The sequence below is a fragment of the Amycolatopsis orientalis genome (assembly GCF_000943515.2).
GTDB lineage: Bacteria > Actinomycetota > Actinomycetes > Mycobacteriales > Pseudonocardiaceae > Amycolatopsis > Amycolatopsis orientalis.
The window spans coordinates 7,981,212-8,037,614 of the sequence record NZ_CP016174.1 but is presented as its reverse complement, the minus strand read 5'-3'; the positions used below and the strand labels follow the sequence as shown (position 1 = coordinate 8,037,614).

Annotated in this window: 55 protein-coding genes (2 of these 55 running past the window's edge); 31 read left to right on the top strand and 24 right to left on the bottom strand. The window is 68.6% G+C overall.

Features of this window, described 5'->3' with window-relative positions:
- On the bottom strand, positions 1–453 hold the beginning of the coding sequence (locus SD37_RS34785) for a hypothetical protein (protein WP_236725191.1). 501 nt of this gene lie to the left of the window's left edge; only the first 453 of its 954 coding nucleotides appear in the window; its start codon is at positions 451–453; the stop codon falls past the left edge of the window.
- Between the two features lie 184 nt (positions 454–637).
- On the opposite strand from SD37_RS34785, the gene SD37_RS34780 reads away from it, so the two are divergent.
- Genes SD37_RS34780 through SD37_RS34760 form a run of 5 tightly spaced genes read left to right on the top strand, consistent with a single transcriptional unit; the run spans position 638 to position 5,210 of the window.
- Entirely contained in the window at positions 638–1,831 is a 1,194-nt protein-coding gene (locus tag SD37_RS34780; RefSeq protein WP_201788860.1) for a lipid-transfer protein, read from the top strand.
- 17 nt (positions 1,832–1,848) lie between these two features.
- On the top strand, positions 1,849–2,280 hold the full coding sequence (locus SD37_RS34775) for a type II toxin-antitoxin system Rv0910 family toxin (protein WP_044856331.1): 432 nt from the start codon (positions 1,849–1,851) through the stop codon (positions 2,278–2,280).
- Complete coding sequence (locus SD37_RS34770; protein ID WP_044856330.1) at positions 2,277–3,122, top strand: MaoC/PaaZ C-terminal domain-containing protein; 846 nt, start codon at positions 2,277–2,279, stop codon at positions 3,120–3,122. The genes SD37_RS34775 and SD37_RS34770 overlap by 4 nt, the downstream gene beginning before the upstream one ends.
- A 10-nt stretch (positions 3,123–3,132) precedes the next feature.
- Positions 3,133–4,002 carry an SDR family oxidoreductase gene (locus SD37_RS34765; RefSeq protein ID WP_044856329.1) on the top strand — a complete coding sequence of 290 codons (870 nt, stop codon included), beginning with the start codon at positions 3,133–3,135 and terminating at the stop codon, positions 4,000–4,002.
- On the top strand, positions 3,999–5,210 hold the full coding sequence (locus SD37_RS34760; protein ID WP_044856328.1) for an acyl-CoA dehydrogenase family protein: 1,212 nt from the start codon (positions 3,999–4,001) through the stop codon (positions 5,208–5,210). The genes SD37_RS34765 and SD37_RS34760 overlap by 4 nt, the downstream gene beginning before the upstream one ends.
- A 215-nt stretch (positions 5,211–5,425) precedes the next feature.
- On the opposite strand, the gene SD37_RS34755 is transcribed toward SD37_RS34760, so the two are convergent.
- Positions 5,426–7,912, bottom strand: a complete 2,487-nt coding sequence (locus tag SD37_RS34755) for a DNA gyrase/topoisomerase IV subunit A (protein WP_044856327.1) — start codon at positions 7,910–7,912, stop codon at positions 5,426–5,428.
- A 29-nt stretch (positions 7,913–7,941) separates the two neighbouring features.
- On the bottom strand, positions 7,942–9,993 hold the full coding sequence (locus SD37_RS34750; RefSeq protein ID WP_044856326.1) for a DNA gyrase/topoisomerase IV subunit B: 2,052 nt from the start codon (positions 9,991–9,993) through the stop codon (positions 7,942–7,944).
- A gap of 275 nt (positions 9,994–10,268) precedes the next feature.
- On the opposite strand from SD37_RS34750, the gene SD37_RS34745 reads away from it, so the two are divergent.
- Positions 10,269–11,165 carry a hypothetical protein gene (locus SD37_RS34745; protein ID WP_236725190.1) on the top strand — a complete coding sequence of 299 codons (897 nt, stop codon included), beginning with the start codon at positions 10,269–10,271 and terminating at the stop codon, positions 11,163–11,165.
- Here the strand turns inward: SD37_RS34745 and SD37_RS34740 are convergent.
- The gene (locus SD37_RS34740; protein WP_052675161.1) at positions 11,149–12,573 is read right to left on the bottom strand and encodes a glycoside hydrolase family 76 protein; all 1,425 of its coding nucleotides are present in this window, start codon (positions 12,571–12,573) and stop codon (positions 11,149–11,151) included. The two genes, SD37_RS34745 and SD37_RS34740, sit on opposite strands and share 17 nt — an antisense overlap.
- A gap of 159 nt (positions 12,574–12,732) precedes the next feature.
- Between SD37_RS34740 and SD37_RS34735 the strand changes: the two genes are divergently transcribed.
- Both SD37_RS34735 and SD37_RS34730 read left to right on the top strand, forming a co-directional pair.
- Positions 12,733–13,818: an LLM class flavin-dependent oxidoreductase gene (locus SD37_RS34735; protein ID WP_044856324.1), complete on the top strand. Its 1,086-nt coding sequence runs from the start codon at positions 12,733–12,735 to the stop codon at positions 13,816–13,818.
- A complete protein-coding gene (locus tag SD37_RS34730; RefSeq protein WP_044856323.1) occupies positions 13,815–14,396 on the top strand; it encodes an FMN reductase in 582 nt (193 codons plus the stop codon). The genes SD37_RS34735 and SD37_RS34730 overlap by 4 nt, the downstream gene beginning before the upstream one ends.
- A gap of 81 nt (positions 14,397–14,477) precedes the next feature.
- On the opposite strand, the gene SD37_RS34725 is transcribed toward SD37_RS34730, so the two are convergent.
- Positions 14,478–14,819, bottom strand: a complete 342-nt coding sequence (locus SD37_RS34725) for a YciI family protein (RefSeq protein ID WP_044856322.1) — start codon at positions 14,817–14,819, stop codon at positions 14,478–14,480.
- Positions 14,819–16,048: an MFS transporter gene (locus SD37_RS34720; protein WP_044856321.1), complete on the bottom strand. Its 1,230-nt coding sequence runs from the start codon at positions 16,046–16,048 to the stop codon at positions 14,819–14,821. The genes SD37_RS34725 and SD37_RS34720 overlap by 1 nt, the downstream gene beginning before the upstream one ends.
- A 167-nt stretch (positions 16,049–16,215) precedes the next feature.
- Between SD37_RS34720 and SD37_RS34715 the strand changes: the two genes are divergently transcribed.
- The 3 genes from SD37_RS34715 (at position 16,216) to SD37_RS34705 (ending at position 18,290) form a co-directional block, all read left to right on the top strand.
- Positions 16,216–16,629: a PGPGW domain-containing protein gene (locus SD37_RS34715; protein ID WP_044856320.1), complete on the top strand. Its 414-nt coding sequence runs from the start codon at positions 16,216–16,218 to the stop codon at positions 16,627–16,629.
- Between the two features lie 29 nt (positions 16,630–16,658).
- Positions 16,659–17,342, top strand: coding sequence for a TetR/AcrR family transcriptional regulator (locus SD37_RS34710; protein ID WP_044856394.1), 684 nt, complete (start codon positions 16,659–16,661; stop codon positions 17,340–17,342).
- A 90-nt stretch (positions 17,343–17,432) separates the two neighbouring features.
- Complete coding sequence (locus SD37_RS34705; protein WP_044856319.1) at positions 17,433–18,290, top strand: oxidoreductase; 858 nt, start codon at positions 17,433–17,435, stop codon at positions 18,288–18,290.
- A gap of 59 nt (positions 18,291–18,349) precedes the next feature.
- Here the strand turns inward: SD37_RS34705 and SD37_RS34700 are convergent, their stop codons facing one another.
- A complete protein-coding gene (locus tag SD37_RS34700) occupies positions 18,350–19,174 on the bottom strand; it encodes an ABC transporter permease (protein WP_044856318.1) in 825 nt (274 codons plus the stop codon).
- Positions 19,164–20,060 carry an ABC transporter ATP-binding protein gene (locus SD37_RS34695; RefSeq protein ID WP_044856317.1) on the bottom strand — a complete coding sequence of 299 codons (897 nt, stop codon included), beginning with the start codon at positions 20,058–20,060 and terminating at the stop codon, positions 19,164–19,166. The genes SD37_RS34700 and SD37_RS34695 overlap by 11 nt, the downstream gene beginning before the upstream one ends.
- 154 nt (positions 20,061–20,214) lie before the next feature.
- Between SD37_RS34695 and SD37_RS34690 the strand changes: the two genes are divergently transcribed.
- A complete protein-coding gene (locus SD37_RS34690; RefSeq protein ID WP_037307770.1) occupies positions 20,215–20,673 on the top strand; it encodes a membrane protein in 459 nt (152 codons plus the stop codon).
- A gap of 50 nt (positions 20,674–20,723) precedes the next feature.
- Here the strand turns inward: SD37_RS34690 and SD37_RS34685 are convergent, their stop codons facing one another.
- Both SD37_RS34685 and SD37_RS34680 read right to left on the bottom strand, forming a co-directional pair.
- Positions 20,724–21,221 (bottom strand): hypothetical protein, encoded by a 498-nt coding sequence (locus SD37_RS34685; protein WP_083255170.1) that lies wholly within the window; start codon positions 21,219–21,221, stop codon positions 20,724–20,726.
- Positions 21,124–21,771 carry a hypothetical protein gene (locus SD37_RS34680; protein WP_044856316.1) on the bottom strand — a complete coding sequence of 216 codons (648 nt, stop codon included), beginning with the start codon at positions 21,769–21,771 and terminating at the stop codon, positions 21,124–21,126. The genes SD37_RS34685 and SD37_RS34680 overlap by 98 nt, the downstream gene beginning before the upstream one ends.
- 371 nt (positions 21,772–22,142) lie before the next feature.
- Here SD37_RS34680 and SD37_RS43305 point away from each other — a divergent pair, with 371 nt between their 5' ends.
- The 5 genes from SD37_RS43305 (at position 22,143) to SD37_RS34660 (ending at position 28,011) form a co-directional block, all read left to right on the top strand.
- On the top strand, positions 22,143–22,316 hold the full coding sequence (locus tag SD37_RS43305; RefSeq protein WP_167369681.1) for a hypothetical protein: 174 nt from the start codon (positions 22,143–22,145) through the stop codon (positions 22,314–22,316).
- Positions 22,317–22,426: 110 nt separating this feature from the next.
- Positions 22,427–25,018 carry a CHAT domain-containing protein gene (locus SD37_RS34675; protein WP_044856315.1) on the top strand — a complete coding sequence of 864 codons (2,592 nt, stop codon included), beginning with the start codon at positions 22,427–22,429 and terminating at the stop codon, positions 25,016–25,018.
- Between the two features lie 228 nt (positions 25,019–25,246).
- Positions 25,247–25,762: a lytic polysaccharide monooxygenase auxiliary activity family 9 protein gene (locus SD37_RS34670; protein ID WP_044856314.1), complete on the top strand. Its 516-nt coding sequence runs from the start codon at positions 25,247–25,249 to the stop codon at positions 25,760–25,762.
- A gap of 77 nt (positions 25,763–25,839) precedes the next feature.
- Positions 25,840–26,787, top strand: coding sequence for a DNA polymerase domain-containing protein (locus SD37_RS34665; RefSeq protein ID WP_044856313.1), 948 nt, complete (start codon positions 25,840–25,842; stop codon positions 26,785–26,787).
- A 69-nt stretch (positions 26,788–26,856) separates the two neighbouring features.
- On the top strand, positions 26,857–28,011 hold the full coding sequence (locus SD37_RS34660) for a 4-hydroxybenzoate 3-monooxygenase (protein WP_044856312.1): 1,155 nt from the start codon (positions 26,857–26,859) through the stop codon (positions 28,009–28,011).
- Between the two features lie 450 nt (positions 28,012–28,461).
- Here SD37_RS34660 and SD37_RS34655 read toward each other — a convergent pair whose 3' ends face one another.
- The 3 genes from SD37_RS34655 to SD37_RS34645 form a co-directional block, all read right to left on the bottom strand.
- Positions 28,462–29,094 (bottom strand): AAA family ATPase, encoded by a 633-nt coding sequence (locus SD37_RS34655; RefSeq protein WP_044856311.1) that lies wholly within the window; start codon positions 29,092–29,094, stop codon positions 28,462–28,464.
- 66 nt (positions 29,095–29,160) lie between these two features.
- Entirely contained in the window at positions 29,161–29,847 is a 687-nt protein-coding gene (locus SD37_RS34650; RefSeq protein ID WP_044856310.1) for a DUF998 domain-containing protein, read from the bottom strand.
- Between the two features lie 120 nt (positions 29,848–29,967).
- Positions 29,968–31,119 (bottom strand): beta-ketoacyl synthase N-terminal-like domain-containing protein, encoded by a 1,152-nt coding sequence (locus tag SD37_RS34645; RefSeq protein WP_044856309.1) that lies wholly within the window; start codon positions 31,117–31,119, stop codon positions 29,968–29,970.
- A 410-nt stretch (positions 31,120–31,529) separates the two neighbouring features.
- Here SD37_RS34645 and SD37_RS34640 point away from each other — a divergent pair, with 410 nt between their 5' ends.
- From SD37_RS34640 to SD37_RS34625, 4 genes are all read left to right on the top strand, one after another.
- A complete protein-coding gene (locus tag SD37_RS34640; RefSeq protein WP_236725189.1) occupies positions 31,530–33,851 on the top strand; it encodes a sensor domain-containing protein in 2,322 nt (773 codons plus the stop codon).
- Positions 33,852–33,980: 129 nt separating this feature from the next.
- On the top strand, positions 33,981–34,565 hold the full coding sequence (locus SD37_RS34635) for an Rv1733c family protein (protein ID WP_044856307.1): 585 nt from the start codon (positions 33,981–33,983) through the stop codon (positions 34,563–34,565).
- 110 nt (positions 34,566–34,675) lie between these two features.
- On the top strand, positions 34,676–35,239 hold the full coding sequence (locus tag SD37_RS34630) for a TetR/AcrR family transcriptional regulator (protein ID WP_174567877.1): 564 nt from the start codon (positions 34,676–34,678) through the stop codon (positions 35,237–35,239).
- 1 nt (position 35,240) lies between these two features.
- A complete protein-coding gene (locus tag SD37_RS34625) occupies positions 35,241–35,603 on the top strand; it encodes a tautomerase family protein (protein ID WP_044856305.1) in 363 nt (120 codons plus the stop codon).
- Here the strand turns inward: SD37_RS34625 and SD37_RS34620 are convergent, their stop codons facing one another.
- Positions 35,604–36,332: a CDP-alcohol phosphatidyltransferase family protein gene (locus SD37_RS34620; RefSeq protein ID WP_044856304.1), complete on the bottom strand. Its 729-nt coding sequence runs from the start codon at positions 36,330–36,332 to the stop codon at positions 35,604–35,606. It abuts the gene before it with no gap.
- 60 nt (positions 36,333–36,392) lie between these two features.
- On the opposite strand from SD37_RS34620, the gene SD37_RS34615 reads away from it, so the two are divergent.
- From SD37_RS34615 to ribA, 6 genes are read left to right on the top strand one after another with little or no spacing between them, the layout of a single operon-like run.
- On the top strand, positions 36,393–37,373 hold the full coding sequence (locus SD37_RS34615; protein ID WP_044856303.1) for a zinc-dependent alcohol dehydrogenase: 981 nt from the start codon (positions 36,393–36,395) through the stop codon (positions 37,371–37,373).
- Positions 37,374–37,394: 21 nt separating this feature from the next.
- Positions 37,395–37,793 (top strand): 6-pyruvoyl trahydropterin synthase family protein, encoded by a 399-nt coding sequence (locus SD37_RS34610; RefSeq protein ID WP_037307820.1) that lies wholly within the window; start codon positions 37,395–37,397, stop codon positions 37,791–37,793.
- The gene (locus SD37_RS34605) at positions 37,790–38,857 is read left to right on the top strand and encodes a glycosyltransferase family 4 protein (protein WP_044856302.1); all 1,068 of its coding nucleotides are present in this window, start codon (positions 37,790–37,792) and stop codon (positions 38,855–38,857) included. Before SD37_RS34610 ends, SD37_RS34605 begins: the two co-directional genes overlap by 4 nt.
- Positions 38,854–39,672, top strand: coding sequence for a methyltransferase domain-containing protein (locus SD37_RS34600; RefSeq protein ID WP_044856301.1), 819 nt, complete (start codon positions 38,854–38,856; stop codon positions 39,670–39,672). Before SD37_RS34605 ends, SD37_RS34600 begins: the two co-directional genes overlap by 4 nt.
- A complete protein-coding gene (locus SD37_RS34595) occupies positions 39,669–40,673 on the top strand; it encodes a lysylphosphatidylglycerol synthase transmembrane domain-containing protein (RefSeq protein WP_044856300.1) in 1,005 nt (334 codons plus the stop codon). Before SD37_RS34600 ends, SD37_RS34595 begins: the two co-directional genes overlap by 4 nt.
- On the top strand, positions 40,670–41,299 hold the full coding sequence (ribA, locus tag SD37_RS34590; RefSeq protein WP_044856299.1) for a GTP cyclohydrolase II: 630 nt from the start codon (positions 40,670–40,672) through the stop codon (positions 41,297–41,299). Before SD37_RS34595 ends, ribA begins: the two co-directional genes overlap by 4 nt.
- A gap of 57 nt (positions 41,300–41,356) precedes the next feature.
- Here the strand turns inward: ribA and SD37_RS34585 are convergent, their stop codons facing one another.
- A complete protein-coding gene (locus tag SD37_RS34585; RefSeq protein ID WP_044856298.1) occupies positions 41,357–42,067 on the bottom strand; it encodes a creatininase family protein in 711 nt (236 codons plus the stop codon).
- Positions 42,068–42,084: 17 nt separating this feature from the next.
- On the opposite strand from SD37_RS34585, the gene SD37_RS34580 reads away from it, so the two are divergent.
- The 3 genes from SD37_RS34580 to SD37_RS34570 all read left to right on the top strand — a co-directional run bounded on the left by SD37_RS34580 (position 42,085) and on the right by SD37_RS34570 (position 44,854).
- On the top strand, positions 42,085–42,873 hold the full coding sequence (locus SD37_RS34580; RefSeq protein WP_044856297.1) for an inositol monophosphatase family protein: 789 nt from the start codon (positions 42,085–42,087) through the stop codon (positions 42,871–42,873).
- A gap of 94 nt (positions 42,874–42,967) precedes the next feature.
- The gene (locus tag SD37_RS34575) at positions 42,968–44,062 is read left to right on the top strand and encodes a glycosyltransferase family 4 protein (RefSeq protein WP_145926804.1); all 1,095 of its coding nucleotides are present in this window, start codon (positions 42,968–42,970) and stop codon (positions 44,060–44,062) included.
- Positions 44,063–44,116: 54 nt separating this feature from the next.
- Positions 44,117–44,854, top strand: coding sequence for a GNAT family protein (locus SD37_RS34570; RefSeq protein ID WP_044856296.1), 738 nt, complete (start codon positions 44,117–44,119; stop codon positions 44,852–44,854).
- Positions 44,855–44,911: 57 nt separating this feature from the next.
- On the opposite strand, the gene SD37_RS34565 is transcribed toward SD37_RS34570, so the two are convergent.
- Positions 44,912–46,579, bottom strand: coding sequence for a M14 family zinc carboxypeptidase (locus tag SD37_RS34565; protein WP_044856295.1), 1,668 nt, complete (start codon positions 46,577–46,579; stop codon positions 44,912–44,914).
- A gap of 170 nt (positions 46,580–46,749) precedes the next feature.
- Between SD37_RS34565 and SD37_RS34560 the strand changes: the two genes are divergently transcribed.
- Positions 46,750–47,631 (top strand): NAD(P)-dependent oxidoreductase, encoded by an 882-nt coding sequence (locus SD37_RS34560; RefSeq protein ID WP_044856294.1) that lies wholly within the window; start codon positions 46,750–46,752, stop codon positions 47,629–47,631.
- 32 nt (positions 47,632–47,663) lie between these two features.
- On the opposite strand, the gene SD37_RS34555 is transcribed toward SD37_RS34560, so the two are convergent.
- From SD37_RS34555 to SD37_RS34520, 8 genes are all read right to left on the bottom strand, one after another.
- Positions 47,664–48,626 carry an LLM class flavin-dependent oxidoreductase gene (locus SD37_RS34555; RefSeq protein ID WP_044856293.1) on the bottom strand — a complete coding sequence of 321 codons (963 nt, stop codon included), beginning with the start codon at positions 48,624–48,626 and terminating at the stop codon, positions 47,664–47,666.
- A 16-nt stretch (positions 48,627–48,642) separates the two neighbouring features.
- Positions 48,643–50,565 carry an elongation factor G gene (locus tag SD37_RS34550; protein ID WP_044856292.1) on the bottom strand — a complete coding sequence of 641 codons (1,923 nt, stop codon included), beginning with the start codon at positions 50,563–50,565 and terminating at the stop codon, positions 48,643–48,645.
- Positions 50,566–50,759: 194 nt separating this feature from the next.
- On the bottom strand, positions 50,760–52,202 hold the full coding sequence (locus SD37_RS34545) for a glycoside hydrolase family 3 protein (protein ID WP_044856291.1): 1,443 nt from the start codon (positions 52,200–52,202) through the stop codon (positions 50,760–50,762).
- A 3-nt stretch (positions 52,203–52,205) separates the two neighbouring features.
- The gene (locus SD37_RS34540; protein ID WP_037307849.1) at positions 52,206–53,036 is read right to left on the bottom strand and encodes a carbohydrate ABC transporter permease; all 831 of its coding nucleotides are present in this window, start codon (positions 53,034–53,036) and stop codon (positions 52,206–52,208) included.
- A complete protein-coding gene (locus SD37_RS34535) occupies positions 53,033–54,019 on the bottom strand; it encodes a carbohydrate ABC transporter permease (RefSeq protein WP_044856290.1) in 987 nt (328 codons plus the stop codon). The genes SD37_RS34540 and SD37_RS34535 overlap by 4 nt, the downstream gene beginning before the upstream one ends.
- Entirely contained in the window at positions 54,016–55,308 is a 1,293-nt protein-coding gene (locus SD37_RS34530; RefSeq protein ID WP_044856289.1) for a sugar ABC transporter substrate-binding protein, read from the bottom strand. The genes SD37_RS34535 and SD37_RS34530 overlap by 4 nt, the downstream gene beginning before the upstream one ends.
- A 299-nt stretch (positions 55,309–55,607) precedes the next feature.
- Complete coding sequence (locus tag SD37_RS34525; RefSeq protein ID WP_044856391.1) at positions 55,608–56,030, bottom strand: DoxX family protein; 423 nt, start codon at positions 56,028–56,030, stop codon at positions 55,608–55,610.
- 116 nt (positions 56,031–56,146) lie between these two features.
- Positions 56,147–56,403: the 3' portion of a hypothetical protein gene (locus tag SD37_RS34520; protein ID WP_044856288.1), read on the bottom strand. 1,795 nt of this gene lie beyond the right edge of the window; only the last 257 of its 2,052 coding nucleotides appear in the window; the start codon falls outside the window, past its right edge; the stop codon is at positions 56,147–56,149.

Below are 56,403 nucleotides of genomic sequence, written 5' to 3'. Positions count from 1 at the left end.
GTACCGGATGTCGTTGAACACCGTGCCGACGACGTCGCCGCGGTCGTTCGTGCCGAGGGCCTGCGTGTTGTAGTAGCCCGGAACCTTCCCCAGGAACCGGAAGTCGCCGTTCTCGAAGGCGAAGGCGTGCTTGTCCGGGTATCGGCTCCCGTTCAGGTAGGAGACGGCGTTGCCGAGGACCGAACCGGACGCGGTCTCGTCCACCGCTTCGACCGAGGTGTAGCCGGCCGGGATGCCGTGGTCTTCGAAGGTCCCGCCTGCCCAGGTGATCAGCCTTCCGTCGTAGGTACCCGCGTAGCCCCCGGTGCCGTTCGTGGCGTTCACCCGCGCGGTTCCGCCACCGCCGGACGGCAACGGCAGGTAGCTCATCGTCCAGTCGCTCGCCGACGCGGTGCCCGCCGACAGCAGTCCGGCGGCGACGGTCGCGGCCAGGACCAAGCTCGTTCTCTTCATCGAAGTTACCCCCTGTGAGTGGTGTTCTCCCTGTTTAACGGGGGTGCGAGCCGCTCGTCTGCGTCACCTGACACGCAACGTGCCGCAAGTAACATCCGTGCAGGAATGTATGTAAGGGGTTGATAAATACAAACCTGTCTGTATCTTCAGTCTCAGCAGCGACCCGGCAACGACAAGGAGCGTCGTGGTGGCCAACAAGGTGTACGTCGTCGGCGTGGGCATGACGAAATTCGAGAAGCCCGGCCGCCGCGAAGGCTGGGACTACCCGCAGATGGCCAAGGAGTCGGGGACCAAGGCGCTCTCCGACGCCGGGATCTCCTTCGACGAGGTGCGGCAGGCCTACGTCGGCTACGTCTACGGCGAGTCGACGTCGGGGCAGCGCGCGGTCTACGAACTGGGCATGACCGGGATTCCGGTGGTCAACGTCAACAACAACTGCTCGACCGGTTCGACCGCGCTCTACCTCGCCGCGGAAGCGATCCGGGGCGGCCGCGCGGACTGCGTGCTCGCGCTCGGGTTCGAGAAGATGCAGCCGGGATCGCTCGGCTCGACCTACGACGACCGCGAGCAGCCGATGGGCAGGCATCTCCAGGCGCTCGCGGAGATCTCCGAGGTGCTCTTCCCGCCGGCGCCGTGGATGTTCGGCGCGGCGGGCCGCGAGCATATGAAGACCTACGGCACGACCGCCGAGCACTTCGCCAAGATCGGCGAGAAGAACCACCGGCATTCGGTGAACAACCCGTACGCCCAGTTCCAGGAAAGCTATTCGTTGCAGGACATCCTCGACTCACGGATGATCTACGACCCGCTCACCAAGCTCCAGTGTTCGCCGACCTCGGACGGTTCGGGCGCCGCGATCCTGGCCAGTGAGTCCTTTGTGGACTCACATGGGCTCGCGGGACAGGCGGTCGAGATCGTCGGTCAGGCGATGACCACCGACTTCGCGAGCACATTCGACGGTACCGCGAAGAACATCATCGGCTACGACATGAACGTCCAGGCCGCGCGCCAGGTCTACGACCAGGCGAGTCTCGGGCCGGGTGACTTCCAGGTCATCGAACTGCACGACTGCTTCTCCGCCAACGAACTCCTGCTCTACGAAGCGCTGGGACTCTGCGCCGAAGGGGAAGCCGGGAAGCTCGTCGATTCCGGGGACACCACCTATGGCGGCAAATGGGTCGTCAACCCGTCCGGCGGGCTGATCTCCAAGGGGCATCCGCTCGGCGCCACCGGTCTCGCCCAATGCGCCGAACTTACCTGGCAGCTTCGCGGCACCGCGGACAAGCGGCAGGTCGACGGCGTCGAAGCCGCGCTGCAGCACAACATCGGACTCGGCGGCGCCGCCGTCGTCACCGCCTACCAGCGCGCCGAGCGCTGATCCCGAAAGGAAGAACCATGGGCAAGATCAGTGCCTCCGTCGAACTCCCCGCCTCGCCCGAGAAGGTCTGGGCGGAGTTCTCCAACCCCAACAACTTCGAGAAATGGCTGACCATCCACACCAAGTGGAAGGGTGACGTCCCGACCGAGTTCTCCAAAGGGGCGCAGGCTTCCGAGGTCGTCACGATGCTCGGCATGCCGAACACGATCACCTGGACGGTCGACGAGTTCGAGGCGCCGTCGAAGCTCGCGATCTCCGGGACCGGGATGGCCGGGGTGAAGGTCAAGTTCGAGCTGTCCGTGGCGCCGTCCGGCGACGGCTCGCTCGCCAGCATCGACGCGGAGTTCGCGGGCCAGATGATCGTCGGCGCGCTCGGCAAGGCCGTCGAGAAGGACGGCAAGAAGAACCTCGACGCCTCGCTCGAGAACTTCAAGGCGCTGGTCGCGTGACCGACGAGCGGTTCGATCCCGGCGGGCTCGGCAAGTGGACCGGTGAGTCCCGGTTCGAGGTGACCCGCGAACGGCTGATCGAGTACGCGAAGGCCACGAACGACCCGATCCCGGCGCATCTCGCCGGGGACGTCGCGAGCCCGGTGTTCGCGATCGTGCCGGTGTTCGAGTCGCTGATGGAACCCGCGCTGGAGGTCGTCCCGGTCGGGTTGTTCGGCCGGATCGTGCACGGGGAACAGGAATTCCGCTTCCACCGGCCGATCCGGCCCGGCGACAAGCTCGTGTCCCGGGCACGGATGACCGGGTACGAAGGCCTGCCGAACGGCACCCGCGGCACCATCCACCTCGAATGCCGCACCGAGGACGGCGACCTGGTCAACGAGCAGTACGTGACGTTGTTCGTGCGCGGGTTCGACACCGGCGAGACTCGGGGCGAACTCGGACCGGAGCACAAGTTCGACGAAGCGCTGCGCGCGCGGCCGCCGGTGGCGAAGGTGAGCCAGCACGTCGACGACGACCAGACGTACCGGTACGCGCCCGCGGCGGGCGATCCGATGCCGATCCACCTCGACGAAGAGGTCGCGAAGGCTTCGGGACTGCCGGGGATCATCGCGCACGGCCTGTGCACCATGGCGTTCGCGTCGTGGGCGTTGCTGACCGAGGTCGCCGGGTCCGATGTGGACAGACTGAAGCGGTTCGCCGTCCGGTTCGCCAAACCGGTGCTGCCGGGCCAGGACCTGACGACGCGCATCTGGCACGCGGGCGACGGAAGCCATGCGTTCGAAACCACCGTCGGCGACACCGTCGTGCTCAAGGACGGTCTCGCGGAATTCGCGGAGTAGGAGCAAAGTCATGGGAGCACTCGACGGGCGGGTCGCCGTCATCACCGGCGCCGGCCGCGGGATCGGCCGCGAACACGCGTTGCTGTTCGCGCGGGAGGGCGCGAGCGTCGTGGTCAACGACCTCGGCGGCGCGAACGACGGCAGCGGCGCCGACACGGGACCGGCACAGGAGGTCGTCGACGAGATCCGCGCCGCGGGCGGGAAGGCGGTGGCGAACACGGCCAACGTCGCCGACTGGGCGGGTGCCGAGGAACTGATCGCGCAAGCGGTGGGCGAGTTCGGCAAACTCGACGTCGTCGTGAACAACGCCGGCATCCTGCGTGACGCGTTCCTCGCCGGGATGGAGGAGTCCCACTGGGACGCCGTGATCGCCGTGCACCTCAAGGGGCATGCGGCGGTGCTGCGGCACGCGGCCGCGTACTGGAAGTCCGCGAGCAAGGCCGGGGAGCAGGTCGCGGGTTCGGTGATCAACACCGCGTCGGCGTCCGGCGTCACACTGCCGAACGCGGGACAGGCCAACTACGGCGCGGCGAAAGCGGGGATCGCCGCGCTGACCCTGGTCGCGGCCGAAGAGCTGGAGCGGTACGGCGTGCGGGTCAACGCGATCGCGCCGATCGCGCGCACCCGGCTCACGCTGGCGACGCCGGGCATGGGCGCGATCTTCGCGCAGGAGGTCGAGGAAGGGGAGTTCGACGCGTTCTCCCCCGCCAACATCTCGCCGCTGGTGGCCTACCTCGCGACCGAGAAATGCCCGCTCACCGGCAAGGTCTTCGCGGTGCAGGGCGGGGCGATCTCGGAACTCGCGGGCTGGCACGACGTCAAGGTGATCGAAACCGAGGAAGCCTGGGAGATCGACGACATCGCGGCCAGGCTGCCGTGATCGAGTGGTCCGAGACCGAGCTGCTGATCCGGGACGCGATCCGCGAGTTCGTCGACAAGGAGATCCGGCCGCACCTCGACGCGCTGGAAAGCGGGACGCTGCCGCCGTACGACATCATCCGCAAGATGTTCGCGTCGTTCGGGATCGACGCGCTCGCGCGGGAATCGGTGTCGAAACTGCTGTCGAAGGACCGGGGCTCCGGTGGTGGCGGTGGTTTGGCGTTCGGCGGGCAGGAGGCGATGGCGCTCATCGCGGTGAGCGAACTGGCCGGGGTCAGCCTCGGCATCGTCGCCTCGCTCGGGGTGAGCATCGGGCTGACCGCGCAGACGATCCTGACCAAGGGAACGCAGGCGCAGAAGGAACGCTGGCTGCCCGGGCTGGCGACCTTCGAGAAGATCGGCGCCTGGGCGATCACCGAACCCGACTCCGGCTCGGACGCTTTCGGCGGGATGAAGACGTCGGTGCGGCGTGACGGCGACGAGTATGTCCTCAATGGACAGAAGACGTTCATCACCAACGGCCCGTACGCCGACACGATCATCGTCTACGCGAAGCTCGACGACGGCTCGGAGGTGCGGGACCGCAAGGTGCTGACGTTCGTGCTGGACAAGGGGATGCCCGGGCTCACGCAGGGCAAGCCGTTCAAGAAGATGGGCATGATGTCCTCGCCGACCGGTGAGCTGTTCTTCAGCGACGTCCGGCTTGGGAGGGACAGGCTGCTCGGCGAATCCGAGACCGGCCGTGACGGCGACAGCAAGGCCGAGGTGAAGTCCGGGTTCGCCGTCGAGCGGGTGGGTGTCGCGGCGCTGGCGCTCGGGATCATCAATGAGTGCCATCGGCTTTGCGTTGACTACGCGAAGAACCGGAAGCTGTGGGGCCAGGAGATCGGGCGGTTCCAGCTGATCCAGCTCAAGCTGGCGAAGATGGAGGTCGCGCGGATCAACGTGCAGAACATGGTCTTCCAGCTGGTCGAGACGCTGCGCGCGGGGAAGATGCCGACGCTGGCCGAGGCTTCGGCGATGAAGCTGTACTCGTCGGAGGCGGCGACCGAGGTGGCGATGGAGGCCGTGCAGCTGTTCGGCGGCAACGGGTACATGGCCGAGTACCGGGTGGAGCAGCTGGCGCGGGACGCGAAGTCGCTGATGATCTACGCGGGGAGCAACGAGATCCAGGTGACGCATATCGCGAAGGGGCTGCTGGGGCGGTGAGCGGAGCGGCCGCGGGGAGCGTCAGCGGCGGGCGCGGGGTGGTCGGGGAGCCGGGGCCAGTCGGATACGGGGAAAGCGCCCTTCGGCTCGCGGCCCCGCGTCCTCGGGACCGCAGGATGGGCACGCGTGTTATGAACGGGACTTTCATTGCAAAATTTGCAATGAAAGTCCCGTTCATAACATTGGCGGGGGGCAACGTCCGCAGGGAGTAGGGGTCAGTCGCGTTCGATGAGGTGACCGACGACCTCAGGGCCCGGGTGGGCGTGGCCGGAGCCGTCGCGGCGGACGTCGACCTCGGGCAGTTCCACCGGGTCGCCGTTGCGGGCGGCACCGGCGGGGCGCGGGCCGATCCAGCCGACGATCAGGCGAGTCTCACCCTTGAGGAACCGCTGTGCCCGGACACCGCCGGTCGCGCGGCCCTTGGCCGGGTACTCGCTGAACGGGGTCACCTTCACACTCGCGCCGGTCGCGGTGACGACCATCGGCTCGCCGTGTTCGGCGTCATCGGTGCGGATCGCGCCGAAGAAGACCACTTCCGCCTCGCCGCGTACGGCGATCCCGGCCATGCCGCCGCCCTTGAGACCCTGCGGTCGCACCAGCGAAGCGGGGTAACGCAGCAGCGACGCTTCGGACGACAGGAACGCCAGTATCTCGTTGCCGTCGGTGAGCCAGGTGGCGCCGACGACCTCGTCGCCGTCCTTCAGGCTGATCACGTCGAACTCGTCCGAGCGGACCGGCCATTCCGGCGCGCATACCTTCACCACGCCGAGTTTCGTGCCGAGCGCGAGGCCGGGGGAGCCGGCGGCTTGTTCGCCGAGCGGGGCCAGGCCGATGACGCGCTCGCCCTTCTCCAGCGGAACCAGTTCCTTGGCGGCCATGCCGCCGCGCAGCGAGACGGTGCCCGCCTGCTCGGGCAGCACCGGCAGCGGCAGCACGTCGGTCTTGAACGCACGGCCGCGGTTGGTCACCAGCAGCACCTGACCGCGTGCGGTCGAGTGCACGACGGCGGCCACCGAGTCGTGTTTGACGCGGCCGTTGCGGCGCCGCACTTCCGACGCCTCCTCCGATTCCGCCGCCGTCCGCGCGACCAGGCCGGTGGCCGAAAGGATCACCTGGCACGGGTCGTCGGCGACCTCCAGCGGACCGGACGGCTTCGACGCGGCGAGGACCTCCTTGAGGTCACCGTCGATCAGCGCGGTGCGGCGCTCGGTGGGGTGGTCCTTCGCGATCTTGGCCAGTTCGGCCGAGACGACCTTCTTCAGCACCGTTTCGTCGTCGAGGATCTTCGACAGCTCGGCGATCTCCTCGCGGAGCTTGTCCTGCTCGGCCTCGAGTTCGATCCGGTCGTACTTCGTGAGCCGCCGCAGCGGCGTGTCCAGGATGTAGGTCGCCTGGATCTCCGAGAGCTTGAACCGCTTCATCAGGCCGTCCTTCGCGGCCGCGGCGTTCTCGCTCTCGCGGATCAGTTTGATCACCTTGTCGATGTTGAGCAAGGCGATCAGCAGACCGTCGACCAGGTGCAGGCGCTCTTCGCGCTTGCGGCGGCGATAGCGCGTGCGGCGGGTGACGACCTCGTAGCGGTGACTGAGGAAGACCTCCAGCAGCGCCTTGAGCCCCAGCGTCTGCGGCTGCCCGTCCACCAGGACCAGGTTGTTGATGCCGAAGGACTGCTCCAGCGGCGTCAGCCGGTACAGGTCCGCCAACAGCGCCTGCGGGTTCACGCCGACCTTGCACTCGATGACCAGCCGGGTGCCGTTCTCGCGGTCGGTGAGGTCCTTGACGTCGGCGATCCCGGTGAGCCGCTTGGACTTGTTGACCTCGTCGGTGATCTTCTCGATCACCTTCTCCGGGCCGACGCCGTACGGCAGTTCGGTGACGGTGATCGCCTGGCGGCCGCGGCTGCCCTCCAGCGGACCGGTCTCGGCGCTGGCGCGCATGCGTACCACCCCGCGGCCGGTCTCGTAGGCGCGGCGGACCTCGTCCAGCCCCAGCAACGAACCACCGGTCGGCAGGTCGGGGCCGGGGACAAACTCCATCAGCTTCTCGAGCGTGGCGTTCGGGTGGTTGATCAGCCACCGCGCCGCGCCGATGACCTCGGTCAGGTTGTGCGGGATCATATTGGTCGCCATCCCGACCGCGATCCCGGAAGTGCCGTTGACCAGCAGGTTCGGGAACGCCGCCGGCAGCACCGACGGCTCTTCGAGCGAACCGTCGTAGTTCGGCCGGAAGTCGACGGTGTCCTCGCCGAGTTCGCCGACCAGCAGCATCGCCTCGGGCGAGAGCCGCGCCTCGGTGTACCGCGAGGCGGCCGGGCCGTCGTCGGGGGAGCCGAAGTTGCCGTGCCCGTCGACCAGCGGGACGTTGAGCGAGAAGTCCTGCGCCAGCCGGACCATGGCGTCGTAGATCGCCGTGTCGCCGTGCGGGTGGTACTTGCCCATCACGTCGCCGACCACCCGGGACGACTTCACGTACGCGTGCGTCGGCCGGTAGCCGTTCTCGTTCATCGAGTACATGATCCGGCGGTGCACCGGCTTCAGCCCGTCCCGCGCGTCCGGGAGCGCCCGCGAGTGGATGACCGAGTAGGCGTACTCCAGGTACGAGTCCTCGATCTCCGTCTTCAGCGAGTTGTCGAAGACGTTCGCGCCGGGCCGGTCGAACGCGGAGGGATCGACCTTGGTGGTGGTGCCCTTACGGCGTGCCATTGCTCAAAGCTCCTTGAATAGCAACGAAATCAGGCGTCGATGGCTTCGCGGTCGACCCGGTCGGAGGATTCGACCAGCCAGTTGCGGCGCGGTTCGACCTTCTCGCCCATCAACAGTTCGAGCGCGTTCTCCGCGGCTTCGACGTCGTCGAGGGTGATCCGGCGGACCGAGCGGGTGGCCGGGTTCATCGTGGTGTCCCACAGTTCGTCGGCGTCCATCTCGCCGAGACCCTTGAACCGCGGCACCGGCGTGACGATCTGCTTGCCGGCGCGTTCCAGCTCCGCGAACTTGGTCTCCATCTCCTTCTGGGTGAAGGTGAAGTGGGTCTCCGGGTTGCGGCCCTTGGTGACCAGTTTGTGCAGCGGCGGCATCGCGGCGTAGAGCCTGCCGTCCTCGATCACCGGCCGCATGTACTTGGCGAACAGCGTGATCAGCAGCGTCCGGATATGCGAACCGTCGACGTCCGCGTCGGCCATCAGGATCACCCGGCCGTAGCGCATCGTCGTCAGGTCGAACGTGCGCCCGCTGCCCGCGCCGAGCACCTGCACGATCGAGGCGATCTCGGCGTTCTTCAGCGTGTCGCCGAGCGACGCCTTCTGGACGTTGAGGATCTTGCCGCGCAGGGGAAGCAGCGCCTGGTACTCGGAGACCCGCGCCATCCGGGCCGACCCCAGCGCGCTGTCACCCTCGACGAGGAACAGCTCACTGCGGGAGACGCCGGTGGTGCGGCAGTCGACCAGCTTCGGCGGCATGGCCGCGCCTTCGAGCGCGGTCTTGCGGCGGGCCGCGTCCTTCTGCTGCTTCTGGGTGAGCCGGACGCGGGCCGCGTCGACCACCTTCTGCAGCACGACCTTGGCCTCGGCCTTGGTCTTGCGCTCTTCGGTCCAGGCGCGGATGTGCTTGTCGACGACGCCCTGGATGACCCGGGTGATCCCGGCGGTGGACAGTTCGTCCTTGGTCTGCGAGGTGAACTGTGGCTCCGGCAGCCGGACGTGCACGACCGCCGTCATACCTTCCAGCACGTCCTCGACCGTCGGCATGTCCTCCTTGGGCTTCAGCAGCCCGCGGGTTTTGGAAATGGCGTCCTGCAAGGCTTTCAGTACCGCGCGGTCGAAACCGCGGCGGTGCGTGCCGCCGTGCACGTTGCGGATGGTGTTGGTGAAGCACTCCACCGTGCGTTCGTACCCGGTGCCCCAGCGCAGCGCGACCTCGATCTCCGCGCGACGCTCCACATTGGACTGCATGACACCGCTGGCGTCGGCGGCGTTCTCCTTGTACGTCCCCTCGCCGTTGATGATCAGCGTGCCACAGACGGGCTTCTCGCTGTCCGGGGCGAGGAAATCGACCATGTCGGCGAGGCCGTTGGGGAAGTGGAAGGTCTCTTCACTGATCGAATCGTCGACGGCGGTGCGCAGCACGTACGTGACACCGGGGACGAGGAACGCGGTGTTGCGCATCTTCGCGCGGACGCCTTCGACGTCGAGCGTGGCGCCGGATTCGAAGTAGCGCGAGTCGTACCAGTAGCGGATCGAGGTGCCTGAGCGTTCGCCGCGCTTCATCTTGCCGGTGAGGTTCAGCCCGGACTTGCGGGTGAACTTCGCCTTCGGGCCGGGCCCGTCGAACACGCCGGGGACCCCGTGCGCGAACGACATCTGGTGGACCTTGCCGTTCTGCTTCACCGTGACGTCGAAGCGGTGTGACAGCGCGTTCACCGCCGAAGCGCCGACACCGTGCAGACCGCCGGAGGTCTTGTAGCCCGAACCGCCGAACTTGCCGCCGGCGTGCAGCCTCGTCAGCACCAGCTCGACACCGGACAAACCGGATTTGGCGTGCGTGCCGGTGGGGATGCCGCGGCCGTCGTCGTCGACCTGGACGCTGCCGTCGGCGTGCAGGGTGACCACGATCTTCGTGGCGTGACCCGCCACACCTTCATCGGTCGAGTTGTCCACGACCTCGGAGAACAGGTGGTTGATGCCGCGGCTGTCGGTGGAGCCGATGTACATCCCGGGGCGCTTGCGGACCGCTTCCAGACCCTCGAGATGCGTCAGGTCGTCGGCCCCGTACAGGGTCTCAGCAGTCACTGGGTCTTTCTCCTGGAGTCGTGGCTCGCGAACTTGCTCGTGGAGGTGGCGTTCAACGCGACACCGTACTGGAGGATATCCGCCCCCTCCGACAGCTTCCTCTTCTGAAGCTCCCGGGTGTGGCGGACCCCGCGTCCCGATGGCCGGGTCGCGGGTACCTCAAGCCGCTTTCCCGGAGCTTGGATGAGGCGTTATCGTTTCGGGTGTCACACGGTGACGGGGGGAAGAAGGTGGCCGTCGGAGTCGGTCCCACGCGTGTCTCGACCATACGGCGCGTGGTGAGCCTTTGGTATTTCGTGGTGGTCGTCGCGTCGCTCGGGATACTCTCGCCCTTGCCGTTCGTGCACGCCGCGCTCCGGTTGCGCCGCGCGTACCTGTTGCTCTACGTGGTGCTCTACGGCGCCTGGGCCTACGGGCTGATTTATCTGCTCGCACCCGTGGACCCGGAAAGCGAGCCCGAAACGGTCCCGGCCGTCCTGTGGTTCTTCGGCACGATCGGGCTCATCGCCGTGTCGTGCGTCCACCTCGCCGTGCTGCGGAAGAAGATCCTCTACCCGCCGCGGACGGTGTGGGTGGAATCCGGCATGCACTGCGGGCTGTTCTCGATCGACATCGCCGGCTTCGGCCAGGTCGGGCGCAGCAGCGACATCTTCGTCCAGGTGCGGCGGATGCTCTTCGGCCTGCTGGCCAACGCCTTCGAAGCCAGCGGGATCGGCTGGGACGTGTGCCTCAAACGGGATACCGGTGACGGGATGATCGTCGTCGTCCCACCGCACTTCCCGAAGTTCCGGCTACTGCTCCCGCTGCTTTCGCAACTGGCGGCCGAGCTGGCCAAATACAACGTTGTCACCGATCCGGCGTTGCGGATCCGGGTGCGGGTGGCGATCCACGCGGGTGAGGTCACGCTCGACGAGTACGGCGTGACGGGACGGCCGAAGGTGCTGCTGGCCCGGCTCCTCGACTCGCGAGTGCTGCGTGACGCGCTCGCCGAAGCGCCGGAAGCGTGCCCCGTCGTCGTACTCGTCTCGGACCGGTTCCACGAGGACGTCCAGGACCAGGGCGGACCCGGTCTCGACACGATGAGCTACCGGCAGGTGCTCGTGCGCGAGAAGGAGACCGAGGTCCTTGCCTGGTTGCACGTCCCGACGCCGGTGATCAGAGGGCTGCCGTGAGGACCTCCAGCGCGCTGTGCTGACGGGCCGCGTCGATCCGGTCGACCGGACCGGCCCAGTGCAGGCCGTGCTGATCGAGCGAGGTGCGGTTGTCCGCGATCGTCGCGTTCGCTTGGCGCGTCAGGTAAGCACGGTACGGCCTGCCCGCCAGCGTCCGGTCCAGCTCGCCGAGCCCTCTGGCGTACGCGCCCTTGAAGGACGGCCCGTCGGCGCCACAGTCGCCGGACTCGCACGGGTCGCGCAGGATCCCGTTCGCGTGCAGCAGTGACGTCGTGGTGGAGGCGTCCGCGAGCCGCCGGGCCGTGGTGAGCAGGGCGGCGTCACCGGTCGCGCGGTGCAGTTCGACCAGCGCGCCGAGGACGATGCCCTGGTTGTAACTCCAGACGGCCTGGCCGTTGTTGGCGCAGGAGGAGTTCAGGCCGTCGTTGACCAGACCGCTCCCGTTGATCATGCCGCTCGCGCGGAACCAGTCCCACACCTCGCGTGCCCGCGCCAGTTGGAGGGTGTCGCCGGGGAGGCGGTTGTGCAGTGACGCGGCCACCTTGACGTACAGCTCGTTGGTGACGGCGTTCTTGTACGTCTTCGCCGTCGACCACCACAGGCCGCCGCCGCAGGTCCCGTCGCGATAGGAGTACATGTAGTTCGCCGCGATGACGGCGGTGTCGAGGTAGCGGCGGTCCTTCGTCAGGTCGTAGGCGCGGATCCAGGCGAGCGCCCACCAGCCGGTGTCGTCGATGTATTCGTTGGTGAAGTTGTTGCCGCGGTTGCGGTCGAAGGTGTTGCCGATGGCGTAGCGGTAGTTCTGTGAGCCGGTCCGGGTGCTGTAGTCGAGGATCGCGGTGAGCGCGTTCGCCGAATTCCACCAGCCCGTGGTCTGCCAGAGCCCGGTGCCGTTGTCGTAGAACTGCATGAGCGCGGTGGCGGCGGCTTCGGCGCGGGTGTTCGCGGCGACCGTGGTGCGGAACCACGGTGTGCAGGCGATTTCCGGCCGGTCGCCCGCCTTCCCGCAGGCGCGCAGGGCGCCGAAGCGGTGGGTGGCGGGATCGTCGACGTTGAACATCAGCGTCCGCCAGCCGCGCTGTCCGGACGGGATCTTCGTGTCGCCGATCCGGCTGTCGTTCGCCCAGGTGCGGCCGCCGTCGAAGGACCGGTCGAGCCAGACTTCGTCGCCGGGGCTGCCGTTTTCGATGCTGCCCCAGCCCATGTCGTCGCCGTCGGACAGGTGCAGGACGATGCCGCGGCTCCAGACGGACGCCGTCGCGGGTCTTCTGTCGCCGACGGCCAGCGCGGGATCGCGGGCGTCGCAGTACTTGGCGCAGATCGTCGCCGAGACGGTGGGTTCGGGAGTGGTGGTGGCCGGCGTGAGAGCGAATGTCAACGTTGTCACAAGCAGGGAAGTGAGCCACATGGCTCCGAGTGTGAGGGCGGCCACTTCCGGAGCCGATCAAGTCACTCGTTCAGCCCGCGTCGAAGGTCTGGACCAACGGGCCGACGGCGGGGAATATATCTTCCACGCGTAAGGTTGAACGCTCAAGCAAAGATGATCCGGTGATCGAGGGAGCAGGTCATGCAGTTCGGAATCTTCACGGTGGGCGATGTGACGACCGACCCGACCACCGGGGAGGCGCCCAGCGAGCACGAGCGCATCAAGGCGATGGTGCGGATCGCGCTCAAGGCCGAAGAGGTCGGCCTCGACGTCTTCGCCACCGGCGAGCACCACAACCCGCCTTTCGTGCCGTCCTCGCCGACCACGATGCTCGGGCATATCGCCGCTCAGACGTCGAAACTCATCCTTTCCACGTCGACGACGCTGATCACCACGAACGACCCGGTGAAGATCGCCGAGGACTTCGCGATGCTGCAGCACCTCGCCGACGGCCGGGTCGATCTGATGATGGGGCGCGGCAACACCGGACCGGTGTACCCGTGGTTCGGGCAGGACATCCGGCAGGGCATTCCGCTGGCGATCGAGAACTACCACCTGCTGCACCGGTTGTGGCGCGAGGACGTGGTCAGCTGGTCCGGCAAGTTCCGGACGCCGCTGCAGGAGTTCACCTCGACCCCGCGGCCGCTCGACGGCGTCCCGCCGTTCGTCTGGCACGGTTCGATCCGCAGCCCGGAGATCGCGGAACAGGCCGCCTACTACGGCGACGGGTTCTTCGCGAACCACATCTTCTGGCCGAAGGAGCACTTCCAGGCGTTGATCGACCTGTACCGCGAGCGGTACGAGCACTACGGGCACGGCAAGGCGGACCAGGCCATCGTCGGCCTCGGCGGTCAGGTCTTCCTGCGGCCGAAGTCGCAGGACGCGGTGCGGGAGTTCCGGCCGTACTTCGACAACGCGCCGGTGTACGGGCACGGGCCGTCGCTGGAGGAGTTCACCGAGCAGACGCCGCTGACCGTCGGCAGCCCGCAAGAGGTGATCGACAAGACGCTGACCTTCCGCGAGCACTTCGGCGACTACCAGCGTCAGCTGTTCCTGGTGGACCACGCCGGGCTGCCGCTGAAGACCGTGCTGGAGCAGCTCGACCTGCTGGGTGAACACGTGATCCCGGTGCTGCGCAAGGAACTCGACTCGCTTCGCCCTTCTCACGTGCCTGAGGCGCCTACGCACGCTTCGCTGAAGGCGGCTCTTTCGGAGGTGACCGCATGACGACGATCGCGGTGGTGACGGCGGGGTTGAGCCAGCCGTCCTCGACGAGGCTGCTCGCGGACAAACTCGCCGCGGCCACCCGTGCGGTGCTGCCGGACGTGGAGATCGAGTTGATCGAACTGCGCGACCTGGCCCTCGACGTCACGAAGAACATGCTGACCGGGTTTCCTTCCCCGGCCCTGCGCGCGGCCATCGATACGGTGACCGCCGCGGACGGCCTGATCGCCGTCACGCCGGTGTTCACCGCGTCGTACAGCGGGCTGTTCAAGTCGTTCTTCGACGTGCTGGACCAGAAGGCGCTCGACGGGAAGCCGGTGCTGATCGGCGCCACCGGCGGGACCGAGCGGCACTCGCTGGTGCTCGACTTCGCACTGCGCCCGCTCTTCGCCTACCTACGCGCCGAGCCTGTCGCGACGGCGGTGTACGCCGCTTCGTCGGACTGGGCGTCTCCGGGCGATCTCGACAAGCGGGCTTCGCGGGCCGGGCGGGAGTTCGCCGCGCGGTTGTCGGACGCGCCCGCGGTGGCCGAGAGCAGCGGGTTCGTGCCGTTCGAGCAGCTGCTGGGCGCGGGGGAGTGAGCAAGGGACCTTTGCTCTCGTGAGTGGCAATGAGGGTTAGAACCGTCATTACCACTCACGAGGCCGAGGGGGTGGCGAGGTTCAGGGGGTCGGCCAGATCGGCCGGATCTCGATCGTCGCGACCTTCGTGACCGGGTGTTTCGACGCGACCTCGATGGCCTCGTCGAGGTCGGCGCATTCGATCAGGTCGTAGCCGAGGATCTGCTCCTTCGTCTCCGCGAACGGCCCGTCCGACACGAGCAGTTCGCCGTCGTGGTGGCGCACCGTGGTCGCGGTGGCGGTCGACCGCAGCCTGCTGCCGGAAAGCCGCACCCCGCGGGCGGTCATCTCGTCGACCCACGCCTGCGTCTTCTCGTCCAGCGGGTCGTCGCAGCCGTCCGCGCCGGGCACCGGGGTCCCGCAGATCAGCAACATGTAGCGCATCAGTCCTCCATCACGAGTGCTTTTCCGGGGCGCAGCGCCGAAAGGGCGATCGCCAGCCCCAACGCCGCGAAGCAGGCGGCGGCCGCGAATCCCGCGCGGAAGCCGCCGGTCACGGCTTCCGAGGACGTCGCGGTGCCGGTGAAGGCCGCCGACACGGCCGAGGCTACCGAGACGCCGAGCGCGCCGCCGAGCTGGAAGGCGGCGGTGGTGATACCGGACGCGAGCCCGGTGTCCCCGGCGTCGACGCCGCCCAGCGCGGCCATCGGCCCGGCGACCGTGGCCGCGCCCAGCCCGAGCCCGAAGGCGGCGAGGCCGGGCAGCAGATCCGTCAGGTAGGCACCGTCCGGTGAGACACCGGTCAGCGTCAGGCAACCGGCGCCCAGCAGCACCGTGCCCGCGGCCGCCAGACCCCGGACGCCGATCTTCGGGATCAGCGCCTGCCCGCCGTAGGCCCCGACGACCGCCATCACCGGCAGCACCGCGGTCGCGACGCCGAACAGCAGCGGCGAATAGCCGAGTACCTCCTGGGCGTAGCGCGAAATCAGGAACGAGACGGCGAACGCGCCCATCGCGCTGGTGAGCATCACCAGGTTCCCGCCGGTGAGCATCCGTGACGAGAAGATCCGCAACGGGACCAGCGGCGCCCCGCGCCGGGTGGCGTCACGGCTCTCCTCCAGCAGCGCGGGCGTGGCCACGAGCAGGATCAGCGCGATCGGGACGTTCAGGAAGAACACCCATTCCCAGCCGAACGCCCGCGTCACCGTGCCGCCGATGAGCAGCGCCGCCGTGGCACCGAAGCCGCCGACCCCGGACCACGCGGCGAGCGCCTTGGTGCGTTCGCCGTCGTCGGTGAACGTCGTCATCACCAGCGACAACGCGCTCGGCGCCATCAACGCGGCCGAAACGCCCTGCAGGACGCGGGCGGCGATCAGCACGTCGTCGCTCCAGGCCAGCCCGCACAGCAGCGAGGAGAGCAGGAACAGCGCCGTGCCCGCCGAGAACGTCCGGCGGCGGCCGAGCAGGTCCGCGGCGCGGCCACCCGGCAGGAGCAGGAGTCCGAAGCTCAGCAGGTACGCGCTGAGGACCCAATGCGTCCCGTCGGCGGCGAAACCGAGGTCCCGCTCGATCGACGGCACCGCGAGCACGACGATCTGCGAGTCCAGGATGACCATGAAGTTGGCCGTGCAGAGCAGGGCCAGCGCTCGCCATCGGCGCGGGTCGGGATGCATGCGGTCCTCCGTCCTTCGGGGGTGGTTCACCACCCCGACGAACGGCTTCGCGCGAAACAGACAGGTCCGGGGAAAAGTTTTCGAACCGGCCGTCACCCGGGCAGGACCAGCGCGTTCCCGGCGAGACCGGCACAATCGGGGACAGGAACGACGGCGAGGAGAAAACGGTGGGTATCGGAAAACCCGTGAAGCAGGTGCTGATCCTGATCGCGGGCGTCATTCTCCTGCTGGTCGGCATCGCGCTGCTGGTGCTGCCCGGACCGGGGCTGCTGCTCGTGCTCGCGGGGCTGCTCGTGCTGGCGTCGGAGTTCCCGGCGGTCGAGAAATACGTCGACCCCATCCGCGACAGGGCGATGAAGGCGGCCGAGGACAGCGTTTCGTCGCCGCTGCGCATCGCCGGTTCGGTGCTGGCCGGGCTGGGCCTGCTGGCCGCGGGGGTCGTGTGGTGGCTGGTGCCCGGTCTGCCGCTCGGCGGCTGGAGCACCGGTTCGAGCCTGATCCTGTCCGGGATCATCCTGTTCGCGCTGCTGATCTGGAGCTACAAGCGGGTGCGGGACCGGCGGGCGGCGAAGGCCGAATAACAGCCGGGTGGCCTGGTACCGTGCGGCGCGTGGCCCCCGAATTCCTTCGCGCCCGGCGGCCGGAACAGGTGGCGGCCCGGCGCACGGCGATTCTCGGGGCGGCGCGCGAACTCCTGGCCGAGCGGCCCGTTTCCCAGATCAGCCTGCGGGAACTGAGCGATCGCGTCGGCCTGGCGAAATCGAACGTGCTGCGGTACTTCGACAGCCGCGAGGCGATCTTTCTGGAAGTCCTCGACTCGACCTGGGTCGCGTGGCTCGACGAGCTTGAAGGCGAGTTAGGCGCTCCTCGCGACGCGAAGCCTGGTTACGAGCGTGAAGTGTGCGTCGCGACCGTGATCGCGACGTCGATCTCGCGGCAGCGCTTGCTGTGCGAGCTGATCAGCACGATGGCCGCCGTACTCGAACGCAACATCTCCGTGGAGACCGCCCGGAGGTTCAAGACCAGGGCCGCTGAACGGACCGGACGGCTCGCGGACGTCGTCCGCGGCCAGATCCCGTTGGACGCCGACGCGGCCGGACACTTCGCGAAGGCCGTCTTCATCCTCGTCGCGGGTTTGTGGCCCTACGCGAACCCGGGCGAGGCCGTGGCGACCGTCCTGGCCGAACGGGGTGCGCCCGCCGGCCGCGAGATGTTCGTCGACGGGCTGACCGAAGGATTGGCGAACCAGCTGGTCGGGTTGACTGTTCGCGCAGGTCAGAGCCCTCGGCGATAGCAAAGGTCCCTTGCTCCCTTCCCGGGCGCGCCCCGGCGGCCGACCCTGCCTAAGGTGAGGGCGGGGACCCACTTTGCACAAGGAGCGATCATGAGCCCAGGCGGCACTCTCACCCTCGGCGATCTCACGGTGAGCCGGATGGGCTACGGCGCCATGCGGCTGTCCGGCCCCGGTATCTGGGGACCCCCGAGTGACCGCGAAACCGCCATCGCCGTCCTTCGCGAGGCGGTCGAACTGGGCGTGACCCACATCGACACCAGCGACTTCTACGGCCCGCACACGGTCAACGAGCTGATCCGCGAGGCGCTGCACCCCTACCCGGAGAACCTGCACATCGTCACGAAGGTGGGCGCGAAGCGGACTCCGGACAAGGGCTGGCCTTCGGCGCTTTCGCGTGAGGAACTGACCTCCGCGGTCCACGACAACCTGCGCAACCTCGGCGTCGACGTGCTCGACGTCGTCAACCTGCGGCTCGCGGGCGCGCACGGCGAATTCCCGATCCCGGTTTCGATCACGGAGCCGTTCGAGGTGCTCGCCGAGCTGCAGCAGCAGGGGCTGATCCGGCACCTCGGCCTCAGCCACGTCTCGGCGGAGCAGGTCAAGGAAGCGCGTGCCATCGCGCCGGTCGTCTGCGTGCAGAACGAGTACAACGTCGCGCAGCGCGCCAACGACGGTCTGCTCGACGCCCTCGCGGCCATCAGCGTCCCGTTCGTGCCGTACTTCCCGCTCGGCGGGTTCACGCCACTGCAGTCCGGCGTGCTCGACGACTGCGCCCGCCGCGTCGACGCGACACCGATGCAGGTCGCGCTCGCGTGGCTGCTGCAGCGGTCGCCGAACATCCTGCTGATCCCGGGTACGTCCTCGCCGCAACACCTCCGTGAGAACATCGCCGCCGCGGACCTGGAACTGCCCAAGGACGTCATCGCGGACCTCGACGCCCTCGCCTGATCCCGCGTGAAGGCCCCCTTACCTCGGCTGAGTCGAGGGAAGGGGGCCTTCACGCGCGTTCAGAGGACATCCCGGCGCCGCAGCAGCCAGCCGCCGAGGGCGGCGAAGGCCACCAGATATCCGGTCACCACCAGCGTCGCCTGGGGGATGCCGACGAGCTCCCCGACCCCCGGCGTCGCACCCGAGGCGCCGAGCGACGCGGCCAGCGAACCGGCGTTGGCCCCGGGAAGGGCCAGCTGGAGGGTGTCGACCCAGTCCAGCAGCGGGGCCGCGACGCCGAACAGCAGGTTCTGGACGATGAGCAGCCACACCAGGCCGAGCCCGATCGGCAGCGCCACCCCGCGCATCGCGATGGCGAGCGCCGCGCCGAGCACCGCCCAGGTCATCGCGATCAGCCAGCCCGCCCCGATCCCGGTCACCAGCGAGCCGGGCGACGGCCAGTCCATCGGCTCGCCTTCCGAGGAGGCGATGAGCGCGCTCGTGATCGCGCCGGTCGCGAAGCTCGTCAGCACGACGGTGAGGCTCGCGACGGCCAGTGCGAACAACTTTCCACTGTAGACGGTCAGTCGCGAAGGACCTTGTGTCAGCACGGTCTTCCAGGTGCCCCAGCCGTATTCGGTGCCGACGGCCAGCACGCCGAGCACGAGCAGGATCGCCCCGAGGAACACCGGGAGCCCGCCGATCGAGTTGCCGACGAGGTTCGACGGCAGGGTCGCGGCCAGCCCGCGATCCGTGCCCGGGGCGCCGCTCGACGAGCCCGCCGCGCCCGCGAGCGGCAGCAGATAAGTGAACGTGAGGCCGAGGACGACCGCGATCCCCAGCATGAACCAGTTCGCCGGACGCCGGACGAGTTTCGCCAGTTCGGCCGTGCAGCTACCCCACATGATCCGCCACCTCTCCGGTGAGCTTGAAGAACACCTGTTCCAGATCCCGTTCGCGGACATGCAGTTCCCGCACTGCGATCCCTTCCGTGACGAGTTCGCGGTTCAGCCACGCCGCGCGCTCCGGGTCGACGGTCAGGTCGAGGCCGGTCCCGCTCGCGGCCACGTTCTCCCCGCCGATCCAGCGCTTCGCCAGCTCGGCGGCCCGCGTGACCTCGTCCACCTCGACGTGCAGCACCGTGCCGCCGCGGAGTTCGGCCACCGTGTTCTCCGCGACCAGCCTGCCGTGCGAGACGACGCCGACGCGATCGCAGATCTGCTGGACCTCGCCCAGCAGATGACTCGACAGCAGCACGGTGCAGCCCTCCGCGCCGAGCCGCCGGATCAGCACGCGCATATCGGCCATCCCCGCCGGGTCGAGGCCGTTGGTCGGCTCGTCGAGGATCAGTAGCCGAGGATCCTTCAGCAGTGCCGCCGCGACACCGAGTCGCTGCTTCATGCCGAGCGAGTACGTCGAATACCGGTCTTTGCCGCGCCCGGCCAGATCGACCAGCGCGAGCACTTCGCCGACACGACGCGGATCCGTTCCGCTGTACCGGGCCAGCACCTTCAGATTGTCCGAACCGGACAGATACGGGTAGAACCCCGGCGATTCGATCAGCGCGCCGACCCCGTCGAGGTCGCCGGGCGGCCTGCCGAACAGCCGCACCTCGCCGGAGGTCGGCCGTACGAGACCAAGCAACATCCGCAATGTGGTCGTCTTGCCGGCGCCGTTCGGGCCGAGGAAGCCGTAGATCTCACCGGGAAGCACGGTCAGGTTCATCCGGTCGACGGCGAGGTGCTCGCCGTACCGTTTCGTGAGTTCGTCTGTGTCCACGGGAATGGTCATGGTGACGAATGGTGTCCGCCGCGAGGCGCCGGCACATCCGTTCCCAAGCGGCTTTTCGCGTACGTCAGCGGACGTAGCCGATGGCCGGAATCCTGTGATATCTGTCGAAAACACCGGTACCGGGCGGGTGGGTGACGATCTTAGGCTCGGCAGCGTGTCGAAAGTCCTCTTGATCCTGCATGTACTCGCCGCCGTCATCGCGATCGGGCCGGTCACCGTGGCGGCGAGCATGTTCCCGGCCGCCGCGCGCCGCGCTTTCACCGAACCGGGGTCCGGGCTGTCCGTGTTGCGGGCGCTGAACCGGATCTGCCGGGTCTACGCCGTCGTCGGCATCGCGGTGCCGTTCTTCGGACTGGCGACGGCGGGCAGTATGCGGGTCTTCGGTGACGCGTGGGTGCTCGTGTCGATCGTCCTCACCGCCGCGGCCGCCGGTGTCCTGGCGTTGCTGGTCTTGCCGGGGCAGAACGCGATCCTCGCCGCGCTGGACGCCGAACCGCCATCGGAACCGGTGACGGCCGGACGGGTGGCGATGTACACCGGGATGTTCAATCTGCTCTGGGCCGTGGTGACGGTGCTGATGATCGTGCGGCCGGGGTCGTCCACAAGCTCGTGAGTGGTAATGACGGTTCTAACCGTCATTACCACTCACGAGGCTTTGTGCTGTTACGCCCTCAGCAGCTGGTTGAAGAACGACCGGTAGCGGCGCAGCGCGATCCGGAGGTCCTCGGTGGCCGGTTCGCCCTGGCTCCACGCGGATTCCAGTTCCTTCTTGTGGTCGGCGAACGTCGAGGCCAGGTTCTGGATCACGACGGCGACCAGTTCGTCGGCCTCCTTGACCGCCCGTCGCGGATCGTCCACGAAGGCCGTCTGGATGCCTTGCCAGCTGTCGCGGAAGCGCTCGACGTCGGTGTCGTCGAACAACGTTTGCTCACCGTCGTCCTCTGTGGACTCCGCAGTGGCGGTTTCCGTGGTGGACTCGGGTTCGGCGGCCACCAGGTCCTCGGTGCTCAGCGCCTGGCCCTCGTCCCGGCCGTCGGTTCCGGTGCCGAGGTCGCCGCGGTCGTCAGCGGTCCGATCCCCGTCGAGCCGGTCTGTCGTCCTCGCGACGTGTTCCGTGGTCCGCGGTTCCGTTCCCTCGGTTTCCAGAGGCCTGCTTTCCATGACTTTCCGCTCCTTCGCCACCGTCGGTCAACAGATCTTCGAACACCACGCGGTAATGCTTCATCGCTTCACGCATGTCCTCTGTGGACATTTCGGATTCCCGATGGCGCTCCAGCGTGTCGTGCCCGGCGCGGTAGTGCCGTATCGCGTTCGCGTGCCGGACGGAGAGGTCCGCGAGCTGCTGGTCGTACCCTTCGGTCGGGTAACCGCGCTCGGCCATCAGGGAGACCAGTACCCGGTCCGCCTCGACGACGGCGCCGGACGGGCGATCGACGAACTGTTCCTGGATCAGCGCCCATTCCTGCGCGTACCGGTCCTTTGTGGTCTGCGGCAGCGGGCGGATGTCGAGATCCGAATGGCGTTTCATCCGCGACGAAAGGTCGCGTTCCGCCTCCCGCGGACTCTCGTGTTCCTTGACGGCCCGGTCGTATTCGGGCCCGAACGTCTCACGCAAGCGCCGCCTGCGTTGCTCGGCGACCACGAACCAAGCGGCCGCGCCCACCACCAGGACGGCGGCGATGACGATGATGATGACCAACCACGTGGGCATCGTTATCTCTCCTCCGGATATTTGCCGGTCAACCCCCGACAGGCGGTGGATGCCCCTGCATTCATCTTCGGAAACCCTTGTGGCACAAGAACTTTTGGATCTTAGGCCGGATGGCGCAGTGGAATGACCTCGATTCGCCGCCGGCTCGGCAAACAGTACGGCCATCCGGGCTAAGTCGTGAGGTTCGCTAACTAGGCGTCCCTCTTTCGGGTGCCGCCGATGACTCAGTGTAGGTAAAAACTCCCGATCATTGCTCCGTTGTGGCACTATTGCCCCATTCGCAGGAAGAGGGCCTGCGATCGGAGGGGACCCGGTGCGATGGGGTCGCCTGGCACGGCAAATGAAAGATCATCAGGGGAGGAGATCGACAAATGTCGACGCCTACGGACGTCAAGGACCCCATCGGCGAGGAGGATCCGGTCGACCCGGCCGGACCCAAGCCCGACCAGGGGGAACACCGGCACAGCCCCGACTGTGAGCACAACCGGAACCGTTTCTTCGACTGCGCGGGCGGCTGCATCCAGACGCCGCCCCCGACGCCCTGATCGCGTGAGTCGATGGCCTCGGTCCGCCCGTCGGGGTATTCCCCGGCGGGCGGCGGTCTTTCGGCTACGGACTGTGCTGTCATAGATCAGTGGTTGTAACGGAACTCGGGATGGCCGAAGCCATCCGACAGGCACGTGCCCTGCAGCGGGCCGGGGTCGACGCGGTCTGCTCGGCGCGGCCGCGTGAGGGTTTGAAGCTGCTCCACCGGGGCATGTCGGTACTCGACTCGGTGGAATCCGCCGTCGAAGGCGACCGGTCGGAGTGGCTGGCCGCGCGGATCCGCCTCACGAACTCACTCGTCGCGCTCGGCACGGAAACCGGCGGTGAGGTCGCCGCCGGCCTGGCCGAGCTGGACGAGGTGCGCTCGCTCCTCGCCGAGGTCGGCGATCGGGTACTCCACGCGGAACTCCGCGGCGCCATCGACCACAACTACGGGCTGCTGCTCATGGCGGTGGGCCGGAACGAGGACGGTATCGCCTATTTCGACGCCTCGATCGAGAGCAAGGAATTCGTTCTCGCTTCGGCTCAGGATCCGGTTCCCGTCCTGCATCCCTATCTGGGAACGATGATCACTCGTGGGCTCGCTTATACGCGGTTGGGTGACGTTCGCCGGGCCCGTGAGGATCTGTCCCGGGCGATGGACATCGCGGAGAAGTACGAACTGCGGTTGCAGGCGGCCGATGTCCGGCGACCGCTCGGTTCACTCGAACTGAGGATCGGGAATGTTCCCGCCGCCCTCCGCCTGTACGAGGAAAGCGAACGGATCTACCAGGCCCTGGACGTCGAGGTGCACCCGCTTCTGCGGCTCGACCAGGCCCAAGCACTGCTCGCCGCCGGACTGGCGGACGAGGCGGGCCGGCATCTCGACGAGGTACTGGAGGTCATGCACGCACAGAGCAGCACCACCCGCGAGCTGGGGTACGCGGAGTTGTACCGGGCGTCCGCGGCGCTGCTCGGCGACGACCTCGAACTCGCCCGGCGGTACGCCGCGTCCGCGCGGCGCAGGATGCTCCGCTGGGGATGCCAGACCTGTGTCGCCAACGCGACCATCGTCGGCCTGCGTGCCGACGTGCGGGATGCCTTGCGTACCAACGAAATTCCGCTCACGTTGACCGCCCGCGCGCTGCGCGCGGCGAACGCGATGCCGATGCCGCGGCTGGCCGATCAGGCCGCGCTGGCGCGCATGCTGGCCGTCCGGGTCGAATTGCGGAAGGGGAAACGCAAGCGCGCGGCCGACCTGCTGGCGCGGATTCCGCGGCCGGGCCGGCTCACGTCCGTCGATTACCGGATGTTGCGACGGCTTTGCCGGGCGGAACTCGCGGTGGCCGAGGGGAACAAGACCAAGGCGCTGGCCGAGATCCGGGCCGGGCTCACCGAACTCGACCGCGTCCGCGATCGGATGGGCGGGATCGAACTCGTCTCCGGGACGGCGTTGCACGGCCGGGAGCTGGCGGATCTGGCGGTCAAGATCGTGCTGGAGCGTGCCGACGCGGCCCGGCTGTTCGGCTGGACGGAGCGGACCCGCGCGCAGAGTCACCGGTACGAACCCGTTGCGGCGACCGATCCGGATCTCGCGGAGCGGGTCGCCGAGGTCCGGGGTCTCGATCAGGCCATCCATCAGGCGCAGCACGAAGGGCATCCGACGGCGGCTTTGCGCGCGAAGCACGCCGAGCGCTTGCGTGAGGCGCACCGGCTCGGCTGGCACACCGGACGCTGGGGCAGGCCGCGGCCGGTCGCGGGGCTCGCCGAGGTGGCGGACGAGCTGGGGGAACGCGCGCTGGTGAGTTTCGCGTCCTCCGGGGACGAGCTGGTGGCGATGGTCGTCACCGGCGGACGGTGTGAACTGGTGCGGCTCGGTTCGGCGGCGCTGGCGGCGGAATCCGCGCGCATGCTGAACGTCGACCTCGACGCGCTCGCGCCGGATCAGCTGCCAGCCCCGCTCGTCCGGTCGGTGCTCGGTTCGGCCAGGAAACAGGCGGAACGGCTGGACGTCCAGTTGATCCGGCCGCTGGCGGAGCTGCTCGGGGACCGCGGTCTGGTCGTCGTGCCGACCGGTCCGCTCTACGCCGTCCCGTGGGGTGTCCTGCCGTCGCTGCGGTCACGGCCGATCGTCGTCGCTCCGTCGGCGACGGCGTGGCTGGGGGCGGAGCGTTCGGCGCTGTCACGCGCGCGGAAGGTCGTTCTCGTGCGCGGTCCCGGGCTGGTGGGGAGCAGGGGTGAGCTGGAGAAGCTCGCGACGCATTACCGGACAGCGCATACGCTGACCGGGGCCGAGGCGACGGTGAAGTCCGTCCTGCACGCGCTGGACGGCGCGAAGCTCGCGCACATCGCCGCGCACGGCGCGCACGAACCGGAGAACGCGTTGTTCTCCCGGCTGGAACTGGCCGATGGAGCGCTGTTCGCGCACGAAATGGCCGGGCTCGCGCAGCCGCCGTCGCAGGTCGTCTTCGCGGCGTGCGAACTGGCGCTCAACCGGATCCGGCCCGGCGACGAGGTCCTCGGTTTCGCCAGCGCGTTGCTCGCCGGCGGTTCGCGGACGGTGATCGCGCCGTTGAGCCGAGTCGGTGACGAAGCCGCGGCGGCGGCGATGGACGACTACCACCGCAGGCTCGCCGAAGGAGCAGGACCGGCGACGGCCTTGGCGGACACCATCGCGGTTGACCCGTTCCGGCGGCCGTTCGTCTGTTTGGGTGCGGGCTGATCGCCCGTCTTGACAACTCCTGTTCGATCTTCACCGGGCGAAGCGCCCGGTTGGTTACTCTTGACCGAGTCGTCTGAACCAATTATGGTCTAGACCACGTTCGCCTGCTCGGCGCTTCGGCGGATGTGGTCCCAACCGTCATTGGTTTTCGCTCACTGTGGCCCCAGAACCGCTGGTTCGTGGACGGTTCTGCCACCGGGTCAGCGGTGGGTGTCGAAAGGGGTATGCATGAGCTTCAAACGAAGGCTTTTGACCCTGGCGGCAGGTGCGGCGATGGTGCCGGCCGTGCTGGTCGCGATTCCGGCGGGAACGGCAAGTGCGCACGGCTATGTCTCCTCACCCGCGAGCAGGCAGGCGCAATGCGCGCAGAACACCGTTTCCTGCGGTGATATCAAATGGGAACCGCAAAGTGTCGAGGGCCCCAAGGGGCTCATGAGCTGTAACGGCGGAGTCGGCCGTTTCGCGGATCTCAACAACGACAGCAAGGGCTGGAAGGTGCATTCCCTCGGCCGCACCACCTCGTTCCGGTGGACGCTGACCGCTCGCCACCGCACCAGCACCTGGGAGTACTTCGTCGACGGTGCCAAGGTCGCGACCATCAACGACAACGGCGCGCAGCCGGGTGCGACGGTCACGCACAGCGTGAACCTGCAGCAGAGCGGGCGGCACAAGATCCTCGCCCGCTGGAACGTCTACGACACGGCGAACGCGTTCTACGCCTGTATCGACGCCAACATCAGCTGAGAGTGGGTCTCGTGAGTGGTAAAGACGGTTAGAACCGTCTTTACCACTCACGAGACTTTTTGTGCCAGGCTCACCCCATGAGCGATGACGAACGCGACGGGGTCAAGCTGACCAACCTCGACCAGCCGTTGTTCGAGGGCGCCACCAAACGCGACCTGGTGGACTACCTGGACGCCGTCGCCGGCCACATCCTCCCGGTGCTGGCGGACCGGCCGTTGTCGGTGATCCGCATCCTGCGCGGCCAGGGCCCGTTCATGCAGAAGAACCTGCCCAAGTACACGCCGGACTGGGTGAAGCGGCACGAGATGTGGGCCGAGACCTCGAAGCGGCAGGTTTCCTACGCGCTCTGCGACGATCGCCGCACGCTCCTGTGGTTCGCGAACCAGCGTGCCGTCGAATATCACCCGACATTGATGCGCGCGAGCGACGACACGGGCCCGACCCATCTCGTCCTCGACCTCGACCCGCCACCCGGTGACGACTTCGCACCCGTCGTCAACGCCGCGGGACTGGTGAGGCAGGCACTCGCCGATTCCGGTCTCGCCGGCGCGGTGAAGACCAGTGGTTCCAAGGGAGTGCACATTTTCGTCCCGCTGGTACCGGGACAGGGTTTCGACGACGTCGCGGCCGCGACCCGAGCGCTCGCCGCTCGCGCGGAGGCCGTCGACCCGTCGGTCGCGACGACCGCGTACATCGTGGAAGACCGCGAGGGGAAGGTGTACCTCGATTCCACGCGGGCGGGCGGGAACACCGTCGCGGCGGCGTACAGCCCGCGATTGCGGCCGGGGATGCCGGTGTCGTTCCCCGTCGCGTGGGATGACCTGGAGAACGTCGTCCCCGCCGATTTCACCGTCCGTACCGCGCCCGCGCTGTTGGACGGCAAGGATCCCTGGGCCGAGGCGATGCCCGGACCGCAGACGCTGCCCGCCGACCTCGTCGCGCAGGGGCACACGATCCCGGTCGCCCGGGTGGTGGCGATGCACGAAGGGAAACGACGGGCACGAATGCGTGCCCAGAAGGGCTGAACGCCCACCGTACGAAGGTGTTTTGTGTACCTTGGACCGCAGGGGGCGGCGGAGGTACTGGGGGCTTTCGTGGGAAAGAACGACGCTGATGTACTGATCGCGGGCGCGGGTCCGGCCGGGCTCGTACTCGGGAATCTGTTGCGCGCGGCCGGGATCGAGTGCCTGATCCTGGAGCGGCGAAGCCGTGAGCATGTCGAAAACCGGGCCAGGGCCGGGTTTCTGGCCGCGAACAGTGTCCGTGTGCTCACCGAGAACGGACTCGCCGACGGGCTGCTCCGCAACGGTGCCGAGCACGACACCTGCGCCTTCCGTAATGAGCGGACGGAATTCGAGCTCAAGTACGGCGAACTCGGCAACCGTGAGGTGCACACTGTTTACCCGCAACAATTCCTGGTCACCGACCTGATCGCGGAATTCCTCGCCCGCGGCGGGGAGATCAGGTTCGAGGCCGAGGTGTCCTCGGTGTCGGGAACGGACGCCACCGTCATCGCCGATGATCTTCTCTTGCGTGCCAGGTACATCGCCGGATGCGACGGTCAGCACGGCGTCTCGCGGAGATCTGTGCCCGCGCGGATCTTCCGGCGGGACCACGAGATCTCGTGGCTCGCGATCCTCGCCGAGGCCCCGCCCAGTATGTCCGCGATCGGCTACGCGCTCCACGAACGCGGGTTCGCCGGGCATATGGCGAGGACTCCGACGGTGACGCGTTATTACCTCGAAGTCCCGCGCGGTGAGGACCCGGAAGCCTGGACGGACGACCGGATCTGGGACGAACTGCGGCTGCGGATGGGCGCCGAACGTCACGGCGAGCTCAAACGCGGCCCCGTCATCGAACGCCGGATCGTGGACCTGTCCTCGCGGGTGATGGACACGATCCAGCGCGGGAACCTGTTCCTCGCGGGCGACGCGGCGAGCCTGATCAGCCCGTCCGCGGCGAAAGGCGCGAACCTCGCGCTGATGGAGGCCGAGATCCTCGGCCGCGCCCTGATCACCGCCTTCGAGAAGCGGGACACCACGGCGCTTGACCGCTATTCGGCGGAGTGCCTGCCGCGGATCTGGCGGGCGCAGGAGTTCTCGCACTGGATGATCAACCTGCTGCACAGCCCGGCCGGCTACGGCGACGAGGCCCTGTTCCAGCGGGCCCTGCGGGACGCGCGGCTGGAAAGCCTGCGCGTCTCGCGGGCGCATCAGGACTTCTTCGCCGAGAACTACGTGGGCATCTGACCCTTCCGCGCCGACTTCGGTCCAACGGCTCGTGAGTGGTAAGTGCCGTTCTAGGCACCTACCGGGGTCGGTTCGGTTAGCGGCTGGCCGTGAAGGCCTCCTTGAGGGACTCAGGGTCCCTCAAGGAGGCCTTCACACCTTCCCCAGTACATGATGGCCCCCTTCCTGGACCGACGGCGACTTTCTCGGCGGTCGAATGAACCGGTGGATCAGCACGTCCGTATCTCGGTGCAGAGGCCCGGGGTTTCCGGCCTTGGGCGGTACGGCGGACGGAGCTCGCATGGTGGCGTCTCAGTTTTCCCGTTTCACCGGCTTTCCCGCACAAGCCGGCTTCCCGCGACCGCGGTGACGACGATGCCGGTACGCATCCGTTGGGGGCCATGGAACCCGTGTCCGCATCCGAACGGTCCTGGTCCTTCGGAGGAACCCGAACCCGGGGGACAGGAGCCGTCAACTTGCGCGCACTGTGGACGCGGTCGTCCGCTCGACGGGGACGAGCCGGACGTCGCCTGAGGGCCGGGTGCTTCTCACGGGCTCCTCCTCGGCGACGAAGCTCAGTGCCCCGCTGGCCTCGCGGGTCACCATCCGAGCGCTGGACCACCCCGCCGGTACCCAGCCGGCGCGCAGTTCGCGACGCAGTTTCCCGGCCCTTCTGACGTGACGGGCGAACGAGCGCCACCGGATGACCCGCCCGCGCGCGACTTGGCCGGCGCGGGCCTCCTCCGGTGTCACGTCGAGCCACAGCAGCCGGACCGGGCGGCGGCTCAGCAGGCCGAGCAGGGCCAGCAGCCCGCGCGTCGTCGCCCGGGTCGACGGCTCGTGCACGACCAGCGGGCCGCCGTCCGCCAGCGCGAACCCGATGACGCGCGCGCGGTGCCACAGGTGGACGAGCGGCCGATAGCACCGGTACGGCAACGCCGAGGGCAGCCGCTCGCGCAGTCTGCCGCGGACCTGGTCGGAATCGAGCACCGGCATCGCGCCGGTCGCCGCCCGGGACAGCAGCGTGGTCTTGCCCGCCCCGGGGATCCCCGCGACCACGAGGAGATCGCGGCGCCCGAGCTGGAGTGCGATGCGCTCTGTCATAAGGCGACAACGACCCGGGGAATGGCAAAGGTTCCTTTACCTTCGGGTGTGCGGTCGAAGCCCAGGTCAGGCCTCCGGCAACGGCGCGGACGCGCTCGGCACCCCGGGGACGTCGGCGGGCTTGTCCGGCAGCAGCGTCCCGCCCTTGGTGAGCCAGGCCACGCCGAACGCGAGGATCGCGATGGACTCCAGCCACAGCGCCGGGTAGAGCGACTTCGTCACGTCGTCGAAGAACAGCCCGCAGAGCACGATCAACGCCAGGCACACCAGCATGATCACGCCGGAGGTGACGTACAGCCGGTTCCGCTCGGGTTTGCGGGGGCCGGGGATCGCCTTGTCCGACTTGGTGAACAGCACGATGCAGAAGAACGCCAGTACCAGGAAGAAGACCGCGGCGAAGGCCAGGTGCAGCATGCCGATGATCTCGTCCGCGCGGTCGCCGTTCGCCGGTGTCGTCGGGAAGAGCGCCACCCCGACCGCGGCCACCGCCGCGATATTGCCCGCGATGTCGTCGACCCGGCCGTAACCCCGGTAGGACAACAGGAAGACGCCGATGGCGCACATGGTGCCGACCCAGACGTCGCGCATTCCCGAGTAGTAGTACCCGCTGATCGAGTTGAGCAGCCCGCCACCGTCGACGACCAGTTTCCCGAACACGAGCACGAAGGGCAGCCCGACCCCGAGGAAACCTATGGCACGCCTTAAGAACAGGTAGTTGTGGACGAAAGTGTCGGACGCCGTTCTCGGGCTCATGGCCGCCTCCGTGCTCAGTGCGTGTCGCTACCGGGGAGTATCACCCACCGGACCACGCGAAATGACGGTTCGTGACGACGTTGAGACCGTGTGTTATCGAATTGGTCGGCTGGAAGTCGGCTAGGCGGCGTCCAGTACGACGGCGGTGACGTAGCCGCCCATCCCGATCGACGTCTTGACGGTGAGCCCGCTTTCCGGCCGCGACGGTCCGTCCATCAGCTGCGGATGCCCGTCCGCCACCGGTTTCGGCGCCGGGATGAGGTCACGCCGCGCCGCGAGACAGGTCGCCACGATCTCGGTCAGCGCGCTGCCCGACTGGCTGTGCCCGGTCAGCGGTTTGATCGAGAAGATCTCGGTACTGCCGGGGAAGACCGCTTCGAGGATCTGGGCTTCCGTGCGGTGACAGAGTTTCGTGCCGGTTCCGTGCGCGTTCACGTACCGGACGTCCGCCGCGTCGGCGTTCGCGTTCTCCAGCGCCTCGGTCACCGCCGCGATCGCGGTCGACGGATCGGGGTCGAGCGCCATCGCGTTGTGCGCCTCGTGCGTCATGGCGCCGCCGAGCACGGTGGCGTACGAGTCCGTCTTCCGCCGGGTCATCACGACCGCCACCGACGCCTCGGAGAAGGTGAAACCCCTTGTGCCCTCTTGGAAAGGGCGGCACGCGTCGAGTGGAGGCACATCGGTGACCGCGACGCCGCAGTGCACGAAATGCCGGACGACCTGCCGGGTCGCGGACAGATCGGTGGTGACCACCACGACGTCGTCGGCCATCCCCGCGTCCAGCCACATCTTCGCGGTGAGCACCGCGGCGTTGCCGGTCGCGCACATCGCGGACGCGGTCATCGACGGGCCGTGGAAGCCGAATTCGGCCATGAGCGAGGTGATCGGCGTCGACGGCATCATGCCGATGAACTCGCGCCGGTACGCGAGCCGTTCCCCGAGGGCGTGGAAACCGTCCCAGGTCCGCATGTCGTCGCGGACGCCGCCGTAGATGAGCCCGACCTTGCGGCCGGGAGTCCAGCCGTTCGCCCCGGCGTCCTCGATCGCTTCCCGTGCCGCCGCGAGCAGTGCGCGGCAATGCAGGCTGCCGTCCCTCGGTCTGCCGCCCTCGGGGATGTGGCCGACCCAGCCGGGCAGTTCGCGGGTCTCGCCGAACCCGTCGACGAGCTGGGCGCCGGGGAGGCCGCTCACGAGGCCCTGCCAGAGTGATTCGCGCCCCCAGCCGTAGGCGGTTACGGCTCCGATGCCGCAGATGTCGGTTTTGCTCCGCACGTGTTTCCCTTCAACTACATTCCGTCAACGCTGGGGTGGAAAAGCCGCACCGATCGACTGGCCGAGGAGGACGGCTACGTCGATTTAGTGATCTAATCGGAAGCTACATCAGTCGAGTAGGGGGTTTGGATCACATGGATCCTGACGATCTCGACGGTGGGACTCCCGACACCCGCCGGCCCTCGGATCAGGATTCCTCGCCAGCGAACGGCGCCACGACCTGCACGGTTGGCGTATCCAACCCGCCGGCTGGGACGACCTCCCGGCACGCGTCGCTCGTCCGTCTGCTGACCGAGTTGTCCACCGAGAGGGATCATCGTGGTGACCCGGCTCTCGCTTTTCTGAGCCAGGGGTACCGCCTTTTGGAGCAAAATTCCGACGGCGGGACTTTGGGTACGCAATACCTCACGATGGTCGAGGCGAGTCCGTACGGCATCTGTGTCCATCAGCGCGGCAAGGTCGTGTTCGTCAACTCGGCCGCGATGCGGTTCGTCGGCGCCTCGGTGTCGACCGAACTCGTCGGCCTGCACATCACGGACATGGTCGACACCGGCTCGCAGGACGCGCTGCTCGCCCGGATCGGATCGCTGGCCGCGCCCGGTTCGTTCAGCGAGCCGACCGAGATGACGCTGCTGACCCTCGGCGGCGGCAAGGTCACCGTCGAATCCCAGGCGGTGCTCACCACGTGGGAGGGCAAACCCGCCTACCAGGTGATCATGCGCGACCTGAGCACGCAGAAGGCCGCCGAAGCCGGTCTGCGGTTCCAAGCCGCGCTGGTCGGCCACGCCAGTGACGCGATCATCGCGACCTCGCCCGACGGACTGGTGACGAGCTGGAATCCGGCGGCCGAAGCGGTCTACGGGCACGAACTTGACGAAGTCATCGGGGTGCCGGTGTCGGAGGTCGTCGGCGCGCCGATGGACCCGCGGGAGGTCGTCGCGGCGGGCGGAGTCGTGCAGGCGACGCATTTCAGTGCCGACGGCACCGCGCTGGCGGTACGCGTCTCGGCGGCCGAGATGTTCGACGGTTACGTGCTCCTGTGCGCCGACGAGACCGCGCAGCGCCGGGCCGAAGCCGAATTCGCGACCGTCGTCGAAACGCTCGACGAAGGCGTGCTGGTGGTCGGCCCGAGTGGGCGGATCGAACTGGCGAACTCCGCCGCGCACCGGATCTCCGGCGTGCCGGAGGGCTCCCTGATCGGCCTGGAGAGCCGGACGCTGCGGCTGCACGACGAGCGGGGTGTCCCGGTGCCGGTCGACGATCTGCCGTCCGCGCGGGTGCGGCGTTCCGGGAAGGTCGAGACGGGGCGGGTCGTGCAGGTGCGGCGGCGGGACGGCGCGCACCGGTGGCTTTCGCTGACGTCCGGTCCGCTGATGGCGCCGGGGCAGAGCGTGCCGTCGGTGCTGACGTCGTTCGCCGACATCACCGAACGGCGGGCGATCAGCGAGCGGCTGGCTTACGAGGCGACCCATGACCCGCTGACCAGGCTGGCGAACCGCACGCTCGCGCTGAACCATCTGCGGCGCACGATCGCCGATCCGGCGCTCACCACCACCGTGCTGTTCATCGACCTCGACAAGTTCAAGATCATCAACGATTCGCTCGGTCATACCGTCGGCGACCAGGTGCTGCGCATCGTCGGCGAGCGGCTGCGGGCCGCCGCCGGGCACTCGGACCTGGTCGGACGGCTCGGCGGGGACGAGTTCCTGGTCATCACCACCGGTTATACCGAAGCGGCGGAGGTGCGGGCGCTGGCCGACCATCTCCAGCGGCGGCTCGCCGAGTCGCTCACCGTGCATGGCCGGGAACTGCATATCAATACGAGCATCGGAATAGTGCTCGCCGAACCCGGTGATACCCGCACCGCCGATGAATTGCTGGAAGACGCCGATTTGGCGATGTACCAGGCGAAGACATTCGGACCCGGCCGATATGCGTTCTATGCGCCGATCATGCGGGAACGGGTCCAGGATCGTTTCATTCTCGAACAGGATCTGCGGAACGCCGTCGCGGAAGGCCTCATCGAGACCGTTTATCAGCCCGTCGTGGATTTGCGGACCGGCGACATGGTCGCGGTGAAGGCGAAGTCCCGCTGGGATCATCCCGTCCGGGGACCGATCGATCCGGCGGAATTGGTCGAGATCGCCGACGACGGCGATCTGCTGACGATCATCGGTGCGGAGGTTCTTGCCAAAGCCGCCGGCGAGATCTCCCGATGGCGTGCCGATCATGATGTGCACTGTAATGTGAACGTGAGTCTTTCGGTGCGCCAATTGGGCGATCCCACGCTACTGCAATTGGTCCAGACCACTTTGGACGAAGCGGGTCTGGGCCCGCAGGATCTCAGTCTCGACGTCGACGAAACGGCACTGAAAGACGCGGCCGACGCCGTCGACGCGCTGCGGAAGACCGGGGTCAAGGTCACCGCGGAACGGTTCGGCGCCGGGTATTCCTCGCTCGCGCAGTTGTGCCGTCTCGATCTCAACGTGATCGAAATCGACCGCTCTTTCGTGGCCGATCTCGGAAGGTCGAGCGATGCCGAGCCGATCGTCGCCGGGATCATGGCGATGGCGCACGCGGTCGACCTCGTGGTGGTCGCCGAAGGGGTCGAGACCGAGCGGCAATTGAAGGTGCTGCACGAACTCGGCTGCGATTGGGCGAAGGGGCCGCTGGTGGCCCCGCCGGGTCCGGTGGAGGACCTGAAGTCCGCGTACGAACACGTCGTGCGGTGAACCGGGCGCCGTCCGCGCACGTGGTCCTCGGTGAGAACGTTCCTCGCCGCTGACAGGACCAAAGCCTCCTGTTTCCCCCGGTCTTCGCGGCGCAGTCTTGTCGGTGGGGAACCGAGAAGGAGGCGCGTCATGCCGCTGGTGTTCCTGTGGCGCCGGATCCACCTCGGCCGGAATCCGCTCGCCAGGGTCTGGGACCGGATCGAAGCGGCGATCCTCGTCGGCGGTGTCGCGGCGGCGCTGCTCGGCGTCCCGCTGGCTGCGGCCGCCGGTTCGGAGGCCTACGCGAGCGCGATGGCGCGCTCGGCGCTCGAAACGGCCGGCCGTCATTCGACGACGGCGTTCCTGCTCGAAGACGCTCCGCCGGCCCGTTTCGGCGTCGACGGGACTCCCTCGACTCAGACCGCCGAGGTGGCGGCTCGCTGGGCGTTGCCGGATGGGACCTTCCGCGAGGCGCCCGTCGCCGCCGATCTCGGCGCTTCGGCGGGCGAAGGCGTGACGGTGTGGCTCGACGAGTCCGACGCCCTCGTCGCCCCGCCGGTGACGCCCGCTGACGCGACCAGTACGGGCGTCGGTGTCGGGGTGGGGGTCTGGCTGATCGCGGTGACGCTGCTGGCGGCGGGGTATCTGCTCGCGCGCCACCTGCTGGACCGGGCGCGGCGCGCGGCCTGGGATCGCGAGTGGGAGCGGGTCGGGCAGGACTGGACGCGCTCCTGAGTGCCCCCGCGGGTCGCCTTTAGCGGGCTAAACGCGACGCGGCGGGGGTCTCGCCTTTAGCGGGCTAAACGCGACTTGTCTCTGTACCTACTAGTATGTACGGTGACAGCGTGGACAAGAGGGAACGGCTCATCGAGAGCACTCGCGAACTTCTGTGGGAGCGCGGGTACGTCGGCACCAGCCCGAAGGCGATCCAGGAGCGCTCCGGCGCCGGCCAGGGCAGCATGTACCACCACTTCCAGGGCAAATCCGAACTCGCGCTGGCCGCGATCGGCCGCAACGCCGACGACCTGCGGGCCAAGGCGGAAGCCGAGTTCGCCGGACCCGGCTCGGTCGTCGAGCGGATCGCCGTCTACCTGCGCCGCGAGCGTGACGTGCTCAAGGGCTGTCCGGTCGGCAAGCTCACCCAGGATCCGGACGTGATGGCGGATCCGGACCTGCGAAGGCCGGTCGAGGAGACCTTCGGCTGGCTCACCGGCCGTCTCGCCGAACTGCTCGACGAGGGTCGCGCGGCCGGCGAACTCGACCGGTCGCTCGACCCCGCCGCCACGGCGACCGCGCTGGTCGCGGTCCTGCAGGGCGGTTACGTCCTCGCCCGCGCCGCGGGCTCACCGGACGTTTTCGCGAAAGCCGTCGAAGGGGCCCTCGGGCTCCTCGCCACCAAGGAGAACTGACATGCCCTTCGTCCGCATCGACGCCATCGGGACCGACAAGCTCGAAGCCCTCGGCAACGCCGTCCACGACGCGATGGTCGAAACGCTCGGCATCCCGGCCGACGACCGCTTCCAGGTCCTCAACGGCCGGAGCACCTTGAAATACGAGGACTACCTGGGGATCCACCGCGACGAAGGGGTCGTGTTCGTCGCGATCACCATGCGGCCGGGCCGGACCGACGAGCAGAAGAAGTCGCTGTACCGGCGGATCGCGGAACTCGCGGAGGAGTACTCGGGGACGGAGCCGCGGAACGTGCTCGTCACGATCACCGAGACCGATCTGATCAACTGGTCGTTCGGGAACGGCGAAGCGCAATACGCGTGATCACGCGACGTCGGCCGTCACGCGCCGGCGGGGTTCGACAGGAGCGGTACTGAAGGCGTGCTGCTCCAGCAGCCACCACGTGTCGCGCCCGAAAGACCAGGTCAGCAGGCCGAGCGCGCCCAGCGTGACGGCGTAGGCGGTCCACAGCGGCAAGAGCGTCGAGGCCGCCGTTACCAGCACGATGCCCTGCACGGCCGCGACCGTCTTCCGCGCCATGCTCGACGGCAGCGGGTTGTTCAGCCACGGCCACAACCGGCTCGCGGCGACGAAGACGTACCGCATCGCGCCGATCGTGAGGACCCACGGTCCCAGCGACTGCGCGACGGTGACGCTCAGGATCAGGATCAGATACGCGTCGACCTCCATGTCGAAACGCGCGCCGAGCGGCGACACGGTGCCGGTGCGGCGGGCGACCTGGCCGTCGACGGCGTCCAGCGCCAGGGCCACCGAGGCGATGACGACCATCGCGGCGATCTCCCGGCCCGCGGTGTCGACGACGAGCGCGGTCACGCAGCCGACCAGCGCGGAGCGGCCGAGGGTGACGGCGTCGGCCGGGCCGAGGGAGCGCGCGGTGCTCCGGTTCAGGCCGTAGGTGAGGAATCCGCCGACGGCGACGCCGTAGACCGCTCCGGCGATCCAGCCCAGCGGGCCCAGTCCGACGACGGCGTCCAGTCCGCCGAGAAGGGCCAGCTGGACGAGGACCCCCAGGAAAACTCCGGGGTTGATCACGAGGCCTCCTCGTTATGGTGACGACGACCCCGTTTTCGAGGTCCGACATGAGAGGACACGATGGAACGCGCCTTCTGGTTCAGTGGCTCCGGTGGCGGCGAGCTGAGGCCGGTCACGCTCCCTCCGGTCGGCGACGGCGACGTGCTGGTCCGCACCCTGTGCACCGGTGTCAGCCGGGGCACCGAGACGCTCGTCTTCCGCGGCGAGGTCCCGGCGAGCCAGCGCGAGGCCATGCGCGCGCCGTTCCAGGAAGGCGACTTCCCCGGACCCGTGAAGTACGGCTACCTCAATGTGGGCGTCGTCGAACAAGGTCCGGCCGAACTGGTCGGCCAGGTCGTGTTCTGCCTCTATCCGCATCAGACCCGCTACGTCGTCCCCGCGTCGGCCGTCACGCCGGTGCCGCGCGGGGTGCCGCCGGAGCGGGCGATCCTCGCCGGGACGGTCGAGACCGCGGTCAACGCCGTCTGGGACGCCGCGCCCAGACTCGGCGACCGGATCGCCGTGATCGGCGCCGGCATGGTCGGCGGAAGCGTCGCGAAACTGCTGGCCGGTTTCCCGGCCACCCGGGTGCAGCTGATCGACGTCGACCCGGAGCGCGCGAAGATCGCCGAAGCGCTCGGTGTCGACTTCTCGACACCGGAGGACGCGCTGGGCGACTGCGACCTCGTCGTGCACGCCAGCGCGAGCGAGGCCGGGCTCGCGCGGGCACTGGAACTGCTCGCGCCGGAGGGCGAGGTCATCGAGCTGAGCTGGTACGGCGACCGCCGGATCAGCGTCCCGCTCGGCGAGAACTTCCACTCCCGCAGGTTGACGATCCGCTCCAGCCAGGTCGGCATGGTCTCCCCGGCGCGCCGCGCGAACCGGAGCTACGCCGACCGCTTGGCGATCTCTTTGCGTCTTCTGGCCGATCCGGCCTTTGAGGTGCTGGTCAGCGGGGAATGTGCATTCCATGAACTACCGGACGTGCTGCCGCGTCTGGCCGCGAATGAACCGGGAACGCTCTGCCTCCGTGTCACCTATCAGGTGGAGGACACGCGTTAAGGGCACGATCTGGGAGGTCCGTTGTTCAGTATCACCGTCCGCGACCACGTCATGGTGGCCCACAGCTTCCGCGGCGAGGTCTTCGGGCCAGCGCAGAAGCTGCACGGCGCCACCTTCGTGGTGGACGCGACGTTCCGCCGGTCCGAACTGGACGCCGACAACATCGTCGTCGACATCGGCAAGGCGACCGAAGAGCTCAAAGCGGTGCTCGCCGATCTGAACTACCGCAACCTCGACGACGTGCCCGAGTTCGCCGGGATCAACACCTCGACCGAGTTCCTGGCCAAGGTCATCGCCGACCGGCTCGCCGATCGTGTCCACGCGGGCGCGCTCGGCGAGGGGGCGCGCGGGCTCGAAGGGATCACCGTCTCGCTGCACGAGTCCCATGTCGCGTGGGCGAGCTACGAGCGTGCGCTGTGAGCGGCCTCCATGTGGTCCTTCCCAATGACATCGACGACCTGAGCGCGCCGAGCGGCGGCAACGTCTACGACCGCCGCCTGTGCGACGGCCTCGCCGCCACCGGCGTGGAGGTCCACGAGATCGCCGTGCGCGGGAACTGGCCGCGGGCCGACACCGAGGCGCGCAACGTCCTGGCGCGCAAACTCGCCGAGCTGCCCGACGGTTCGGCGGTCCTGCTCGACGGACTGGTCGCCTGCGGGGTGCCCGAGGTGATCGTGCCGTCGGCGCAGCGGCTGTCGATCGCGGTGCTGGTACATCTGCCGCTGGCCGACGAAACGGGGCTGTCGCCGTCCCTCGCCGCCGAACTCGACCGGCTGGAGCGGGAGACGCTCGGCGCGGTCGAGGCCGTGGTCGCGACCAGCGAATGGGCGGCGCGACGGCTGATCGAGCATCACGGGCTCGCCCCGCACCGCGTACACGTGGTGCCGCCCGGGGTCGACAAGGCCGAAGTCTCGTTCGGCAGCTTGGACGGCACCAGGCTGGTCTGCGTCGCCAACGTGACCCCGCGCAAGGGACAGGGCCTGCTCGCGGACGCGCTCAAGTCGCTTTCGGACCTTCCGTGGATCTGTGAATGCGTCGGCGCCATCCGGCGCGAGACGCGCTACGTCGAGCGCCTGCGGCGGCACACCCTCGGCGACCGGTTCACCCTTACCGGCCCCCGATCCGGCGAAGAGCTGGAAGCGACGTACGCCGCGGCAGACCTCCTCGTGCTGCCTTCGCGTGCGGAGACCTACGGCATGGTCGTCACGGAGGCGCTCGCGCGCGGCATTCCCGTGCTGGCGACCGCTGTCGACGCCCTGCCGGACACTCTCGGCCAGGCGCCCGACGGCAGCGTGCCCGGGATGCTCGTCCCCGGCGACGACGTCAACGCGCTGGCCGCGGCCCTGCGCCGCTGGCTCACCGAACCTGAACTGCGTGACCGGCTTCGCGCCTCCGCTCGCCTTCGCCGCGAGACGCTGACCGGCTGGGACGCGACGGCCCGCGGCGTCGCCGCCGTGCTGCTGAACGAAAGGACGGCGGCATGACGAAGTACGCCCCCAGCTGGCTGCGGTTGCGTGAGGACGCCGACGCCGCGGCCCGCGCGACCGAGTTGCTGGAGCCCGTGCGGACCTTCCTGCGGGCACAGGACGAAGTCGTCATCCGGGACCTCGGCTGCGGCACCGGCTCGCTCGGCCGCTGGTTGGCCCGGCGGCTGCCCGGCCGCCAGCGCTGGATCCTGCACGACCGCGACCCCGACCTGCTCACCCACGCGCTGGCCCGCACCAGCCGTCCGGAGCACGCGCTCGACGGAAGCGAGATCGAGGTCGTCACCGAACAGCGTGACATCACCGAACTGCGGGCGGCAGACCTCGCCGGGACGTCGCTGGTGGCGGCGTCGGCGCTGCTCGACCTGCTCACCGCCGAGGAGATGAGCAGGCTGGCGGAGGCGTGCGTCGAGGCGGGCTGCGCGGTCCTGTTCACGTTGAGCGTTTCGGGCCGGGTCGTGCTGTCGCCCAAGGAGAAGTTCGACATCGAGGTCTCCGACGCCTTCAACGCGCATCAGCGCCGGGTGACCGACGGCCGGTGGCTGCTCGGGCCGGACGCGGTGGACGTCGCGTTCGGCGTGTTCGAACGGCTCGGCGCCACCGTGCGGCGCGCCGCGAGCCCGTGGCGGCTCGGCGCGGATCAGGCCGCGCTCACCGCGGAATGGCTGACCGGCTGGGTCGGCGCCGCGTGCGAGCAGCGGCCCGAACTGGTCCCCGACGCCGACGCCTACCTGCAGTGGCGGCTCGCGCAATGCGCGGCGGGCGAGCTGAACGCGATGATCCAGCACGAGGACCTCCTGGTGGTGCCGTCGTGAAGCGGTTTTGGCCCTGGCTGCGGATCCTCGGCGCGCTCGGCATCCTCGCCGTGCTCGTCCGGGAACTGGGCACCGAGGCGTTCTTGGCCGGACTGCGCGAGGTCGACGCCGGCGGTATCGCCGCCGCGCTCGGGATCGGCTTCGCCACCACGGTGTTCAGCGCCTGGCGCTGGTGCCTGGTCGCGCGGCGGCTCAGCCTCGAGCTGTCCGTATGGGGCGCCGTCGGCGAGTACTACCGCGCGCTGTTCCTCAACGGTGTCCTTCCGGCGGGCGTGCTCGGCGACGTCAACCGCGCGGTGCAGCACGGCCGCGAATCCGGTGACGTCCCGCGGGGTGTCCGCGCGGTGGTGCTGGAGCGGACGGCGGGGCAGATCGTGGTGATCGGCGCTTCGGTCGCCGTCGTGCTCAGTACGCCTTCCGTGGTGCCGCCTCCGCTCGACGGCGTCGTCATGGCCGCCGGGATCGCGGTCGTCGTGCTCGCCCTCGCGGCCGTCGTCACCGGGATGACGGCGGGGAAGCGCTGGATCCACAGTGGATCGAAGTGGCGGCGCGGGTTCGCCGTCAGCCTGGCCGACGTCCGGCTGGGCCTGCTGACCAAGGAGACCTGGCCCGGGGTGAGCCTGCTTTCGCTGGCCACTCTGGCCGGGCATCTCGCCCTGTTCGTCGTCGCCGCGCGGGCGGCCGGGGTGACCGCGCCGGTCGGTGACCTGCTTCCGCTGATGATCCTCGCCCTGCTCGCGATGGGGCTGCCGCTGAACATCGGCGGCTGGGGCCCGCGTGAGGGCGTTTGCGCGCTGCTGTTCGGCACCGCCGGGCTCGGTTCGGCGCAGGGCGTCACCGTGGCCGTCGTCTACGGCGTGCTCGCGCTCGTCGCCTCCCTGCCGGGAGCGGGCGTGCTGCTCGCCCGCTCGGTCAAGACCCACCGCATCGACACGCCTGCCGCACCGCGCCTCGCGGCTCGCGTCGTCAGGACACCCGTACAGATTGGAGACACGCGATGACCGTGGAGAGAGTCGTGGAGACCAGACTGCCGACTCATTACGGCGTTTTCCGAGCGTACGGATATCTGGACGCCGAGGGCACCGAGCAGATGGCGCTGGTGCACGGCGACATCGCGGGCTTCGGCACGCTCGCGCGGGTCCATTCGGAATGCCTGACCGGTGACGTGTTCAGCTCGATGCACTGCGAATGCGGCGACCAGCTGGCCGCCGCGCTGCGGGCGATCGTCGAGGAGGGCGCCGGTGTCCTCGTGTACGCCCAGGGGCACGAAGGGCGCGGCATCGGGCTGCTCGCGAAGCTGAAGGCGATGCGGCTGCAGGAGGAAGGACTCGACACCGTCGAGGCGAACATCGCGCTCGGGCTGCCGGTGGACGCGCGCGACTACCGTGCGGCGGCGGAGATCCTGGCCGACCTCGGGGTGCGGTCGGTGCGGCTGCTGTCGAACAACCCGACGAAGGTCGACCAGCTGAAGCGGCACGGGCTGCGGATCAGCGAGCGGGTGCCGCTGCTGGTGACGCCGAACGACGAGAACCTGCGGTACCTGCGGACGAAACAGGAGCGGATGCACCACTTCCTGCCACATCTGGACGCTGTCGGACCGGTGGGCTCGGTCCCCCACGGCCTCTGAGGTTCAGAGGGTGAGGGGGTCGTGAGTGTTGAGTGTCGTTCTAACGACACTCAACACTCACGACCCCAGGTCTCCCCGCACCGCCGCCAAGGTCGCCTCGAAGCTCCGCACGAGCGACTCCAGTATCAGCCGGCCCTTCTCCGCCGTTCCCAGCGAAGGACGTCCCACCACACCGGACTCCGAGTAGGGCCGCAGCCCCACGGTCAGCAGATGCCGCCGGTCGTCGGCCAGGTGATCGGCCTCCGCGTAACCGGGCCGCACCAGCGACGGATGCGCGTGCAGCAAAAGGGACGTCTCCAGCTCGCCGGCGTGCATGTCGCTGTCGAGCGAGGTCTCCAGCCCGGCCGCGTCGTGCGCCGCCTGCCAGCCTTCGACGCCGGGGAAGAGCGCCATCGGCGACGTCGACTCCTGGACCACATTGGACAGGACGTAGTTGCCGCCGTGCGCGTTGACCAGCACCAGCTTCGTGACACCGGATCGGCGCAGCGAGGCGGCGACGTCGTTCACCACGGCGTACAGCGTCGCGGCCGAGATGCTGACCGTTCCCGGCCAGTCGGCGTGCTCGTGCGAGCAGCCGATCGTGATCGGCGGGAGCCGCAGCACCGGATACGCGTCGGCGAGGGCGTCGGCGATCGTCGTCGCGATCACCGCGTCGGTGGCGAGCGGGAGGTACGCGCCGTGCTGTTCGAAACTGCCGATCGGCAGCACCGCGACGTCGGCGCCCCTGGCACGCTCGTCGGCCGTCGTGGCCGTCGGGAACAGGTTCACCGGGCTACGGTAACCCTATGACCGACCACGCCGCATTGTTGTCCGTCGCCCGCGAGGCCGTCGCCATGGCGACCGGGATCATCCGCTCGATGACGTCGTTTTCCGTTGCGGCCAAAGGTGATCGCGATATGGTGACCGACGTCGACCTCGCCGTCGAGGACGCCGTGCGCGAATTCCTCGCGCGCGAGACGCCGGAGATCGGCATCCTCGGCGAGGAGCGCGGGCACGCGGGTAACGAGGACCTGTGGTGGGCGCTCGACCCGGTCGACGGCACGGCCAACTTCGCGCGCGGCATCCCGTTGTGCGGCGTTTCGCTCGGTCTCGTCGATGGCCTGAAGAGCACTGTCGCGGCCATCTCCCTGCCGTTCCTCGATGTCACCTACACCGCAGCCGAGGGCCAGGGCGCGTACGCGGGCGAAGAACGTCTCGAAGCGTCCAAAGCGACGAAGCTGTCCGACGCGATCGTCTCCGTCGGCGACTTCGCGGTCGGTGAGGGCGCGGAGGTCAAGAACCGGGTCCGGATGGCGTTGCTGGCCGAACTCGGCGGCCGTGTCCAGCGGATCCGGTTCCTCGGCTCCGCGGCGATCGACCTGGCCTGGGTCGCGCACGGCAAACTCGACGCGACCGTCATCCTCGCCAACAAGCCGTGGGACACGATGGCCGGGGTCCTGCTGGTCCGCGAGGCCGGGGGAGTGGTCGTCGACACCGACGGCGGTGAGCACACGGTGCGCTCGGCGGCCACGATCGCGGTCGGCGCCGGGCTGCGCGACGACCTCGTGGAAGCGATCGCGCGCGTGCACGGCTGAAATTCCTCCCAACCGGTGTGAACCGTCCGGGCGCGAGATCCGTGTCCCCTAATAAGGCGTTCGCCGGTTCGTCGTCCGCACCTGGAGGTCCTCCGTGTTCACCTCGAATGTTCGCGGCACCGAGCCGGTGGTGTTCGTCCTGCCGGGCGACGGGGAGGAGGACAGCGGCGAGTACGACCGCCGTATGTGCCAGAACCTTCCCGCCACCGGCCTTCCGCTGCTGGAACTGCCGATCGCCGGCGAATGGCCGATACCGGGGCCGTTGTCCCGGTCGCGGCTGGCGCGTTCGCTCACCGCGCTGCCCGACGACACCGTCGTCCTGATCGACGGCACGGTCGCCTGCGGTGTGCCGGAGATCGTGGTCCCGCACGCCCGGCGGTTGCGGCTGGCCGTCCTGGTACATCAGCCGCTCGCCGACGACCCCGCGTTCGATCCGGCGCAGGCCGCCGAACTCGACGCGTGCGAACGGGAGACCCTGCGGCTGGCGGGCATGGTCGTCGCCACCGGGCCGTGGCTCGCGCGGCATCTGATCGACCGGCACGACCTCGACCCCACCCGCGTCTACGTCGCGACACCGGGCACGGACGCGGCCCCGCTCGCCGCGGGCGCCGACGGCGTCTCCCGCCTGCTCTGTCTCGCGCCGATGACCGCGCGCCACGGCCAGGACGTGCTGATCCAGGCACTCTCGACGGTCGACGAACTGGCGTTCAAATGCGTGTTCGCCGGATCGATGCACCACGACCCCGCCTACGTCGACGAGCTGCGCTGGACCGTCGAGCGGCTCGGGCTCGGTTCCCGGATCAGCCTCATCCAGCCGCCGGACGATCTCGATCTGGTCTACGACGGCGCGGATCTGCTCGTCCTGCCGTCGAGAGGGGGCCCGTCCGGCATGGTCGTCGCCGAGGCACTGGCGCGCGGGATCCCCGTGGTGACCACCGAAACCGCCGGCGCGCACGACGCGCTCGGCATGGCACCCGGCGGCGGGGTGCCCGGCCTCCTGGTGCCGCCGAACAATCCGTCGGCCCTCGCGACGGCCTTGCTGCGCTGGTCGCTCGACGCCGAACTCCGGCACTCCCTGCGGACGTCGGCGCTCGCGCGGAGCAGCGTCCTCGAAGAATGGGACGTCGCCGCGGGAAGGCTCACCGACGTCCTTTCCCGGTTGCAGGCCACGCCGCGTCAGCTGGCGTGATCATCGCCCGGAAGCAGCTATCGGGCCGATCACCGGCTCGGTTGACTGGGCGGCATGCGAATCGTCGATCTTGCCTCCCGTCCCGATCTCCTCGATCCCGCGCTGAATCTCGGTGATGTCGGGGGTGAGTTCATCTACCGCGGCTTCAGCGGCAAGATGATCACGCCGGAGCGATTCCTGCGGCATTGGTCCCGCTACTTCCTGATCGCGCTGGACGACGACGGCGTGCCGATCGCGCGGGCGCTGTCGGTGCCGCTGACGTATCCCGCGGACGACCGCGCCGAGCTGCCGGAACACGGCTGGGACGAGGCGATCCAGTGGGCCGCGCAGGATCTCATGGACGGCCGCGCGCCCGACACGTTGTGCGCGCTCGAAGTCGTCGTCGCCCCGCGTCTGCGCGGGACGGGCCTGTCCACGCCGATGCTGAAGGCGCTCAAGGCCCGGGCGGCCGAGACGGGGCTGAAACGGCTGATCGTCTCGGTGCGCCCGATCGGCAAGGAGGACGAGCCGGACGTGCCCATGGACTCCTACGCCGTCCGTCGGCGCGAGGACGGGCTGTTCGCCGACCGCTGGATGCGCACCCACGAACGACTGGGCGCGCGGATGATCAAGGTCTGCCCGTTCGCCGTGACCATCTCGGGCTCGATCGCGGACTGGCGCACGTGGACCGGCGTCAAACTCGCCGACGGCGACAACGTGATCCCCGGCGGGATCGCGCCGGTGCACGCGAACGTCGAGCGCGACTGCGGGGTCTACGTGGAGGCGAACGTCTGGATGGAGCATCCGTTCTGACCGGCCCTCGTGAGTGGTAATGACGGTTAGAACCGTCATTACCACTCACGACCGTGGTTACGCGAGGGCCGCGCTGAGCGGCTGTCCGGTCGCCTGCTCGGTGCGCGCGACGAACTCCCGCAGCAGGGACCGGGCCTCGGGTACCGCCTCACCGATCGCCGTCGCGGCCTCGGTCAGCTTCGAGGCGACGTCGCTTTCGAGCACCGGATCGTGCTCCAGCTGGGCGACTTCCGTGATCCGTTTCAAGGCGATGGTGGCCTTCACCCTCGCCCGCGGATTCTCGCCGAGAGCCCGCAGGATCCCCGGGCCGTGCGCCACCAGGCCGTCGTACAGTTCCCGCGAAGCTCCCATGTGCCGGGCGAGGACCTCGTCGGCCGCTTGGAGCAACGCGCTGTCAGGACCGGTCGGGCAGTAGATCTCCAGCAGGAACTCCAGTATCGCCGGCCCGATCTCTTCGATCACGTTGTAGACCTCCGCGTACGGAGGCTGGAAAGCACCGAGGTAGTCGCCGCCGACCGGCGGTTTACCGGTCTCGATGCAGAACGTTCGCACCTTGCTCAGCCCGGGGTTCACGAAATGCCGGGAGAAGGTGTAGTCGTCGATGGTCGCCGTCGTCGGGTACAGCCCGACACTCTGCTGGAGGGTGTATGTCCGGCCGTGCGCCTTCGGGATGACGTCCCGCATGCGGCTTCCGGCGCGGAGGAACCAGTTCAGGTCGCCTTCCGGGATGTACTCGCGGTAACGGCCATCGTTCGGAACACCGCGATCCGGATTCGGCACGCGGAAGTTCTGGGCGGGGTCGGTGGTCTGGTTGTCGTCGTCGCCCCACGGGTAGAGGATCAACTCGCTGTAGGAATGCAGGTCCAGCACGGCGGTGATGTGCGGGAAGGTGTCCAGCAGCCAGCGGATGTCGCGGGTCTCCGGTTCCGAGAAGGCGTGCGGCCCGCGGTAGACCTCGCTCGCCGGGTCGGCACTGGTACCGATTCCGCTGTCGAAGAGGAAATCGTAGTTGCGGTTGAGGTCGACACCGCGGCCGTTGCCGCGCCACATCCGCAGATGTTCCGCGGACATCACGATGTCCCGGCCGTCCGGGTTGACCATGGGAACGACGAAGATGTCCAGGTTGTCGACGAGCATTTTGATCGTGCTGTACCCGTACTCGCTGCCCGGGTAGTAGACCGACGTCTGCGACGAGAGGGCGTAGGTCATCCGGAAGATCCAGTTGTACAGCACCTCGGGGTTCATCAGCTCACGCGCGTGCGCGCCCGCCATCAGGATCACGCCCGGCCTGTCGGTCCGGTCGCCGCCTCGCATCCGCAGCGCGGACATGGGTTTTCCCTGTACGGACCGCTCGGGCAGCCGGATCCAGGAGAGGGTGCCCGGCATGGACTGAGCCATGTCGCGGACCAGGCGTTCGAACTGGATGGAGTCCCGGTACCCCGGCGGTACGGCGTCCGGCCCGGCGCCGAGGGTTCGCTCACCTGGTTCCGGCGCGACTTCCAGTGGCGCGGCTTCCACGTCGGGATGGATCAGGACGTCATGTCCGCTCTCGGTGAGTTCGGTGATCTCCGCGTCGCGGAGGTATCCGTCGATCGCCGCACCGTCGGCGATTTCCCTGGCGGTCGAGGGGAACAGGTCGAGTCCGCGGTGAGCGAGCAGGCGGAGCGCGTCGCGGCTCTCGACGGAAACGGTGACGAAATGCCGGGCGGCCTCGGTGTCGGGCATGTGGTGATCCCCTCTGTGGTCGGTACGCCGACGACGCTAGGGACCACCAACCGTCGTGACAGGGTCGGAACGGACCTGCTTTCAGGCGGCCGTAGGGGCATTCCTCGCGACTTTCGGCAGGAAGGTCGCATCGGCCACAGCGGCCCCCGGCCGTGCCGCACAGTGGATCCATGGGTATCTCACGAGTCGGTTTCGCCGGGCTGGGCAGTATGGGCGGGCCGATGGCACTGAACCTCGCGCGGGCCGGAGTCCCGTTGCTCGTCTGGAATCGCACCCCGGGGAAAGCGGACCAGGTCGCCGAGGCCGCCGAAGACGTGGCCGAACTCTTCACGCGGTGCGATGTCGTGATCCTGATGCTGAAGGACGCGGACGCCGTCGACGCCGTGCTCGACCGCGGAGGGCCCGCGTTCGCCGAGCGGGTGCGAGGCCGCACGATCGTCCACATGGGAACGACGGCGCCGGAGCATTCCCGTGGACTCGAGACTGACCTTCTCGCGGCCGGGGCGAAGTACGTGGAGGCACCGGTTTCCGGCTCGCGGGTCCCGGCCGAGGCCGGTGAGCTGGTCGCCATGCTCGCGGGTGATCCCGGCGCGATCGAGGAGGTACGGGAGCTGTTCGAGCCGCTGTGCCGGGAAACCGTGCACTGCGGGCCGGTACCCAACGGGCTCCTGATGAAGCTGGCGGTCAACGTGCAGCTGACCGCGGTCGTGACCGGGCTGGCCGAGACCGTTCACTTCGCCCGTACGCACGGGCTCGATCTCGGCCTGCTCACCGGCGTCCTCGGCGCGGGGCAGCTGGCGAGCCCGATCCTGCGGGTCAAGACCCCCAAACTGGCGGACGAGGATTTCGCGCCACAGGCCTCGATCGCGAACGTCCTGGCCAACGTCGAGCTGATCGCGGCGTCGGCCAGGGAAGCGGGGCTCACGCTGCCGCTGCTCGAAGCCGCCCGCGTCCTCTACGCCGAGACGGCGCGACTCGGCTTCGGCGAGGCGGACATGGTCGCGGTCGTCAAGGCCCTCGAGACGCGTTCAGAGGACGAAACGCGTCAGTGAAACGCGTTCCGTCCTCTGGACGCGGTGGGAGGTCAGCCGCGCAGGGCGGCGGCGATCCGGCCCGCGGCGGCGAACGACTCCTCTTCCGGCTCACCGAGCAAGGGCAGCAGGATGACGGATTCGGACCCGGCCGCGTACAGGCCCCGGATCTGCTCGGCGCACCGGTCGAGCGAGCCGCTGATGCTCAGCCTGTCGATCCACTCCGGACGCAGCCGCCGCGCCAGATCCTTCCGGTCGGTGGCGGCCTTGACCTCGGCCAGCAGTTCGGCGCCGAAGTCCAGCGGCTCCAGCGCGGGGCCCGAGTCCGGCCCGATCGCGGAAGCGACGTCGGCCCGCGCCCGCTCGCGGGCCCGTTCGGGATCGCCGTCGAGGGCCAGCCAGTTGTAGGTGGCGATCGAATGGCCCTCGACACCGATGAGGTCCCGCGTCGCGCGGACGTACTCCGGGGTCGCCGGTTCGGCCAGGAGCGTCCCGTCGGCCACCCGGCCCGCGGCGGCGAGGGACTTCGGGCCGCGGACGCCGGCGATGAGCTTCGGCGGCACCGCGGGCGGGAACTCCAGTTCGACTTCGTCCAGCCGGACATGCTTGCCCTCGAAGGAAACACGCTCACCCGCCAGCAACCGCCGGACGACCGTCAGCGTCTCCTCGAACGCGGCGAGCGGCGACTTCGGCCACGCGTTGATCTGCCGCATCCAGCTCGGCACGCCGTGCCCGAACCCGGCGATGAGGCGTCCCGGGTACAGCTCCGCCAGCGCTGCGATCTCCATCGCCACGATGGCCGGGTTCCTGGCCACGGCGGGCATGATGCCGATGCCGAGGGTGATCTTCTCGGTCGCCGCCAGTACCGCCGACGCCGTGGCGATCCCGCCCGCGTAGAAGCAGTCCTCGACGATCCAGACCTCGTCCAAGCCCTCCTGTTCCGCGCGCCGGGCCAGCCCGACGAGGCGGGCGGCGGGCAGTTCCCGCGGGATCCTGACCCCGAGCCGTGAAACCATGACGTTCTCCGTTCTTTCAGACGCGCCGCAGCACGCGCAGCAGGTATTCCTTGCGGTCCAACGGGTTGTGGTCGGTTCGCGGTCGCGATGGCGCCGGCCCCCGCACGGGCCGGTAGCCGTGGAAGACGGTCTCCATCGTGCCTTCCCCTCGGGTCGCCGAGGGCAGAAGCTGGTGCACCTCATGGATTTTCGCCGCCGGGATCTCGCCGTCGAGTTCGGCCGTCCCGGCGCGGGTGAGCGTCGTCCGCGGGACGGCTCGTGCCTTCGCCAGCAACGCGGTGACCGCGCCGAGTGTGTCGGCCGGGGCCTGGAGGGTGAACCGGTGCAGGGGTTCGTGCACGGTCGTCCCGGCTTCGCGCAGCGCGGCCATCAGCACCAGCGGCGTCAGACCGCGGAAGTCCCCGGCGGTGCTGGACATGCTCTTGTCGAAGGTGCCGTGCGCGTGGCTTTGCCGGGCGTAGTAACCGGAATGCGTCAGCGTGACCACGCAGTCGAGCACCTCCCAGCCGCGGATTCCCTCGCGCAGGGTCTCTTTCACCGTGTCCTCCACGGCTTTGACGAAGGAGTACGGCATCGAGCCGAGTTCGACCTCCAGCCGGAACGAGATCCCGCTCCCCGGAGGACCGGGCTCGACGCGCAGCCCGACCGTGGCCAGGAAGGGATTCGGCGTCTTGCCGATGAGTTCGACGGCGGAACCGGAACCGGAGACGTGTTCGACGCAGATCGTGGTCGTCTCGCTGAACGTGACGGCGATGCCGTACTCGTCGGCGAGCGTCGCCTGGATGACCTCCTTCTGTACTTCGCCGTACAGCGAAACGGAGGTCTCCTGCCGGACTTCGTCGTGCCGCAGGCCGATCAGCGGATCCTGTTCGGTCAGCTGGGTCAGCGCCTGGTGCAGCGGCCCGCGCTCGGCCGGGCGCACCGGCGAGACGACGGTTTCCAGCGTCGGCGGCGAGAACAGGGCCTCCCGCGCGTGACCGGGACGGTTTCCGAGTACGTCACCGATGCGGACGTCGAGACCCGAGAGTTTCGCGATGCGCCCGGCCCCGACCGAGCCCGACGGCACAACCGAGCCGTTGTCGAAGACGCTGATCGCGGTGACCTTGCCCTCGCCGTCACCGAGCGGGACCTTGTCGCGCACGGCGAGGCCGCCGGAGAACAGCCGCACGTAGGCGATCTTCTCGCCACCAGGGCCGCGTTCGACCTTGAACACCGTGCCGGACAGCGGCCCGTCGGCGGTACTTTCCTTGGCGGGCAACAGGTTCTCGATACCGTCACGGAGCGCGTCGATGCCGGCGCCGGTGATCGCCGATCCGAAGTAGACCGGATATGCGAGCCCTTCGGCCACTTTCGCGGTGAGTTCGGAGTGGAGCCGCGACGGGGTGAACGCGTCCGGATCGGTGAGGTAGCCGGTCAGGAAGTCTTCGTCGAGGGTCGCCAGCAGGTCGGTCACCCGCTCGGGTTCGACGGGGTCCATCGCGACGACCGAGGGCGTGAGCTTCGCCGCGATCTCCCGGAACACGCGGTCCGGGTCGGCGCCGCGCCGGTCGAGTTTGTTCACGAACAGCAGGGTCGGGATGCGCAGCCGTCGCAGCGTGCGCATCAGGACGCGGGTCTGGGCCTGGACGCCTTCGACCGCCGACAGCACCAGGACGGCGCCGTCGAGTACGGCGAGCGCGCGTTCGACTTCGGCGATGAAATCGGGGTGGCCGGGGGTGTCGATCAGGTTGACGGTGACGTCGCCGAGCGCGAACGACACGACGGCCGCCTTGATGGTGATCCCGCGGGCGCGTTCCAATGCCAGCGTGTCGGTCTGCGTGCTGCCGTCATCGACGCTGCCCAGCTCACCGATGATCCCGGCCGTATGCAACAGCCGCTCGGTCAGGCTCGTCTTCCCGGCGTCAACATGCGCCAAAATCCCCAGGTTGAGGGTCTTCACGAAGTGTCTTGTCCTTGCGGTAGGCGGAAATTACCTGGTGAAAGGACATAGACACGGGCAAGACGATCATCTCCTAGGCCGGGAACCGATCTTGCCGACTACAACACCCCCGCTTCGCTCCCGCAACTCTTTTTTGCGCGTGAAGGCCCCCTTCCCTCGGCTCAGCCGAGGGAAGGGGGCCTTCACGCGCAATCTCAGGCCAGGTATTCCGCGGCGGCGCGGAGGCTGACGTAGGACCCGCTGAACGTGTCGATCCGCGGGCCGTCGGTGCCGGGGCCGGGCGCTCCGGTCTCGACGCGGATGTAGTCCACGCCCGACTCCCGGAGCCAGGCCAGGAACTCGCGGACCTCGGGGTGCCGGTGCGCCTCGCGCGTCACGATGACGAGGTCGCGCGCGCCGTGGACGGCGTCGATCGCGGTCGCGATCCCGTCCCCGGTGACCTTGAGCGCCCGCGTGCCGGGTACGAGTTCGGTCAGATGCGGGCCGAGCCCCCACGGCATCGGCCCGGCCGCGATGATCGGCTCGGTTTCGATGTCGATCACCAGCGGCGGCCCGGCGAGCTTCGGCGAACCCTGGATCCGCAGCGCCTTGCGCGCCGCCTCCAAACCGAGCCGGTGATCCACCGCGGTGATCGGCGTCGACACCGGGGGAGCGCCGAGCGCGGCGACCCGCTCCGACGCCTCGGCCAGCCGCTCCAGCGGCAGTTCACCGGCTTCGACCGCGGCCGCGATCACCGCCGCGATCCGGTTCAGCTCGTCCTCTTCGAACGAGACGCCGCCCAGGCAAAGCGCGTCGGCGCCGGCGATCAGCGCCCGCACGGCCGCCCGGCCGACCCCCTCGGTCTTGCCGAGTTCACCGGCGATGGCGCCCATGTCGAGCGCGTCGGTGACCACCGCGCCGGTGAAGCCCAGTTCGCCGCGCAGGACGTCGGTCAGCGCCTTCGGGTTGAGCGTCGCGGGCAGGTCGCCCCACGCGGGCACGACGAGATGCCCGGTCATCACCGCGCGCACCCCCGCCGCGATCGCCGCCTGGAACGGGACGAGTTCGATCTCGCGCAGTTCCGCCTCGGTGCGGGGCAGGACCGGCAGCGCGTGATGCGAATCGTCGGTCGCCGCCCCGTGCCCGGGGAAATGCTTGGCCGACGCGGCGACGCCGTACTTCTGCAGGCCGGTGATGTACGCCGCGACATGCGGCGACGCCTTCACCGGATCCGAACCGAACGCCCGGACGCCGATGGAGGGATCCTCCGCGGCCAGGGTCAGATCCGCGCACGGGGCGAAGTTGATCGTGACCCCGCACGCGGCCAGCCGCTCGCCGAGTGCCGCGGCGACCGACGCCGTCAGCTCGACGTCGTCCGCGGCGCCGAGCGCGAGCGGCCCCGGGACGAACGAGCCGGTGGCGACGTCGAGCCGCGTGACGTCACCGCCCTCTTCGTCGATGCCGATGAGCACGTCGGGCCGTTCCGCCCGCAGCTGCGCGCTCAGCGCGGCCACCTGCTCGTCGTCGACCACGTTGCGGCCGAACAGGATCGCGCCGCCGAGGCCGTCGGCCACCTTGCGCCGCAGCCAGTCCGGCGCGGTCGTGCCGTCGAAGCCCGACACGAGAACGGAGCCGGCGAGCTTTTCCGGTGAAGACAAGGATTATCCCTTCACTGCGCCTGCGGTCAGGTTGGACACGAGCTTGCGCTGGACGATGATGAAGAACACCAGCGCGGGTACGGCGTAGATGACCGACGCCGCCATGATGCCGCCCCAGTCCACGGAAAACGCCGTCCGGAACGACGAAAGCCACACCGGCAGCGTCTGCATGTTCTGGTCGCGCATGAACACGAAGGCGAACAGGAACTCGTTCCACGCGGTGATGAAACTGAACACCGAGGTGGTCACCAGTCCCGGCGCGAGCAGCGGCAGCGTCACCCGGCGGAACGCGCCCGCCCGGCTGCAGCCGTCGATCATCGCGGCCTCTTCGAGGTCGTACGGGATGCCGTTGACGAAGCCGTAGAGCATCCAGCACGTGAAGGGCAGCGTCGCCGCGAAGTACACCAGCAGCAGCGAAGGCAGCTGGTTGAGCAGCCCGGCGTCCCGCATCAGCAGGTACATCGGGATCAGCAGCGCCTCGAACGGCGCGAGCTGGGCGACCAGCACCAGCAGCAGGAAACCCTTGCGGCCGCGGAAACGCATGCGGGACAACGGAACCGCGGCGAGCACACCCGCGACGAGCGAGCACAGCACCGCGCCGATCGTGACGATCAGGCTGTTGGCGAGGTAGGTGGTGAAGCCGGGTTTCGTCAGCGCCGAGACGAAGTTGTCGAACGTCACCGAAAGCGGGACCAGGTCGTAGCTCGGCGACAGGACCTCGCCCGGTGTCTTCAGTGAAGAGGTGACCATCCAGTACGTCGGGAAGACGAACAGGAGGGCCACGACCACGCCGAGCGTGCCGAGGCCGATCCGCTGGGTCAGGGACTTCCTCATGACAGGTCGGCCTCCTTCGTGCGCACCAGCAGCTGTACGTACCGGGCGGTGAGCAGGATCAGCACGAGCATCATCAGCAGGGCGGCGGTCGCCGCCAGGCCGAAGTGGTTGCCCGCGAGGCCCTTGAGGTACATGTAGACCGGCAGCGTCGTGCTGGCGCCGTCCGGCCCGCCCTGGCGGATCGCCCACACCTGGGCGAAGACCTTGAAGTCCCACAGGACCGACAGGAACGTGACCATGGTCAGGATCGGCCGGATCGCCGGCCAGCTGACCGCCCAGAACGCCTGCCAGGCGTTGGCGCCGTCGATGCCCGCCGCCTCGTACTGCTCCTTCGGGACGCCGAGAAGCCCGGCGTACAACGTGAACGCCACGAACGGCACGGCCTGCCAGACCACCAGCAGGCCGATGACGGTCAGCGTGCTCGGGCCGGTGGAGAACCAGGAATGCCCGATGAACTCCTCGAACCCGAGTTTCGCGAGCGTCTTGTTCAGGATCCCGTACTGCTGGTCGAAGATCCACTGGAAGATCGTGGTCGTCGCGACCACCGGGGTCGCCCACGCGAGGATCAGCGCGACCTGCAGGATCACCCGGACCACCGGGTTGAGATGCCGCATCAGCAGCGCCATGAACAGCGCGAGCAGCAGGGTGGTGAGCACGACCGCGGCGGTGAACACCAGCGTGCGGACCGTGATCTCCCAGAATTCGGGGTCGGACAGGATCGTGGAGAAGTTCTCGAACCCGACCCAGACCATGTCTCCGGAGACCAGCTCACGGAGGTCGAGCTTGCGAAGACTGATCCCGACCAGCTGCAGCGTCGGCCAGCCCAGCAGGACCAGGATCGCGATCAGCGCGGGAAGGATCAGCAGATACGGCGCCGTCCGTTCGCCGAGACGGAGGCGCCGATTCGACTTCGGCGGCTTGATGCGCGGCGAAGCCGGCGGGGAGGACCCCGCCGGCGTCGTCACATCTTTTGTCGTGGTCATCCGCCGATGAGCTTGTCGAGCGCTGCGTTGGCGTCGGCGGTCGCCTGGTCGAGCGATTTCGTTCCGGTCAGGTACGCGGTCAGCATGTCCTTGATCGGGTTCTGGCCGGACTCGACGTCACCCCACTTGGGGCTGGTCGGCACGGCGCGGCCGTTCTTGGACGCCTCGGCCATGACCTTGGTGAGCGGGTTCGCGTCGAGCGCGGACACGTCGGTCGAGGTACCGGGGACGTAACCGGCCTTGGCCAGCTCGGTCTGGTACTTCGGGGTGGAGAACAGCTTGACGTAGTCCTTGGCCGCGGCCGAGTTCTTGCTGTTGGCCGGGATGACCAGGTTCGAGCCGCCGAGGAAGACCGGGGCCGACTTGCCGGCGGTCTTGCCCGGGATCGGGAAGGCGCCCGACTTCTCCTTGATCGACGGGTCGGTCTTCGCCGCGGTGTCGGCCTCACCCGGGACACCGATCATCATCGCGACCTTGCCCGCGCCGTAGATACCGGCCTGCTGCGGGGTGGCCTCGTCGGCGTCCTTCGGCGCCTTGGTGCCCGAAGCGTCGGTGAGCTGCTTGTAGAACTCCAGCCCGGCCTTGGCCTGCGGGGTGTTCAGCGTGGCCTTGAAGGACTTTCCGTTGGCCTGGGCGATGTCGCCGCCCTCGTCCCAGATGAACGACAGCAGTTCGTACCAGTTCTGGCCAGGCTGGTAGAGCGCCTGGAACTCGGGGTCGCTGCCGAACTTGGCCTTGAGCTTGGTGATCGCGTCGAGCCATTCCGCGCGGGTCTTCGGGGTCGCGGTGATGCCCGCCTGCTCGAACATGTCCTTGCGGTAGATGACCTCACGGTTGGCCGCGTAGAACGGGACGCCGTAGGTCTTGCCGTCGAATTCACCGGAGGCCTTGAGCCCCTGGAGCCACTGGGCGCCGTTGAAGTCGGCGACGCTCGAGGTGAGGTCGGCGAGCACGCCCTGGTTGGCGAACGCGGGGGTCTGGGTGTTGCCCAGCTCGATCACGTCCGGCGGGTTGTCACTGGCCAGCGCGGTGGTCAGCTTCTGCTGGATGCCGTTCCACTGCTGGATCTCGTACTTGACCTTGACGCCGGGGTGCGCGTCTTCGAATTCCTTGTGGAGCGAGTTCGTCAGAGCTTCGGGGGCGGTCCCGGTCATGAGCCAGACCGTGAGCGTGCCGTTCGAGGCCGGGGCGCTCGAATTCGTGCTGTCGCCACTGCCGGAACCGGCGCAGCCCGCCGTCGCGAGGGTGATGGCGGCGGCGCCCGCAGCCATCTTGAGCCAGCGCTTCACTCGTGCCGTCCTTTCGATGCCCGGCCACTGTGCCGGGCTCCCACAAAATGGTGTAGACCAATGCGGGCAGCGTGGTACGTACCACTGCGACTGTCAAGCGGGTGGCCGGTTCGTTGTAAACGAGCCGCAATCTTTCACCTTGTGTGAGCACATGATCACGCTGACGGGCGGATTTCGCGGCCCTCGTCAGGTTGTCGCGAGGCGCGCTGACATGCGGTTTTTCGTTGACTGTTCCGGTGAACGGAGCATTCGGCGGAACGCTCAGGGCTGTTCGGTGGAAGCCGGACCGGCTTATCGGATCAGTAGTCCTCGTCGTCGTCGAGAGGCGGCTCGATGCCGAGGAGCGCCCTGGTCTGATCCTGCAGGAACCACGCCAGCGTCGCGCAGACGATCAGCAGGATGAGGGGGAGGACGGGGCCGCCGTTGGTGAGGATGAACAGCTCGGTGACGCTCGCGCCCACCATGACCCCGGCGAGCAGCAGCGCCGCCGGGCCGCCGAGGCGGGGGACGAGCAGGCCGATCGCGCCGCCGACCTCGAGGACGCCGGTGACGTACCGGAGCCACTGCCCGAGCCCGATCTCGGCGAAGGTCTGTTCGGTGTGGCCGCCCGCGAACAGCAGATAGCCGCTGTAGAGGAACTCGGCGGCGAGCGCGACGCGCACGATCCACACCACGATCGTGCCGATCGACGGGCTTCGGGTGGCGCTGGCTCCTTCGGGCATGCCGGGCATCCTTCTCCAGCCGGTGAGGGCCCGCAAGACCGCGTCGAGAGGACTGAACGCGTTCTCGTTCCGCGCCGTCCAGGCCAAAGAACGCGTTCAGTCCTCTCGATGCGGCGTCAGGTTTCGCCGAGGAGGATCTGTTCGAGCAGCAGGTCTACGTCACGGGCGGACTCGGCCTCGCCTATCCGGTGGAAGGTTTCGGCCGCGCGGAGGGCGCGGCGGGCGGCTTCCCGGACGCGGCCCGCGGCGCTGAGCACGTGCGCGGCGACGTGGTCGAGCTGGGCGACGAGATGCTCCCTGGCCGGCGCGGTTTCGGTTTCCACGGCGTGCACGGCGGTCTCCGCGGCGTCGAGTGCGGTCAGTGCCGCGTCGA

Excerpts from the sequence above, each read along its gene's own strand:
- SD37_RS34570 (WP_044856296.1), top strand. The coding sequence starts at position 44,117 with ATGCGAATCGTCGATCTTGCCTCCCGTCCCGATCTCCTCGATCCCGCG.
- SD37_RS34600 (WP_044856301.1), top strand. The coding sequence starts at position 38,854 with ATGACGAAGTACGCCCCCAGCTGGCTGCGGTTGCGTGAGGACGCCGAC.
- SD37_RS34565 (WP_044856295.1), bottom strand. The coding sequence starts at position 46,579 with ATGCCCGACACCGAGGCCGCCCGGCATTTCGTCACCGTTTCCGTCGAG.
- SD37_RS34675 (WP_044856315.1), top strand. The coding sequence starts at position 22,427 with ATGGCCGAAGCCATCCGACAGGCACGTGCCCTGCAGCGGGCCGGGGTC.
- SD37_RS34665 (WP_044856313.1), top strand. The coding sequence starts at position 25,840 with ATGAGCGATGACGAACGCGACGGGGTCAAGCTGACCAACCTCGACCAG.
- SD37_RS34705 (WP_044856319.1), top strand. The coding sequence starts at position 17,433 with ATGAGCCCAGGCGGCACTCTCACCCTCGGCGATCTCACGGTGAGCCGG.
- ribA (WP_044856299.1), top strand. The coding sequence starts at position 40,670 with ATGACCGTGGAGAGAGTCGTGGAGACCAGACTGCCGACTCATTACGGC.
- SD37_RS34555 (WP_044856293.1), bottom strand. The coding sequence starts at position 48,626 with ATGGTTTCACGGCTCGGGGTCAGGATCCCGCGGGAACTGCCCGCCGCC.
- SD37_RS34640 (WP_236725189.1), top strand. The coding sequence starts at position 31,530 with ATGGTCGAGGCGAGTCCGTACGGCATCTGTGTCCATCAGCGCGGCAAG.
- SD37_RS34655 (WP_044856311.1), bottom strand. The coding sequence starts at position 29,094 with ATGACAGAGCGCATCGCACTCCAGCTCGGGCGCCGCGATCTCCTCGTG.
- SD37_RS34685 (WP_083255170.1), bottom strand. The coding sequence starts at position 21,221 with ATGGAAAGCAGGCCTCTGGAAACCGAGGGAACGGAACCGCGGACCACG.
- SD37_RS34725 (WP_044856322.1), bottom strand. The coding sequence starts at position 14,819 with ATGCGCTACATGTTGCTGATCTGCGGGACCCCGGTGCCCGGCGCGGAC.
- SD37_RS34615 (WP_044856303.1), top strand. The coding sequence starts at position 36,393 with ATGGAACGCGCCTTCTGGTTCAGTGGCTCCGGTGGCGGCGAGCTGAGG.
- SD37_RS34740 (WP_052675161.1), bottom strand. The coding sequence starts at position 12,573 with ATGTGGCTCACTTCCCTGCTTGTGACAACGTTGACATTCGCTCTCACG.
- SD37_RS43305 (WP_167369681.1), top strand. The coding sequence starts at position 22,143 with ATGTCGACGCCTACGGACGTCAAGGACCCCATCGGCGAGGAGGATCCG.
- SD37_RS34580 (WP_044856297.1), top strand. The coding sequence starts at position 42,085 with ATGACCGACCACGCCGCATTGTTGTCCGTCGCCCGCGAGGCCGTCGCC.
- SD37_RS34755 (WP_044856327.1), bottom strand. The coding sequence starts at position 7,912 with ATGGCACGCCGTAAGGGCACCACCACCAAGGTCGATCCCTCCGCGTTC.
- SD37_RS34625 (WP_044856305.1), top strand. The coding sequence starts at position 35,241 with ATGCCCTTCGTCCGCATCGACGCCATCGGGACCGACAAGCTCGAAGCC.
- SD37_RS34730 (WP_044856323.1), top strand. The coding sequence starts at position 13,815 with ATGACGACGATCGCGGTGGTGACGGCGGGGTTGAGCCAGCCGTCCTCG.
- SD37_RS34765 (WP_044856329.1), top strand. The coding sequence starts at position 3,133 with ATGGGAGCACTCGACGGGCGGGTCGCCGTCATCACCGGCGCCGGCCGC.
- SD37_RS34635 (WP_044856307.1), top strand. The coding sequence starts at position 33,981 with ATGCCGCTGGTGTTCCTGTGGCGCCGGATCCACCTCGGCCGGAATCCG.
- SD37_RS34540 (WP_037307849.1), bottom strand. The coding sequence starts at position 53,036 with ATGAGGAAGTCCCTGACCCAGCGGATCGGCCTCGGCACGCTCGGCGTG.
- SD37_RS34720 (WP_044856321.1), bottom strand. The coding sequence starts at position 16,048 with ATGCATCCCGACCCGCGCCGATGGCGAGCGCTGGCCCTGCTCTGCACG.
- SD37_RS34695 (WP_044856317.1), bottom strand. The coding sequence starts at position 20,060 with ATGACCATTCCCGTGGACACAGACGAACTCACGAAACGGTACGGCGAG.
- SD37_RS34535 (WP_044856290.1), bottom strand. The coding sequence starts at position 54,019 with ATGACCACGACAAAAGATGTGACGACGCCGGCGGGGTCCTCCCCGCCG.
- SD37_RS34560 (WP_044856294.1), top strand. The coding sequence starts at position 46,750 with ATGGGTATCTCACGAGTCGGTTTCGCCGGGCTGGGCAGTATGGGCGGG.
- SD37_RS34680 (WP_044856316.1), bottom strand. The coding sequence starts at position 21,771 with ATGCCCACGTGGTTGGTCATCATCATCGTCATCGCCGCCGTCCTGGTG.
- SD37_RS34775 (WP_044856331.1), top strand. The coding sequence starts at position 1,849 with ATGGGCAAGATCAGTGCCTCCGTCGAACTCCCCGCCTCGCCCGAGAAG.
- SD37_RS34670 (WP_044856314.1), top strand. The coding sequence starts at position 25,247 with ATGAGCTTCAAACGAAGGCTTTTGACCCTGGCGGCAGGTGCGGCGATG.
- SD37_RS34650 (WP_044856310.1), bottom strand. The coding sequence starts at position 29,847 with ATGAGCCCGAGAACGGCGTCCGACACTTTCGTCCACAACTACCTGTTC.
- SD37_RS34735 (WP_044856324.1), top strand. The coding sequence starts at position 12,733 with ATGCAGTTCGGAATCTTCACGGTGGGCGATGTGACGACCGACCCGACC.
- SD37_RS34525 (WP_044856391.1), bottom strand. The coding sequence starts at position 56,030 with ATGCCCGAAGGAGCCAGCGCCACCCGAAGCCCGTCGATCGGCACGATC.
- SD37_RS34700 (WP_044856318.1), bottom strand. The coding sequence starts at position 19,174 with ATGTGGGGTAGCTGCACGGCCGAACTGGCGAAACTCGTCCGGCGTCCG.